Consider the following 57671-nt stretch of genomic DNA (forward strand, 5'->3'; position numbering starts at 1 on the left):
CCCCGGCGCCGGCCCCCACCCCCAACCGCGCGCCCCCCCCCCCCCCCCCCCCGGGGCCCCCCCCCCCCCCCCCCCCGGGGGGCCCCCCCCCCCCCCCGGGGGGCCCCCCCCCCCGGGGGAGGGCGCACCCGGCCTCATCGAGCGGATGGTCACCTCGAAACTGCGCGCCGCGCGCCCTTCTTTCCGCACCGCGCAGCCCAGCGCCACCTACCGGTTGCCGCTCAAAGCCGACGCGCGCACCGTCGGAGTGACCGCATATCAGGTCGGACTCACCGTCGACGGGCGCGAGATGCTCTCGGGGATCTCGTTCTCCGCCCGTCCGGGAGTCTTCACCGCAATCGCCGGGCCGTCGCCGGCCCGCAACTCCGCGCTGCTCGGGCTCCTCGCCGGCGCCAGGGGACTCAGCTCCGGGCGTGTCACCGTCGACGGCCACGACGTGCACGCCGAGCCGGACTCGATGCGGGCCCGTGTCGGCGCCGTGGCGCGCGACGACCGGTTGCACCGGCAGCTGACGGTCGGACAGGCTTTGGGGTACGCGGCCGAAATGCGCTTGCCGCAAGACATCTCGCCGGAGCAACGCGACCGCGTGGTGGGCCAGGTGCTCGAGGAGCTCGATCTGACCGAGCACCGGGGCACCCGGATCGGCAAGCTGGCGCCCGAGGTGCGGCGGTGCGCCGCTCTGGCGGTCGAACTCCTCACCCGGCCGACGCTGCTCGTCGTCGACGAGCCGACCGCCGGTCTGGACGGCGAGCAACAATGCCACGTGATGGCGATGCTGCGGCGCCAGGCCGACATCGGCTGCGCGGTCGTGGCGGCCGTGTCGTCGGAGGCGTCCTTGACCAACGTCAACCTGTGCGATCAGATCCTGGTCCTGACCTCGGCCGGTACGCCGGCCTTCCTGGGGCCACCCCTGCAGGTCGAGTCCGCGATGGGCACCGCGGACTGGTCGACGGTGCTCGCGCGGGTGAGCGCCGACCCCGACGGCGCGCACCGCGCATTCAGCGCCCGACAAGCAGCACCGGCGCCACCGGAGGTCGCCGCGCCGTCCCCGCCCGCCCCCGAAATCCCCAAGGCGCGGCAGCTCCGGCTGCTGGCCCGGCGCGACCTTCGGCTGATCCTCGCCGACCGGCTCTACTCCGCGTTCCTACTCGTCCTGCCGTTCGCGCTGGCCGGTCTGACCCTCCTGATCCCGGGGGATTCCGGATTCGGCCGGCCCGCCGCGGGCAGCGCCCACCCGCACGAAGCCATCGAGATCCTTGCCGCGCTCAACGTCGCCGCGGTCATCATCGGGACCGCCCTGACGATCCGCGCGGTGGTCCGCGAGCGTCGCATCTTCCGCCGGGAGCAGGCGCTGGGGCTTTCGACCGTGGCCTACCTGGCCGCCAAGATCCTGGTGTTCGGCCTGGCCGCGGCCATCTCGACGGCCATCGTGTTCGCCATCGTCGTCGCCGACAAGGGCGGACCCGTGCGTGACGCGGCCTTGCTGCACGACGCCACGGTGGAGCTCTACGTGAGCGTGGCCATGACGGCCGTCGTGTCCGCGGTGATCGGGCTCGCCTTGTCGACGCTGGGCTCGTCGCCGCGGGAAGTGCTGCCGCTGCCCGTGCCGGTGATCTTGGCGTCCGCGCTGTTCAACGGGAGCCTCGTTCAGCTGGTGAGCGAGTGGGGCTTCCAGCAGATCTCCTGGTTCGTCCCCGCCCAGTGGGGCTACGCGGCGTCGGCGTCCACGGTCAACCTGCGCAGGGTCGACGCGCTGGCCGCCGACTCCGAGGTGTGGACTCACTACAGCGGTTGGTGGGTGTTCGACATGACGATGCTGGTGCTCTTCGGGGTCGCGGCCGCCGGCTTCGCCCTCTACCGGCTGCGGCCCCGCCCCGCCGGGCGGTCACATCGCGAACAGTAGGAACTGGGTGACCTGGCTCGGTGAGAAGTTGTTGTCGCTGACCAGCACCACCGACTGGCGACCGTCGGGCAGTTTCGGTCCCAGCGTGATGCCCTCGACGTTGTCCAGCGGGGACAGGCCCGGCGTGGCGGACAGGTCGACCGCGAGGGTTTTGCTCATCGGGGTCACGGGCCCGTTCTGCAACCACGGGGAGGTCAAAACGTCGGTCGCCCCGCCGATCTCGGCGCGGTAGATCCGCACGGTCGGCTGCGGCGCCGAGGACCGTTCGATCACCAGAAACGTCGTGTCCGACAACGCGACCAGGTCCGAGACCCCGTTGACGTCGGCGGGTGGCGGGGGCGGCTCCATCGGGTAGGCGTACTGGGCGGTGGGCGCGCCCGAGGCGACGTCGAACTTCGTGATCCTGGTGAGGACGCGATGCCCGCCGTCGCGCAGCGGGCCGTCGTTGTAGCCGGGATCCTCCATTGCGGCGAAAAGGGATTGGCCGCCGGGTGTCAGCGTCAGCCCCTCCAGCGTCTTGTTCCGGCGGGGACCCGTGCGCTGCGCGGACATCGCCAGATTGGCCGGCAAGACGAACTGGCCGAGGTAGGCACCGTCGAGCGCGGCGGTCCGGACCCAGGGGTCGAGCAATACCGGGCCCGCGGTGCGCCGCTCGCCCTCGGACGACCAGTACAGCCGCTGCCGGCCCGGGTCGAACGCGATGCCCTCGGGGTCGGGCGGCACGACGGGCGGTGTGGCATCCACGCCGAGCGGGGGGAACGGCCGGCCGGACGGGTCCAGGAACGGGTGCGTAGCGGTGAACGCGACGTGGGTGATTCCCCTGTCCGAGAGGGCCAGCTGGACGGTGTAGAACCGGGCCGGGTTCTTCTCGGAGCGGTCGTCGCTGATGACGTAGTACAGCTGACGGCCCGCGTCGTAGCTCAGCGCCGACAACCCTCCGATGACGGTGCCGTCGAAGGTGGCGCCGTAGGGCACCTGCTGCTGGCCCAGATACGTCAGCATGGCGTGCGGTCCGGGCGGACGCCCGGACGCACACCCCGCCAAAGCCAGCACGACACACGCGCACGCCGCCGCCCACCGCCTCATAACCGAGAAGGTAGCGCCGAGCGCGCGCCCACCGCGAAAATCCGGCCTGAACTTCGCGTTGAACGCACGCTCGGAGAAAATCGCGTTGTTGTTTTACGCGGCGCGAACCGCAGGATACGGTCGGATTATGGCGCCAGACACCACCACCATTGCCGATCAGCTGCGCAACGCCCTCGACGGGCGGTGGCGCGACACCAGGAACCAGTTGCGGTCCACCATGAGCGAGGAGCTGTTCCGGCCGCACTACACGCCCAACACGGTGATCGCGCGCACCAAGGTGGCCGAACAGATGCGGATCATGGCCGCGTTCGGCGCCGCCGCCGACAACTTCCGCAAGGAACACGGTGGCACCGGCGACATCGGCGCGGCGATCACGATGATCGAGATGCTCGCGATGTCCGACCTGTCGCTGATGGTGAAGGCCGGCGTCCAGTGGGGGCTGTTCGGCGGCGCGGTGGAAAACCTGGGCACCGAACGCCACCACGAGGCGTACGTGAAGAAGATCATCAGCCTCGAGTTGCGGGGCTGCTTCGCCATGACCGAGACCGGACACGGCAGCGACGTCCAGTCGCTGGAGACCACCGCGACCTACGACCCCGAGACGGAGGAGTTCGTCATCGACTCCCCCACTCCGACGGCCCGCAAGGACTACATCGGCGGGGCGGCCGAAACCGCCACCATGGCAGCCGTATTCGCCCAGCTGATCACCACCGAGGACGGCAAGCCGGTCAACCACGGCGTGCACTGCCTGCTGGTGCCGATCCGCGACGCCGACGGCAACGACCTGCCCGGGGTGACGACCTCGGACTGCGAATACAAGGGCGGCCTGCCCGGGGTCGACAACGGCCGCATCGTGTTCGACCACGTCCGCGTCCCCCGGGTGAATCTGCTCAACAAGTACGGCGACGTGGCGCCCGACGGCACCTACACCTCGCCGATCGAGAACACCAACCGCCGGTTCTTCACCATGCTGGGCACCTTGGTTCGCGGGCGCATCACGGTGGGTGGCAGCGCGGGCGCCGCCGGCCGCGTCGCGCTGGACATCGCCACGCGATACGCGTTGCAGCGCAAGCAATTCAGCGCACCGGACGACGAATCCGAGGTGCTGATCATGGACTACCTGGTGCACCAGCGGCGGCTGTTCCCGTTGATCGCGAAGTCGTACGCCCTGCAGTTCGCCCAGAACGAGCTGGTCGGCAAGTGCCACGACATCCAGACCGCGGACGCGGTCGACGCCGACGAGCAACGCGAACTGGAGGCACGCGCGGCCGGGCTGAAGGCGGCCAACACCTGGCACGCGTCCCGGGCGATTCAGGAGGCGCGGGAGGCGTGCGGTGGCGCGGGCTACATGGCCGAGAACCGGTTGATCGCACTGCGCGGTGACACCGACGTGTTCACCACCTTCGAGGGTGACAACCACGTGCTGACGCAGCTGGTGGCCAAGGAGCTGCTGACCGCTTACGCCGACGACATCCGCAGCATGAGCCCCGTCGAATGGGTGCGTTTCGCCGCCAACACCGTCGGCGAACGCGTCGTGAAACGCACTGCGGCAGAGACGATCATCCAAACCATCGTCGACGCCCGGCAGGACAGCGAGGAAGAGGGCAGCCTGTTCAACCGCGGCACGCAGATCAAGATGTTCGAGGACCGGGAGGAATATCTGATCGCGTCCGTGGCCCGTCGATTGCAGGCCAAGTCGAAGGAGATGTCGGAGTTCGACGCGTTCAACGCCGTGCAGGACCACGTGCTGCACGCCGCGGGGGCGCACATCGACCGGGTGATACTCGAGGCGTTCGTCGCCGGCATCGACGCCTGCCCGCACGAGGAAACCCGCGAGCTGCTGGGCATTCTGTGCGACCTGTACGCGCTGTCGGTGATCGAGGACGACAAGGCGTGGTACATCGAGCACCGCTACCTGTCCACCGATCGGGCCAAGGCCGTCACCCGGGGTATCAACGACCGATGCCGCGCGCTGCGCCCGCACGCGGAAACCCTCGTCGACGGTTTCGGGATCCCCGAGCAGCTGCGCTACGCCGAGATGCTGCACCCGGAGAACCTGGCGGACGCGGTCACGAGCTGACGGGTTGCTCGGCGAGCATCTCCCACCGGCGCTGTGCCCTATCTTGCTGCGGTCGAACATATCTGGCCCAGGTCAGGATCGCGGCGCCGACATAACAGACCAAGAACACCGAGAACGCCGGCGTCTCGGTCCCGGCGCTGGCATAGGACTGCCGCAAGGCCAAGTTGATGATCACCCCGCCGAGCGCGCCGAACGAGCCGGCGAATCCGATCAGCGCTCCCGACCGAACCCGCTCCCAGCGCCGCCGTTCGGCCTCGCCGATACCCAGGGCGCGGCTCCGCTCAGCGACGACCGAGGGGATCAGCTTGAACACCGAGCCCTTGCCGAGGCCGCAAAAGACAAAGAGCGCAAGGAATCCGACGATGTAGCCGATCGTGGTGAACGATCCCACCGGATCGCCGGCACCGCGCGTGAGGTCGTCGTGTGTGCTGACGGCGACCAAGAAACCACCCGAGACGATCATGGCGACCAGGACGGTCAGGGTGACGCGGCCACCATCGAAACGGTCGCCCAACCTGCCGCCGACAACCCGCGCGAGGGATCCCAACAGCGGCCCGGCGAAGGCAATCTCGGCGGCGTGCAGCGCGGCTTGCCCGTGGCTTTGCCCGGCCGCCGCCAGGTTGTGCTGGAGCACTTGGCCGAAGGCAAACGCGAAACCGATGAACGAGCCCGAGGCGCACATATAGAGAAACGAGATCGCCCAGGTATCGGGGATCGAGAGAATGGACCGCACATGGGCAACCTCGATGTAGTGGTCGAGGTTGTCCATGAACAGCGCCGCCCCGACACCGACGACGGCCAGCAGCACCAAGTAGAAGGCGCACACCCAGTACGGTGCCGTGTGGCCGGCGGTGGCCAGCACCACCAGACCTACCGCCTGGATGGCCGCGGCGCCCAGGTTGCCGATCCCACCGGTGAGCCCCAGCGCCATGCCCTTGCGTCGCTGGGGGAAGAAGGATTCGACATTGGCCAGCGACGCCGCATAGTTGCCGCCGCCCAGCCCGGTCAGCGCCGCGCACACCAGATAGGGCCATAACGGCAGACCGGGGTGGGCCAGCAGCACGATGGCTCCCACGGTCGGAACAAGCAGCACCAACGACGACAACACCGCCCAGTTGCGCCCGCCGAACCGGGCGGTGGCCATCGTGTACGGGATGCGTACCAGCGCCCCGACGAGGGCCGCGGTGGCCCCCATCAACAGCTTGTCACCGGTGGAGAAACCGTAGACGGACTGCGGCATGAACAGCACCATCACCGACCAGAGGTACCAGATGGAGAACGCGACGTGCATGGTCGCGATCGACCAGATCAGGTTCCGACGGGCGATCACGTTGTTTCCGGCTTCCCACGCCACGAGATCTTCTGGGTCCCAGTGAAAGAGGCGTCGCGACCCTGCCATCAGACCTGCCTTCCGCGCTGATCCCGTTGCCAGGCGCTGGTTGTCAACAATGACAGGGCTTGCCTAATTATCGCGCAGTCCGGCGTAAGAGTCTGCTGAATAATGCCTGTGAAACGGGCCGCGCCGGCCGCAAGGCAGCGTCCGAGAACTGATATTTACAATCGGTACAGGATAATTAACACGCAGACCGCGCCGCGAAAGTCATCCCGCCGGGCGTGCCGATCCGGGCTGCGGTCCACACCCGGTTCGCGTTATCCGCCTGTTACACAAGGTCATTGATTCGGGATCTTGCCGAGCGCCTTCAGCTTGCCGTCCGAGCCGATCTCGAACTTCACCGTGCCGATGCCGGTGGGACAGCACGGTTGATCGCCGCCCTTCAACCACTGATACTGCACCGCAACGGCGTCGTCGGAGGGCGCGAGCACGGTGATGTACGGCTTCGGATTCGGGGTGGGTGTGCCCAGCGGTTGGTTGTGATCGAAGAACAACAGCTGCTGGCCGGTGGATTCGCTGGCGATGGTCGGGATGATCTGCACCCAGTACAACCGGCACTTCTTGGCATGTCCGCGAGCGATTTCCACCCACGTCGTGCCCGGGACCGTGATCGGAACCGACGCGATGGCCCGCTGCACCGTCTCGGGTGTCGGCCCGTCGGAATCCTTGCACTTGTCCGGTGCCGCCGTCGGCGCACCGGCGTGCTTCCCGCCGCAGCCGCAGACCAGCAGGATCAGCAAGATCACCATCAGCCGACGCACTCGGTGAGCTTAGCGAAGGCTGTGAATGTCCCGTTTATTTGGTTCCAGACCCCGTTCTGATAGGGAACCCGTCCGGCCGCACCGGTAGCCTTGAACGGAGTCGGCGGGTCGACGATGACCCATGCTGACCTGGGGGTTCGCGGCTTTTCCGAGACTTCACGGACGCTCTCTGGCCCGTGAGAGGAAGCCGTAAAACGGGAGAAACTCCCGATACCCGGTGCCGAAACATCCTCGTCGGACCATTCAACGTAAGCCCGTTGCGCTCGAAGGAGGAAGTGCGTGGCCAGGGAGTCCATGACGTCACTCAACGATGTCGTGAACACCGCGTGCGCATACTGCGGCGTCGGCTGCGGAATGGTGTTGCAGGTCACAACCGATTCCGAGAGCGGCCGGCGTCACATCGCGAAGTCTGTTGGCGACAAACAACATCCGGCCAACTTCGGCCGGTTGTGCACCAAGGGCGCCACCACGTCCGACCTGCTCACCGCCCCCGGCAGGATGGAATCCGCACAAATCCGCACCGATCGTGGCGAGCCCCCCGAGCCCGTCGACATCGATCGGGCGATCGCCCAGTGCGCGAACCGGTTACGGGCGATCGTCGATGCGCACGGCCCGGATTCGTTCGCCATGTATGTGTCGGGCCAGATGTCCATCGAGGCGCAGTACCTGGCGAACAAGCTGACCAAGGGCTTCATCGGGACCAACCAGATCGAGTCGAACTCGCGGCTGTGCATGGCCAGCGCCGGTTCCGGCTACAAGCTGTCCCTGGGCGCCGACGGGCCGCCCGGCTCATACCAGGACTTCGAACACGCCGACGTCTTCTTCGTCATCGGCGCCAACATGGCCGACTGCCACCCCATCCTGTTCCTGCGGATGATGGACCGCGTCAAGGCCGGGGCAAAACTGATCGTCGTCGATCCGCGCCGCACCGCGACCGCGGACAAGGCCGACCTGTTCCTCCAGATCGCCCCCGGTTCCGATCTCGCGCTGCTCAACGGGCTGCTGCACCTGATCGTCGAAAACGGGCACACCGACCCCGAATTCATTGCCGAGTTCACCCAGGGGTGGGAGGAGATGCCCGGCTTCCTGCGGCAGTACACCCCGGACGCCGTCAGCGACATCACCGGGATCCCCGAGGCGGACATCCGTGCGGCGGCCCGCATGATCGGCGAAGCCGACAACTTCATGAGCTGCTGGACCATGGGCCTCAACCAGAGCACGCACGGCACCTGGAACACCAACGCCATCTGCAATCTGCACCTGGCCACCGGCAAGATCTGCAAGCCGGGCAGCGGTCCCTTCTCCCTCACCGGTCAGCCCAACGCGATGGGCGGCCGCGAAATGGGCTACATGGGTCCGGGATTGCCGGGCCAGCGCTCGGTCGCCTCCGCGGACGACCGCGCCTTCACCGAAGAGCTTTGGGGCATTCCCCCGGGCACGCTGCGCACCGAGGTCGGCACCGGCACGATCGACATGTTCTCCCGGATGGCCGACGGCGACATCAAAGCCTGCTGGATCATCTGCACCAATCCCGTTGCATCCGTGGCCAATCGGAAGACGGTGCTCGCGGGCCTGGAACGCGCGGAATTGGTGATCACCCAGGACGCGTTCCTCGAGACGGAGACCAACGAGTACGCCGACGTGCTGCTGCCGGCGGCGCTGTGGTCGGAGGCCGAGGGCGTGATGGTCAATTCCGAGCGCAACATGACGCTGTTCCGGCCTGCGGTGACCCCGCCGGGCGACGCGATTCCAGACTGGCAGATCATCGCCAGGATCGCTTGCGCGATGGGCTTTTCCGACGCCTTCAGCTACGGCTCCGCCGAGGAAGTCTTCGAGGAGATCAAACGATTCTCGAACCCGAAGACCGGCTACGACCTTCGGGGCGTCAGCTACGAGCGGCTCCGCCGCGGACCGCTGCAGTGGCCGTGCGCGCCGGAGAACGAGGACCGTAATCCGGTCCGCTACCTCAACGACGGTGTCAGTCAGGACCGGCTGGTTCGCGACGACGGCAGCGCGCCGCGGTTGGCCTTCCCCACCGCGAACGGTCGCGCGGTGTTCTTCGCCCGCCCACACCTGCCGCCCGAGGAAATGCCGGACAACGACTACCCGTTCCTGTTGAATACCGGCCGCCTGCCCCACCAGTGGCACACGATGACCAAGACGGGCAAGGTCGCCAAGCTCAACAAGCTCAATCCCGGGCCGTTCGTCGAGATCCACCCCGACGACGCCGCGCGGCTGAGCGTCGCCGACGGTGATTCGGTCGAAATCGCCTCGCGCCGCGGTCGTGCCGTGCTGCCCGCCGCGATCAGCGATCGGGTGCGGCCGGGCAACTGCTTCGCCCCGTTCCACTGGAACGACGTTTTCGGCGAATACCTGGCGATCAACGCCGTCACCAACGATGCGGTGGATCCGATCTCCAGCCAACCGGAATTCAAGGCGTGCGCCGTCACGTTGGCGAAAGTCGCCGTCGCCGCGGCGAAGTCGGATACCGATCCCCGGTCGGCGGTGGACACCGAAGCAGAATCCGCACCCACGGAGGTACCGGAAATCAGCGCGTCACAGGTTGATGCCCTCGCCGATCTGCTCGGTGTGGCGACAAAGCCCGTGCCCGAATTCGACGAGCTCGGCCGCTCCTACCTTGCCGGGATGATGACGGCGTTGCGGTCCGAAGCCGGGCGACGGGTGGCAGGCGTGCCGACCCTGCCGCCAAGCGCGCCCTTCGACTCCGGCACGCGGCTGTGGGTCGACGGCCTCCTCGCGGGCGTGTTCTCGCGGCGGGACGGGTCCGCACCGACGCCGACGCCCGAGCCGGCGGCCAAGCGACCCACGATCGAGCCGCCGGTGGCCGGAACGGCCCGGCGAGCGCCCGTCGTGGTGTTGTGGGCGTCGCAAACCGGCAACGCCGAGGAGCTCGCCGCCGGCATCGCGACGCGACTGGGCGAGAAGGGGTTGCCCGTCACGTTGCACGCCATGGACGACTTCCCGGTGGCGGAGCTGGCGACGACGCGGGAACTGCTGCTGGTCACCAGCACCACGGGCGACGGCGAGCCGCCCGACAACGGCACCGGGCTGTGGCGGGCGTTGACTTCCGAGGGCGCATCGCGATTCACCGACACCCGCTTCGCCGTTCTGGCGTTGGGCGACTCGAACTACGACGACTTCTGCGGTCACGGACGCAAGCTCGACGAGCGTCTCGCTGAACTCGGCGCGACCCGCCTCGTCGACCGGGTCGACTGCGAACCCGACTATGAGGACGCCGCGGCCAGCTGGCTGAGCGACGTCCTGCAAGCCCTGTCCCGCACGCCCGCCCCGGTGGGGCGGGACGGAGGCGCGACCGCGGTGCCCACCTCCTCGGTGACCGCGTCGCCGCGGACGGCCTCCGCCCCCGCGGTGCCCGGCTACACCAAGAAGCGTCCGCTGATCACCGACATGGCCCAGAACATCAAGCTGGGCCGGCCGCAATCCACAAAGGACGTGCGGCAGTTGGTATTTAGTCTGCCGGAGGACACGATCAGCTACGAGGCCGGCGACGCGCTCGGGGTGTGGCCGCGCAACAGCGACCGGCTGGTCGACGAGTGGCTGTCGGTCACCGGTCTGGACGGGCAGACTCCCGTCGAGGTCGGCGAGCACGGTCTGATGTCGCTGCGCTCCGCGCTCACCGAACGGATCGAGATCGCGCACATCAGCCGCGACCTGGTGCGGTTCGTGCAGGAACGGACCGGCGACCCGGAACTGGCCGACCTGCTGAAGCCGGAGAACAAGGCCGCGCTGAGCAATTGGGCGTGGGGGCGCCAATCGATCGACCTGCTGGCGCAGCACCCGGTTTCCGCCTCGGCGCACGAGTGGCTCCGGGTCCTCAAGCGGCTTCAGCCGCGCCTGTACTCGATCTCGTCGAGCCCCAAGGAAAACCCCGCCGAGGTTCACCTGACGGTCTCGCCGGTGCGCTACAACTTTCAGGGCGTCCCACGCCACGGGGTGTGCTCGACCTACCTCGCCGACCGCTCCCCCGGCGACCGCGTGGCGATCTACCTGCAGCCGTCGAGCAACTTCCGGCCGCCCAGCGACCCGGACACGCCGATGATCATGATCGGTCCGGGCACCGGGATCGCACCCTTCCGCGGCTTCCTGCAAGAGCGTCGCGCGCTCGGCCACCGCGGCCCCAACTGGCTGTTCTTCGGCGAACAGCACGCCGAAACCGACTACTACTACCGTGACGAGATCGAGCAGATGCAGGCCGACGGGGTGCTCACCGAACTCGACCTGGCGTTCTCCAGGGACCAGCGCGAGAAGGTCTACGTGCAGCACCTGATGCGCAACCGCGGGGCCGAGCTGTGGCGCTGGCTGCAGGACGGCGCCCAACTGTACGTATGCGGCACCGCTGATCCGATGGCCAAGGACGTCGACCGCGCGCTCTGCGAGATCGCTGCCGAACACGGCAGCCTCGACGCCGACGGCGCGAAGGAGTACGTCCGCTCGCTGAGCGCCGACAAGCGCTATCACCGCGACGTCTACTAGGCCACCGGTCGCGTCCCGACTCGTAATACGACGGAAACGTCGCGCGACTGTCGCGGAAACAACCTCGCTGCACCATTCAGTCATTGGTTGCGTCGAGGAGGGACGTGGGCATGGCTCTGGATTTCGACGGGCCCCTCGAAGACACCGCCCGGGCCGTCTGCCCGTTGCAGTGCCGGCTGCGGCGCGGCGCCGCAGGCGACGACCAGTTCGAAGAGCGGGTCGACTGGGCCGGGTTGCCGATCAACTTGGACCTGGCGTTCTCGCCGCAGCAGCGTGACAAGGTCTACACGCAGCACCTGATGCGCAAGCGCGGCACGCAACTTCGGAGTTGGTTGCCCGCCGGCTCCCCGCGCTGCGTCTGCGAGCAATCCAACGACGACGGACGGCCCCAGCCGGACGGCCACTCGATCCCGCCTGAATCAGCGAAAGCCTAAAAGCATTACCTGCGAAAGCAATTGCGGCCCGATACGCTGGGTGTGTGGCTGATAACCCGTCGTCGTACCTGGTGCTGGCATCGCAACGCAGTGGCAGCACGCTGCTGGTCGAATCGTTACGCGCGACCGGCGTGGCCGGTGAACCGCAGGAGTTCTTCCAGTATCTGCCCGCCACCAGCCAGGCTCCGCAGCCCCGGGAGTGGTTCGCCGGCGTGGAGGACGAGTCCATCCTTCGCCTGCTCGACCCGCTGGACCCCGGGACGCCCGACCTCGCGCCGGCCGAGATCTGGCGCGACTACATCCGAACGGTCGGCCGGACACCGAACGGTGTGTGGGGCGGCAAGCTGATGTGGAACCAGGCGCCGCTCCTGCTCAAACGCGCGAAGAATCTGCCGAACCGAAGCGGCGACGGCCTGTTGGCGGCGATCCGCGACGTGGTGGGCGAGCAACCGCTGCTGATCTATGTCCACCGGCCCGATGTGGTGTCGCAGGCGGTGTCGTTCTGGCGGGCGGTGCAGACCCGGGTCTGGCGGGGCAGGCCCGATCCGCTCCGCGACGCGCGCGCCACCTATCACCCCGGCGCGATCGCCCACGTCGTCACCATGCTGCGTGAGCAGGACGAAGGCTGGCGGAACTGGTTCGCCGAAGAGAACGTCACCCCGATGGACATTCCCTATCCCGTGTTGTGGCGCAACCTGACTGAGGCGGTGGCCGGCATCCTCTCGGCGTTGGGGCTGGATCCCGGGTTGGCGCCCGACCCGGTGCTGGAACGGCAGGCCGACCAGCGCTCCGACGAGTGGGTGGACCGCTACCGGGCCGACGCCGAGAAGTACGGCCTGCCGACCTGACCGTGCCGCGCGGGGACGGCTTTCGCCGCGCGTGAGACAGCCGGTAAGAGCGGGCAAAAGACCAGCTCACCGGCGAAATTCGGGGATGTCCTATAGTGGGCCTTATGCAACAGGCCACACAGCCGTGCCGTGTCCTTACGTGCCGCCCCGCCGCGCACTGTTGTTGTCACTGTTGTTGATTTTCTGACGCCGCAGAAATCCTCGCGCTACCCGGTTTGCGGGCGCCAGCACAGGCAAAGTCCCGTGGCCGCGCACACGCGTCAGTCAATCCCCAGGAAGCCAATCCACCGATGACCACGTTGTCCATCCGCCGCCGCGCCGCCATTGAATTCGACACCACCCGGCGGGCCGACGAGGCTGATATTGACATCGCTGAGGAAGACAGATGACCATCGCAGAGAACGTCACGCAACTGATCGGGAACACGCCGCTGGTCCGGCTGAACCGGGTAACCGAAGGCGCGGCCGCCGACGTCGTAGCCAAGCTGGAATTCTTCAACCCGGCGAACAGTGTCAAGGACCGGATCGGGGTGGCGATGCTCGACGCCGCCGAGCAGGCAGGCCTGATCAAGCCCGACACCATCGTCCTGGAACCCACGAGCGGGAACACCGGCATCGCGCTGGCGATGGTCTGCGCGGCACGCGGCTACCGGTGCGTGCTGACCATGCCGGACACCATGAGCACCGAACGCCGAATGTTGTTGCGCGCCTTCGGGGCCCAAATCGTCCTGACACCGGGCGCTGACGGCATGGCGGGCGCGATCGCCAAAGCCGAGGAGTTGGCCAAGAACGACCAGCGGTATTTCATCCCCCAGCAGTTCGAAAACCCCGCCAATCCGGCGATCCACCGCAAGACGACCGGGGAGGAGGTGTGGCGAGACACCGACGGCAAGGTCGATTTCTTCGTCGCCGGGGTCGGCACCGGCGGCACGATAACCGGTGTGGCTCAGGTCATCAAGGAACGCAAGCCGTCGGTGCAGGTTGTGGCCGTCGAACCCGCCGCGTCCGCTGTTCTGTCCGGAGGCCAGAAGGGTCCACACCCCATCCAGGGGATCGGCGCCGGGTTCGTCCCGCCGGTGCTCGACATGGATCTGGTCGACGAAGTCGTCACGGTCGGCAACGAAGAGTCCCTGGAGATGGCCCGGCGACTGGCGCGGGAGGAAGGGCTGCTGGTGGGCATCTCCTCGGGCGCGGCCGTTGTCGCCGCGCTTCAGGTGGCCCGCCGCCCGGGGAACGCCGGCAAGCTCGTCGTGGTGGTGCTGCCCAGTTTCGGCGAGCGGTACCTGAGCACGCCGCTCTTTGCCGACCTGGCGGATTAGCCATGTTCACCACGATCCGCCGTGACATCCGGGCAGCCAGGGAGCGTGATCCCGCCGCCCCGACCACGCTGCAGGTGATCTTCGCCTACCCCGGCGTGCATGCCATCTGGGGCCACCGGATCAGCCACTGGTTGTGGAACCGCGGCGCCCGCCTGGCCGCGCGGATCCTCAACGAGGTCACCCGCATCCTGACCGGGGTCGACATCCACCCGGGTGCCGTGCTCGGCTCCGGGTTGTTCATCGACCACGCCACCGGGGTGGTGATCGGCGAGACCGCGGAGGTCGGCGAGGACGTGACGATCTACCACGGCGTCACCCTCGGGGGCAGCGGACGGGACACCGGCAAACGCCACCCGACCATCGGCGACCGGGTGACCATCGGCGCCGGCGCCAAGGTGCTCGGCGCGATCAAGATCGGCGACGACAGCCGGATCGGCGCCAACGCCGTCGTGGTCAAAGAGGTCCCGTCGAGCGCGGTGGTCATCGGGGTCCCCGGACAGGTCATCAGCCGCCACGGTCGCAACAGCCCGGACGACTCGATGATGCCCGACCTCGTCGGTGTCAGCCTCCAATCCCTGCTCACCCGGGTGGCCAAGCTGGAGGCCGCCAACGACGGGCAACAATCCGGTCGTGTCATCCGGCCGCCGGAAGCCGGGGTGTGGCACGGCGAAGACTTCTCCATCTGAGGCCCAGTTGAGCACTCTTGTCATCGCGGGGGCGGCCCTGATCACGGCGCTGGGCGCGGCCACCGCCGCGGGCGTGCTGGTCAATCGACGGTCCGGGGTGCTGCGCGAAACGGACGCCGGGGCGCAGCCAGACGCGGCGATCCTCGGTTTGCCCGAAAAGCGCCCGACCGTCGTCCATTTCACCGCTCAGTGGTGCGGCCCATGCGTGTCGGTGCGGCGCGTCGTCGAACAAGTGTGCAGCGCCCTGCCCGACGTGGCGCACCTCGAGATCGACATCGACGCCAATCCGGCGGCCGCCAAGCAGCTTTCGGTGTTGTCCCTGCCGACGACGTTCATCTTCGACGCCGACGGCCGGCAGCGCTACCGCACCGCGGGCGTCCCCAAAGCCGCTGACCTGCGGCAGGCGCTGCAACCCCTGTTGGCGTGAGCGCCCCGTTGGCGCTGCCAACGCTGTTCGAGATGCGGTCGCGGCGATCGACGCTACGGTTGGCGTGACGGGCCACGGACGGACGGAGTTTGCGATGGGCGACGCGCACGCGCCGCGGATACCGCCGGCACTGGCGGCGCCGAGCCTGAACCGGGGAGTCGGCTTCACCCACGAGCAGCGGCGCCGGCTGGGGTTGACCGGTCGGCTGCCGTCCGCGGTGCTCACCCTCGATGAACAGGCCGACCGGGTGTGGCATCAACTGCAAAGCCTGGCAACCGATCTGGGTCGTAATCTGCTGTTGGAGCAGCTGCATTACCGCCACGAACTGCTCTATTACAAGGTGCTGGAGGATCACCTGCCCGAACTGATGCCGGTGGTCTACACGCCCACCGTCGGCGAGGCCATTCAACGGTTCTCCGACGAATACCGCGGACAGCGTGGGCTTTTCCTGAGCATCGACGAACCCGACGAAATCGAGCCGGCGTTCGAAACTTTCGGGCTGGAGCCGGACGACGTCGACCTGATCGTGTGCACCGACGCCGAAGCCATCCTGGGCATCGGCGACTGGGGCGTGGGCGGCATCCAGATCGCGGTGGGCAAGTTGTCTCTCTACACCGCCGGCGCCGGCATCGACCCGCGCCGCTGCATCGCGGTCTCCCTCGACGTCGGCACCAACAACGAACAGCTGCTGCAGGACCCGTTCTACCTGGGCAACCGGCACGCGCGGCGCCGCGGCCAGGAATACGACGACTTCGTCAATCACTACGTCGAAACCGCCCACCGGCTGTTCCCCAAGGCGATCCTGCATTTCGAGGACTTCGGCCCCCTGAACGCGCGGCGGATCCTGCACGAGTACGGCCAGAAGTACTGCGTGTTCAACGACGACATCCAGGGCACCGGCGCCGTGGTCGTCGCCGCCGTGTACGGCGGCTGCCATGTCACCGGGGTGCCGATGCGCGACCAGCGGGTGGTCGTCTTCGGGGCCGGGACCGCCGGGATCGGGGTGGCCGACCAGATTCGCGACGCGATGGTGGCCGATGGCGCGACCCTCGAGCAGGCCACGGCGCAGATCTGGCCCATCGACAAGCAGGGCCTGCTGTTCGACGACATGGACGACCTGCGCGACTTCCAGATGCCCTACGCCAAAGACCGCGCCCGGCTGGGCGTGGGTCCCGCGGACCGGGTGGGGCTGGTGGACGCCATCAAGCTGGCCTCCCCGACGATCCTGCTGGGCTCCTCGGCCGTGTTCGGCGCCTTCACCGAGAAGGTGGTGCAGGCCATGACCGCGGCCTGCGAGCGCCCGATGATCTTCCCGCTGTCCAACCCGACGTCGCGGATGGAGGCCATGCCGGCCGACGTGCTGCAGTGGTCCGCCGGCAAAGCGCTGATCACCACCGGCACCCCCGTCGCCCCGATCGACTACGAGGGCACCACCCACACCATCGGCCAGGCCAACAACGTGCTGGTGTTTCCGGGAATCGGGCTGGGCATCATCGTCGCCGGGACCCGGCTGCTGACCAAGGGAATGCTGCAGGCGGCGGCGGAAGCCGTTGTGCACCAGGCGAGCCCGTCGGGCTTCGGGGATTCGCTGCTACCCGATGTCAAGGAGTTGCGCGTCATCTCGACGGCGGTCGCCGAGGCCGTGTATCGCGCCGCGGTCGCCGACGGGGTCGCCACCCGGACTCACGCCGACCCACACCGGGCCGTCCTCGGCACCATCTGGACACCGGCGTACGACTAGTGTCTGAACCTTGCTCCCCCGCCTGGACTCGAACCAGGAACCTATCGGTTAACAGCCGAACGCTCTGCCAATTGAGCTACAGGGGATCAACACGATCGCGGGACGACTCTAGCGTACTGGCATAACCGCACCCAACTGGACAGGACCGGCCCCGCACCGGATCGGGCGCGCACGCACCGGGCCGGGTGAGGCAGGATGGGATGGTCGATAGTCGGGAGGAACGCTTTGATCCGGTATGTCGTGGTGCTCGGACTGGGTTACGTGCTGGGCTCGAAGGCCGGCCGTCGCCGGTACGAGCAGATCGTCGGGACCTATCGCGCGCTGACCAGCAGTCCCGTCGCCAAGTCGATGATCGAAGGAGGGCGTCGCAAGGTCGCGAATCGGATCTCCCCCGACACCGGCTTCGTGACCGTCGCCGAGATCGACGACCAGACGGCGATCATGGAGCGCGACGCCGAGGAGGCCCTCACATCGTCAGATCGTCGCCGCTAGCCTGCTCCAGCAGGCTGCGCCGGTAGGCCTCCATCGCGACCAGGTCGCCGAACAGCGCGTGGTACTCGTCGCCCTGCTCGATCGGCGACATCCGCTGCAACTTGGACTTCACCTCGGCGATCTGCCGGCCCATCCAGACCTCCTGCAGCCGGGCCAGCACGCCGGCGATGTAGCGCGGCAGTTTCTCGTCGTCGACCTGGACGGCCTCCACGCCGAGCTCGCTGACCAGGCCCGCGGTCAGGTCCGAGCCGGCCCGCTGCCGCACGGCGTCGATCCACTGCCCACCGGTGACGCCGCTCGACGTGCCGCCGGCGGCCTCGATCGCCCCGCGGACGGCCGCGTAGCCGGGATGGGTGAAGCTCTCGACGGTCAGCGTGTCGAAGACCGGCCCGGCCAGCGCCGGGTACTGCAGGGCCGACTTGAGCGCCTCGCGCTGCGGCCACAACGTCGGGTCGCGCGGGTCCGGGCGGGTGGCGGCGGGCTGGGACCGGACCTTTTCGGTGCCCACCTGCCCGCGCCCACGGAGGTCGGCAGACACGCGCGGCTTCTTGGCCTCGTCACGCACCCGCCCAATGACCTGCGCCACGTCGTCCCAGCCGACCCAGCCGGCGAGCTGGCGGGCGTACTCGTCGCGCAGCGTGGGGTCCTTGATCTGGCCCACCATCGGCACGCAGCGGCGCAGCGCCGCGACCCTACCCTCGGCGCTGTCCAGGTCCATCTCGGCCAGCGCCGTGCGGATCGCGAACTCGAACAACGGCGTGCGCCGCGCCACCAGGTCGCGCAGGGCGCCGTCGCCGGACTTCAGGCGCAGGTCGCAGGGATCCATGCCGTCCGGGGCCACCGCGACGAAGGACTGCCCGGCCAGGTTCTGCTCGCCCCCGAAGGCCTTGAGCGCGGCCGCCCGGCCGGCCGCGTCGCCGTCGAACACGTAGATCAGCTCGCCGCGGAAGAAGCTGTCGTCCATCATCAGCCGGCGCAGCATCGCCAGGTGCTCGTCACCGAACGCGGTGCCGCACGACGCCACGGCGGTGGTGACCCCGGCCAGATGCATCGCCATCACGTCGGTGTAGCCCTCCACGACGACGGCCTGGTGCCCCTTGGCGATGTCACGCTTGGCCAAGTCGATGCCGAACATCACCGACGACTTCTTGTACAGCAGCGTCTCCGGGGTGTTGATGTACTTGGCTTCCATCGGGTCGTCGTCGAACAGCCGGCGGGCGCCGAACCCGATCACCTCGCCGGCCGCGGAGCGGATGGGCCACAACAGCCGCCGGTGGAAGCGGTCGATCGGGCCGCGGCGGCCCTGGCGCGACAGGCCGGCCGCTTCCAGCTCCTTGAACTCGAAACCCTTGCGCACCAAGTGCTTCGTCAGTGAGTCCCACCCCGACGGCGCGAACCCGCAGCCGAAGCGACGGGCGGACTCACCGTCGAAATTGCGTTCGGTCAGGTACTGGCGCGCCGGCGCGGCCTCGTCGGATTCCAGCGCGGCCGCGTAGAACTCCGCCGCGGCCGCGTTGGCCGCGACGAGCCGGCTGCGACTGCCGCGATCGCGCTGCACGCTGGTCGCCGGGCCGGTGTAGCTGATGGTGTGGCCGATCCGGTCGGCGAGCAGCTCGACGGCCTCGACGAAGGTGACGTGTTCGATCTTCTGGATGAACGCGTAGACGTCGCCGCCCTCCCCGCAGCCGAAGCAGTGGAAGTGGCCGTGGTTGGGCCGGACGTGGAACGACGGCGACTTCTCGTCGTGAAACGGGCACAGGCCCTTGAGGGAATCGGCTCCGGCGCGGCGCAATTGGACGTAATCGCCGACGACTTCGTCGATGCGGACCCGCTCGCGGATGGCGGCGATGTCGCGATCGGGGATCCGGCCCCGGCCCCGGGCCCGGGCGTCGCCGTCCGCGCGTGAACCTGCCGGGCTGGACATCGGCTCAGTCTAGAGGGCCGAGCCGGCCGGTTATCCGGTTCCGATGACGCCGCATGCCACCCGGTCCATCGCGTTGTCGCTGTATTGGGCGCCGTGCAGCATCAACGCTTTGCCCTCGCCGCCCACGAGCACGTCCCTGGTGAACGCATCGGTGGTGGTGACCAGGTAGGCCGAGCCGTCCGAACGCACCTCGAGCGACGTCAGGTCACCGCTTTCGGGTTTCCCGGTGTGGCCGGGCGCGTTGTAATGACCGCCGGCGGACAGGAAGTTTCCGGGCGGACCGCCGGTCGGGGCGACGGAATTGGGCTCGCACTTGCCGAACTCGTGGACGTGCATGCCGTGGAATCCGGGGGTCAGAATGCCGCCGGCCACCGTCTTGACGGTGACGGTCACATACCCGCCGGTGAAGTCGAACGTCGCCGTGGCGACGGATCGCCCGTCCGGCGTCTTCAGTTGCGCGCTCAGCGATTCGCCGCTGGGCGCGGGCGTCGTCGTCTCGCCCGACGACGCGGGTGGGGCGCTCTTCACCGGAGGGGTGGTGCCGGGCTGGCTGCTCGCATGCTGGGGTGAGCTGCAGGCGGTCATGGCGACGACGGGAAGCCCCACCGCGAGGGTGGCGATACCGCTGAATTTGGTCATGTCGGGCAGCCTAGCCCGCGACGGCGACGGCGCCCCCGAGGGATGACCCGCCGCTAACCGGCCGACTGGCGCGCGTCGACGCGCTCCAGCCGGCCCTCGGTGTACGAGGCGATCTGATCGAGGACGACGCGTAGCCGTGCACGGTCGTCGGCCGCGGCGCTGAACGCCGCGGCGAAGACCGGATCGAGCGTGTGCGGGGCCCCGGAATACAGCCACTGCGCCACCCGGTGGATCCGTTCGCGCTGCAGCGCCTGGGTGCCCAGATGTCGCGGGTCGGACATGATGAACTGCAGCGCCAGGATCTTGAGCAGGGAAACCTCGGCGCGCACCACGTCGGGGACCAGCAAGTCGGCCCGGTAGCGCACCAGCGGCCCGGGACCGGCCGCCGCGCGGGTGGTGGCGATCGCGGCCGACGCAAACCGGCCGACCAACTCGCTGGTCAGCCGCTTGAGCGCCACCGACGCCGCCAGGGTGGCGTCGTACTTGCCGACCGCGGCGACCACCGGCAACCCCGAGAGCCGCCCCGCGGCCGCCATGAAGTCGTCGGCGCTGACCCGGGAGAATTCGCTCTCCCCCAATTTGGCCAGGGCCGCCGCCTCGTCGCCGTCGGCGAGCACCCGCAGGTCGATGCGCTGGGAGACGACGCCGTCCTCGACGTCGTGCACCGAATAGGCGATGTCATCCGCCCAGTCCATCACCTGCGCCTCCAGGCACATCCGACCCTCCGGCGCGCGGGCGCGAACCCAGGCCGCCGGCTCGCGGTCCTCGTCGTAGAAGCCGAACTTGCGTCGACCTTCGCTGCGGAACCACGGGTATTTGGTGACCGCGTCCAGCGATGCGCGGGTGAGGTTGAGCCCCGCGCTATCGCCTTGCTCGTCAAGCACTTTGGGCTCAAGGCTGGTCAGGATGCGGAAGTTCTGCGCGTTCCCTTCGAAGCCGCCCGCGCCGGCGGCCACCTCGTCGAGGGCGCGCTCACCGTTGTGCCCGTAGGGCGGGTGGCCGATGTCGTGGGCCAGGCCCGCCAACTCGACCAGGTCGAGGTCGCAACCCAGGCCGACGGCCATCCCCCGCCCGATCTGGGCGACCTCCAGCGAGTGCGTCAGCCGGGTGCGCGGCGTGTCACCCTCGCGGGGCCCGACCACCTGGGTCTTGTCCGCCAGGCGGCGCAGCGCGGCGCTGTGCAAGACCCGCGCCCGGTCCCGGGCGAAATCGGTGCGGTGCTGACCTTCCGTACCCGGCAAACCCGCAGTCTTCGGCGCTTCGTGCACCCGCCGCTGACGGTCGAAGTCGTCGTAAGGGTCTTGCCGATTCGTGGTCACCGCAGCACAGTCTGCCAGGGAACTGCCGGCCACGGACCGCCCCGCCGCGCGGCCGCCGGCCCGCGCCGCCGCGGGGCTAAATTGGCGTAATGCGCATGCGCACTGCCCGCCTGCTCAGCGTGATCGGGGCGATCCTCACGATCGGTTTCGGCGGCGGCCTGCTCGTGGCGCCCGCGGCCGGCGCGCAGCCCCCGTTCCGGCTGGCGGGTTACGTCACCGACAACGCGGGTGTCCTGTCGGACTCCGGCCGCGCGACCGTCACGTCGGCGGTGGACAGGCTGTACACGGACCGCCACATCCGGCTGTGGGTGGTCTACGTCGACGACTTCTCCGGCCAGGGCGCGGTGAACTGGGCGGAGCGCACGGCGCGGGCCAGCGACCTGGGCGACTACGACGCGCTGCTGGCGGTCGCCACCGCCGGCCGTGCGTACGCCTTCCTGGTGCCGACCGCCGTCAAGAGCGTCACCGCACGCCAGGTCGATGACCTGCGGCACAACAAGATCGAGCCCGCGCTGCACAACGGCGACTGGAGCGGCGCCGCGGTCGCGGCGGCCAACGGGCTCAACACGTCGCCCGGTTCCTCGGGCCGCGTCGCCCTGTTGGCCACGCTCGCGATCATCCTCGCCGCGCTGGCGGTCCTGCTGCTGGTCATGCGCTACCGGCGCAGGCGCCGGCGCGCGGCCGACCTGGCCGCGGCGCGCCGGGTCGACCCCACCGACGCCAGCGCGCTGGCGGGGGTGCCGCTGCAGGCCCTCGACGACCTGTCTCGCGAGTTGGTGGTGGATGTCGACAACGCCGTGCGGACCAGCTCCAACGAGCTCGACCTGGCGATCGCCGAGTTCGGCGAAGAACGCACCCGGCCGTTCACCGAGGCCGTCGACACCGCCAAAGCCGCTCTCTCCCAATCATTTACGGTGCGGCAGCAACTCGACGACAACACGCCCGAGACGCCCGACCAGCGCCGTGAGCTGCTCACCCGGGTGGTCGTGTCGGCGGCGCGCGCCGACCGGGAACTGGAATCGCAGACCGAGGCGTTCGAAAACCTGCGCGATCTGGTGATCAACGCCCCGTCGCGGCTCGACGCGCTGACCCGGCAGTACGTCGAGCTCACCACCCGCATCGCCCCGTCGGAACGGCGGCTGGCGGAGCTGCACGGCCAATTCGACGCCGCCGCATTGAGTTCGGTGTCCGGCAACGTCGCGGCCGCCGAGGAGCGGCTGGCGTTCGCCGACCGCAACATCAGCACGGCCCGGGGTTTGGCCGGCGAAGCGGTCAGCGGCAGGCAGGCCGGTCTGGTGGATGCCGTCCGCGCCGCCGAGTCCGCGCTCGGGCAGGCCCGCGCGCTTCTCGACTCGGTGGACAACGCGGCCACCGACATTCAGCACGCCATCGACCGGCTGCCGGCGGCCGTGACCGACATCCAGGCGGACATCAAGCGCGCGGACGAGCTCCTGCAGAAAGCGCGGGCCACCAAATCCGCTCACACCGGCGACCTGGTCGCGGCGCGGGATGCGGCCGCCCGGGCCGTCGACGGCGCGCGCGCCGGGGCCGCCACCGACCCGTTGGGGGCGTTCGCCCAACTCGCCAAGGCGGATGCCGACCTCAACGGCCTCCTGGTCACCCTGGCCCGCGAGCAGGCCACCGCCGAACAGCTCAACCGGGCCTTCGAGCAGGCGGTGTTCACCGCCGAGTCCCGGGTGCGGGCGGTGTCCGACTACGTCGACACGCGCCGGGGCAGCGTCGGCCCGGAGGCTCGCACCCGGCTCGCCGAAGCCAAACGGCACCTGCAGGCCGCGCGGGACCAGCGGGCGGGGAACCCGGCCGAGGCGATTTCGCACGCGAACGCCGCGTCGACGCTGGCCGCCCAGGCGCAGTCGTTGGCCAACGCCGACGTGCAGTCGGCGCAGCGCGCCTACGCCCGCGGAGGCGGCGGCGACATGGGCGCGATGCTGGGCGGGATCATCATCGGCAACGTGCTCGGTGGGGGCATGCGGGGTGGGTTCGGCGGCTGGAGCCCGACGTCATTCGGCGGCTCTTCCGGCGGCGGCTTCATGGGGGGCGGCGGCCGGTTCTGAACGGCTCACCCTCGTCGTCCGGCGCTCAGCCGGCGGCCGGGGAATGCGGTATCACGCCTCCGCTGCGCGGCATTTCGAAGTGGGGTTCGGCTTCGCCTTCCCACCGTTTCCATTCGTTCCACTGGTTGGCGTCGGCAACCGCGGCGGGGGCCGGGGTGTCGGTCACCGGATCGGCGGCGTCGGCGCTCACTTCGGTCTTCGGGGCCCAGTGGTCGTAGTCATCGGGCGGCACGGCCACGCCCCACTTGAGCGGAACCGACAGGCCGCCGAGCATCCCCGACTCACCCCGAACCGCCGACACCGACTCATCTGGTAGCGGCGGACCAAGAGGCAAAAGCATGTTGCCCCCTTCCACAGCCGATTTTCGGACGCTGTGGCCGAACCAATAACACCAAGCAGCCACATCGTAAGCCAAACTACGGGGAAATACCCGAAAAACGTGGATTTGCTTCCACGCAGCGCACGCCCGGCCCAGCGTCACGAGGTGGGGTCGGCTCCCTACCCGCCTTTGGTTCGCGGCACCACCTTGGGCCGGGACTGCACCACGTGTGGGTTCTCCCCGCCGCGGCGGCCCCGCGCGTCCGTCTTGTCGTCGTCGGCGTTGCGGTTGTCCATCGCCATGGCCATGGCCGGCGTCGAACCGGCCGGTGCCGACGACGGGGAGGACGATCCCCCGGCCGCGATCGGCGTGGGGAGTTGGGTGCCCAACGCCGGCACCGCGAGGCTCGTCAGGACCGCGGGCACCGGCATCGAACCCTGCCAGGTCGGCGGCACGGTGATCGCCCCCACGAACCGCGCGGTGCCCAGCCCGGCCGTGGCGACGCCCAGCCCGCCGACCGACTGCAGCCCTTGGAGGCCGCTGCCGGCGGCTTGCGGGGCCTGCGCGGCCACGGTGGTGACACCGGTCATCGCGGGCGCCGCCGCCGGCCCCACGTTGTGGGCCAGCACCATCATCGGGGACATCAGCGCGCTGGCCGGATACATCCCCATCGGGGCCAGGGCGGTCATCGTGGTCACCGGCATCGACGACAGCAGCGACGTCACCGACGAGAGGCCGGGGAAGAACGCCCCCAGCACCGACTGGAGGTCCGAAACGAAGCCGGCCCCCAGCGACCCGAACGCCCCGAGAGCCTGGGAGGCGAAGTTCAGCGGCGCCGTGACGAGCCCCGACAGTCCAGCCAGGCCGACCGGCGGGGCGCTGAACGCCGGCAGCGTCGCCGCCACCGTCTGGGCCCCGACGTGGTAGCCGACCATCGCGGCCACGTCCTGGGCCCACATCTCCATGTACTCGATCTCGGTCATCGCGATCGCCGGCGTGTTCTGGCCGAAGAAGTTCGTCGCGATCAGGGCGAGCAACCGGATGCGGTTCGCGAGCACCGCCGGAGTGGGCACCGTCGCCATGAACGCCGCCTCGTACGCCGTCGCCGCGGCCGTCGCCTGGCCGGCCGCGATCTCGGCTTGTCCGGCGGCGGAGATCAACCACTGCAGGTAGGGGGTCGCCGCCGCCACCATCGCCGCCGACGACGGGCCCGTCCAGGGACCGGAGGCCACTCCCGTCACTACCGACTCGAACGATGCCGCCGCCTCCGCCAGATCCGCCGCGAGTGCCTGCCAGGCCGATGCCGCCGTCAACAGTGGGCCGGGGCCGGCGCCGCCATACATCAGCGCAGAGTTGATCTCGGGGGGGAAGAACATAAAAGCTGGAATCATCACATCCCCGACCCACCGACCGCGTCAACGGCACCTACATTCACACGAACCGACACCCACCCCCGGCCACTAGACACATGAGCAACATCCGTTTTAAGAGCCTAGGCCAAACGGTTACCCAACAGCGGTTTTTTACGAAACGTTTAAGTACGTGGCGGCGGGGTGTCCGCGCCGGTCAACCGGGCAGTCCGAAGGCCCCGCGGCGGGCTCGGCCGGCGCCGGTCAGCAGCCCTTGAGCCGCGCGGCCAGATAGTCGCCCACGGCGTTCATCGCGACCCGTTCCTGCGTCATGTCGTCGCGGCGGCGCACCGTGACGGCGTTGTCTTCGAGCGAATCGAAATCGACCGTCACGCAGAACGGAGTCCCCACCTCGTCCTGGCGCCGATAGCGGCGCCCGATCGCGCCGGCGTCGTCGAAATCGATGTTCCAGCAGGTGCGCAGCTCGGCCGCCAGGTCCCGGGCCTTGGGACTCAGGTCGGCGTGCCGGGACAGCGGCAGCACCGCGGCCTTGACCGGCGCCAACCGCGGGTCCAGCCGGAGCAGCGTGCGCTTCTCCATCACGCCCTTGGCGTTGGGGGCCTGGTCCTCGGTGTACGCGTCGATGAGGAACGCCATGAACGACCGCGTCAGCCCGGCGGCCGGTTCGATGACGTACGGGGTGTAGCGGGTGTCGGTGACCTGGTCGTAGTACGACAGGTCGGCACCGGAATGCTTTGCGTGCGTGGACAAGTCGAAATCGGTTCGGTTGGCGACGCCTTCCAGTTCACCCCAGGGGTTGCCCGCGAAGCCGAACTTGTACTCGATGTCGACGGTGCGGTCGGAGTAGTGCGAGAGCTTTTCGGCCGGGTGCTCGAACAACCGCAGATTCTCCGGATTGATACCCAGGTCGACATACCATTGGTGGCGGGTATCGATCCAATACTGGTGCCATTCCTTTGCGGTCGACGGCTCGACAAAGAACTCCATTTCCATTTGCTCGAACTCGCGGGTCCGGAAAATGAAGTTGCCCGGCGTGATTTCGTTGCGGAAACTCTTGCCGATCTGGCCGATACCGAACGGCGGCTTCTTGCGCGCGGTGGTCACGATGTTGGCGAAGTTGACGAAGATGCCCTGCGCGGTCTCCGGCCGCAGGTAGTGCAGGCCTTCCTCGGTCTCGATCGGCCCGAGGTAGGTCTTGAGCATCATGTTGAACTCGCGCGGTTCCGTCCACTGCCCCTTGGTGCCGCAGTCCGGGCAGACGATCTCGGTCATCGGCACGGAGTCGGGGTCGTCGATCCCCTTCTTGGCGGCGTACGCCTCCTGCATGTGGTCCTGCCGATGCCGGTGGTGGCAGTTCAGGCACTCGACGAGCGGGTCGTGGAAGACCTCGACGTGACCGGAGGCCACCCAGACCTGCCGCGGCAGGATGATCGACGAGTCGATGCCCACGACGTCGTCGCGGCCGGTGACGACCGAGCGCCACCACTGCCGTTTGATGTTCTCCTTGAGTTCCACCCCCAGCGGGCCGTAGTCCCACGCCGACCGGGTGCCGCCGTAGATCTCGCCCGAGGGAAAGACGAAGCCGCGCCGTTTGGCCAGGTTCACTACGGTGTCGATGACGGACGCCACGGCGTGGTGCACTCCCTTTCCGGGTTTGGACGGGCACGCGCGGGGGTCGACCGCGGTGCACAGAGCATTCGTCATGGTAGCGATCGGCGCCGCGGTCTTTGACATGCGTCATCATGCATGTGACAGTGGAAGTCGACCGCCTCACGGCGTGTCCTCCCCACTACCTGGCACTTCTCGAGGTGATGACTCTCTCCATGGCGATGTCCCCCTCCCCGGCTTCTTCGATGCCGCCCGCCGCCGGCGAGCTGGGCGTGGTGGCGCACGAGCACGAAGGAACCGGCTCCCGCGCCCTGGCCGATTACCCCGTGCCGCCGCCGCGGGAGATCCTCGACGCGGCCGGCGAGCTACTGCGCGCGCTGGCCGCGCCCGTGCGGATCGCCATCGTGCTGCAGCTGCGCGAGTCCCACCGCTGCGTGCACGAGCTGGTCGACGCGCTCGGCGTGCCACAGCCACTGGTCAGCCAGCACCTGAGGATTCTCAAGGCCGCCGGCGTCGTCGCCGGGGAGCGCTCGGGCCGCGAGGTACTGTACCGGCTTGCCGATCATCACCTGGCGCACATCGTGGTGGACGCCGTGGCCCACGCGAGCGAGGACACGCCTTGACGGGCGCCAGTGTGCGGTCGACCCGGCAGCGGGCGGCGATTTCGACGCTGATGGACACCCTCGACGACTTCCGCTCGGCGCAGGAGTTGCACGACGAGCTGCGCCGCCGCGGCGAGAACATCGGGTTGACCACCGTCTACCGGACGTTGCAGTCCATGGCAGCGGCGGGAATGGTCGATACGCTGCGGACCGACACCGGCGAGTCGGTCTACCGCCGGTGTTCCGAGCACCACCATCACCATCTGGTCTGTCGCAGCTGTGGTTCCACCATCGAGGTCGGCGACCACGAGGTGGAGGAGTGGGCGGCGCAAATCGCCGCCAAGCACGGCTATTCCGACGTCAGCCACACCATCGAGATCTTCGGCACCTGCAAGGACTGTCGCTAGCTCCCCGGACGTCGGACTGGCTTTCCGCTGGGCGGAAGCGTCACGACGTCAGCGAGCTCCGGATCCCGGCGCCGGTGTCGAGCACCAACAGGATCAGGGTGCGCAGGGCGTCGTCGGTCAGGCCCGCGCCGGGAAAGTTGTAGCGCAGCATCACGTCGCCGGTTTTGGCCGCGCCCTTGCCCGAGTTGCGTTGCGCGGCTTTCTGATCGACCTTCTCGGCGAGCGTGATGCTGCCGAAGTTGCAGTCGCGCGCCTGCTTGGCGACCTGATCGCTGACCTTCTTGGTCAGCGGCAGGTCCCATGCCACGACCTGGGTGAGCGACACGAGGTCGAGGTCGTCGGCGATGTTCACCACTCGCAAGGACGCGATGGTCCCGGCATGGCGCACCGTCAGCGCCCCGTCGGGCTCCTCCTCGACCGAGAGGACCTCGCCGAGCACCGAGGCCAGACGTTCCTGCAGTGGTGGCATCGGATCCTCTCCGTGAGGACCCGTTGCGCCCGGCTCCGCCGCGCTTCCGGTCCCCACTAAATCATCCTCGTGAGGACCCGTTGCGCCCGGCTCCGCCGCGCTTCCGGTCCCCACTAAATCATCCTCGTGAGGACCCGTTGCGCCCGGCTCCGCCGCGCTTCCGGTCCCCACTAGGCGCTCCCGAATCTTCTGTTCCGCGAAGCGTATTCCTCGCAGGCCGCCCACAAGTCGCGGCGGTCGTAGTCGGGCCACAGCTTGTCCTGAAAGATGTACTCGGCGTAAGCCGCCTGCCACAGCATGAAATTGCTGGATCGCTGCTCCCCCGACGTCCGCAGGAAGAGGTCCACGTCGGGGATGTCGGGCCGTTGCAGGTGATGGGCCACCGTCGATTCGGTGACGCGCTCCGGGTTCAGCCTGCCCGCAGCCGCCAGGCGTGCGATTTCCCTTGCGGCGTCGGCAATTTCGGCACGGCCACCGTAGTTCACGCAGTAGTTGACGGTGATGACGTCGTTGTCCTTCGTCATGTCCTCCGCGATCGCCAACTCGTTGATCACGCTGCGCCACAGCCGGGGCCGTGAACCCACCCACCGGATCTTGACCCCTATGGTCTTCAGGTTCACGCGGCGCATGCGGACCACGTCGCGGTTGAAGCCCATCAGGAAGCGGACCTCCTCGGGGGACCGCTTCCAGTTTTCGGTGGAGAACGCGTAGAGGCTGAGCCACTTGATGCCGATTTCGATCGCACCGCAGACGACGTCGATGACCACCGCCTCCCCCGCCCGGTGGCCGTCGGTTCGGGTCAGGCCCTGTTCGGTGGCCCAGCGGCCGTTGCCGTCCATCACGATGGCCACATGATTGGGCAGTCGATCCGCCGGAATGCGCGGCGCCGCGGCCTTCGAGATGTGTTGCGGCGGCCGGCAGGGGCCGCCGTCCACGGACGGCGGCAGTTCGGGAAAGACGACCGGCCAGGTCGACCGGTCGGGAAAGACCGGGTAGTCGTCGGGCGCGGGGGGCAGCTGGGGGAAATCGGTCGGCTTCGGGGGGCGCTCGGCCTTCCGGCCGGGGCCACCGGCGCGGACCCTAGCCACAGTCCAGGTCCCGCTCGACCAGCGCCGCGCGCCGCTGCGCGAGGGTGCGGTCGACGTGATACGTCCGTTCCACCAGCGGCAACGTTTTCAGCTGCCGTTCCAGATGCCATTGCAGGTGCGCGGCCACCAGGCCGCTGGCGTAGCTGCGGTGCGATTGCGGGGCCTGTTCGGCGAACTCCCACTCGCCGTCGTGCAGCGCGGACATCAGATCCAGCACGCCCGGCGGCGGTGTCGTCGAACCGGCCGGACGGCAGTGGGTGCAAACGCTGCCCCCGGCGCCGACGTGAAACGCCCGATGCGGCCCGGGGGTGGCGCACCGGGCGCACTCGGTCAGCGCCGGCGCCCACCCGGCGATGCCCATGGCGCGCAGCAGGTAGGCGTCCAGCAGCAGGTCCCGGGACCGGCGGCCGTCGGCCACCGCCCGCAGGGCGCTGACCGTGAGCCGGTGCAGGGCCGGGGCGGGGGCCCGCTCCTCACCGGCGAGGCGCTCGGCGGTTTCCAGCATCGCGCACCCGCAGGTGTAGCGGCCGTAGTCGCTCACGATGTCGGTGGCGAACGCGTCGATCGAGACGACCTGGGTGACGATGTCGAGATTGCGGCCGGGATGCAGTTGCGCGTCGATGTGCGCGAACGGCTCCAGCCGCGCGCCGAATTTGCTGCGGGTGCGGCGAACCCCCTTCGCCACCGCCCGAACCAACCCGTGATCGCGGGTTAGCAGGGTGACGATCCGGTCGGCCTCGCCGAGCTTGTGCTGACGCAACACCACCGCCCGGTCTCGATACAGCCGCATCACCATAGTTTTGCACCCCGCCGCGACAATGCTGGTATCCGCGCCGGTTAGTCTCGTACCCCGTGATTGGCGCTTCCAACTCAGGTCCTGGGTCCGTTTTCGGATCCGGTGGCCAGCGCCTGCCCACGCTGACTGACCTGCTGTATCAGCTGGCCAGCCGCTCCGTGACATCCGTCACACTGGTGCGCCGGTCCCTGCACGCCATCCATGCGAGCCAGCCGACGCTGAACGCCTTCCGCGTCGTGCTGACCGAGTCCGCGCTGGCCGACGCGGCCGCGGCCGATCGGCGGCGGGCGGCCGGAGACACGGCGCCGTTGCTGGGCATCCCGATCGCGGTCAAAGACGATGTCGACGTTGCTGGAGTGCCGACGGCCTACGGCACCGAGGGATACGTCCCGCCCGCAACCCACGACGCCGAGGTGGTTCGCCGCTTGAAGGCGGCGGGCGCGGTGATCGTCGGCAAGACCAACACCTGCGAGCTCGGCCAGTGGCCCTTCACCAGCGGGCCCGGCTTCGGGCACACCCGCAACCCCTGGTCGCGGCGGCACAGCCCGGGCGGCTCGTCCGGCGGCAGCGCGGCCGCGGTGGCCGCGGGGCTGGTCACCGCCGCGATCGGCTCCGACGGCGCCGGCAGCGTCCGCATCCCCGCCGCCTGGACGCACCTGGTCGGCATCAAGCCGCAGCGCGGCCGCATCTCCACCTGGCCGCTGCCCGAGGCGTTCAACGGAATCACGGTCAACGGCGTGCTGGCCCGCACGGTGGCCGACGCGGCGCTGGTGCTCGACGCGGCGTCGGGCAACGTCGAGGGCGACCGGCACAAGCCGCCCCCCATCACGGCGTCCGACTACGTCGGCATCGCGCCCGGTCCGCTGAACATCGCGCTGTCGACCCGGTTCCCCTACACCGGTTTTCGCCCCAAGCTGCATCCCGAGATCCTGGCTGCGACGCGCGCCGTGGCCGACCAGCTCGAGCTGCTCGGCCACACCGTGGTGCCCGGCAACCCGGACTACGGCCTGCGGCTGTCGTGGGATTTCCTCGCCCGGTCCACCGCCGGCCTGCGCGACTGGGAGGAGCGGCTGGGCGACGGCGTGATCCTCGACCCCCGCACGGTGTCCAACCTGCGCCTGGGTCACGTGTTGGGTCAGGCGATCCTGCGCACCGCGCGCCAACACGAAGCCGCGGCCCAGCGCCGGGTGGGCTCGGTCTTCGACATCGTCGATGTCGTGCTGGCCCCGACCACCGCCCAGCCGCCACCGCTGGCGCGCTCCTTCGACCGGTTGAGCGGCTTCGCCACCGACCGCGCGATGATCGCCGCCTGCCCGCTGACCTTCCCGTGGAACGTGTTGGGCTGGCCGTCGATCAACGTGCCGGCCGGGTTCACCTCCGACGGGCTGCCGATCGGCGTGCAGTTGATGGGGCCCGCCAACAGCGAGGGCATGCTGATCTCGCTGGCCGCCGAACTGGAGGCCGTGTGCGGGTGGTCGACCAGGCAACCGACGATGTGGTGGAACGCCGAGACGGGCACACCCCCGGTCGCGGGCGCCCCGCCGCCGCGAAGGTGAAACGTCAAGCGGCGCAGTGCCGGACGTGGACTTCGCTCGAGTTGGCGCCCACCCCTGAGCAGTGTCGACGACGGGCGGCGTCGCTATCTCGTCCTTTAGTCGCCGAGTATCGGTATCAGTGAGCGCCGGCCAAAAGTGGGCTCAGTAGGGCGTGGCGCCGCGCGCTGGTCTCGTTCATCCCGACCAGAGTGACGTTTTTCCCCTTGGACTGGTACTTGTTCGTGATCGCATCCAGCGTGGCAACGCTGGATGCATCCCAGATGTGCGCACCACTCATGTCGATGACGATGTTGGTGGGGTCGCTGGCGTAGTCGAACTGATAGATCAGGTCGTTACTGGAGGCGAAGAACAATTCGCCCTGGACCGCATACACCCGGGTGTCCTCGTCGGGATGATCGACGTCGATGACGTCGGTAACGTGCGCGACCCGATTCGCGAACAGCACCATCGCGGTCAGCGTCCCTGCCGCGACACCGAAAGCCAGGTTGTCGGTGGCCACGGTGCCGACCACCGTCGACAGCATCACCGCCGTCTCACTCTTCGGCATGCGGCGCAACGTCTTTGGGTTCACGCTGTGCCAATCCATGGTGGCCGCGGAAACCATAATCATGACCGCGACCAGAGCCGCCATCGGAATCTTGGCGACCAGATCACCCAGCCCCACAACCAGCGCGAGGAGAAACGAGCCCGCCAGAAAGGTGGAGATGCGGGTGCGCGCGCCGCTGATCTTGACGTTGATCATGGTCTGGCCGATCATCGCGCAGCCACCCATGCCGCCGAAGAAACCCGTCACGAAGTTGGCCACACCTTGGCCGATGGCCTCGCGGGACTTGTTGGAGTGGGTATCGGTGATGTCGTCGACCAGTTTGGCCGTCATCAGCGATTCCAGCAGCCCGACCAGCGCCATCGCCAGAGCGTAGGGGGCGATGACCCCCAGGGTGTGCCCCGTCATCGGCACGTCCGGGACCAACAGTCGCGGCAAGCTGGTCGGCAACTGTCCCTCGTCGCCGACGGTGGGCACCGACCACTTCAGCGCGACGGCCGCCGCGGTCAGGACCACGATCGCTACCAACGGCGCCGGGACGACGGTCGTGATTCTGGGCAGCAGCGCAATCATCGCCAAACCCGCAGCAACCATCGGATACACCAGCCACGGCACCCCACGCAGGTGCGGCATCTGTGACAGGAAGATCAAAATCGCCAACGCGTTGACGAAGCCCACCATCACGCTGCGCGGCACGAACCGCATCAACTTGGCCACCCCGAGACCGCCCAGGGCGAGCTGGAACACGCCGGCCAGGATGACCGCGGCGACCAAATAGTTCACCCCGTACTGCCGGGTCAGCGGAGCGACCACCAGGGCCACCGCACCGGTGGCGGCCGAGATCATCGCCGGCCGGCCCCCGACGATGGCGATCGTGACAGCCATCGTGAAGGCCGCGAACAACCCAACCCTGGGATCGACACCGGCGATGATGGAAAACGCGATCGCTTCCGGGATCAACGCCAACGCGACCACCAGACCCGCCAGCACTTCCCGGCGTAAGCGGCGTGGTGAGCGCAGCGCGGCCAGGACCGACTGTTCGTCGACGGGTGTGGCCGGTGTTGCCACGGTTGTCATCTGAAAGCTCCGTTTCGGACGGATGCGCCGCAGGGCGCAAGTTGGTTAAGTCAATTGCCAGCAGAATCGCTGCACTGCACGAGAAGCGTTGTCGCCGAACATCTTTGCATCACTGCGTCCACAACGCTCGCCCGGACCAACGGGGATCCAGGCGCGACTCGGCTACGCCGACTCTACCCACGCGCAAGGGTCGACCCGCAATCAAAACGCATCGTATGTGGGCAAGCACACATTCGGAACTCGGCTTCGGCGGTCGCGGCCAGCGTGGCGGCACAGCGCAGGGTCATCTCGGGGTTTTCATGCCCGAGGTAGCGCGTTGCACGGCGGGGATGGGCACGCCGTCGCTAAGCAGTCGATGGAGGGGGCGGTGAGTCCGGCTGAACCGCAACTGGTTTCCCGCGGCATCTGAGCCCGCGCAGGGCTTTTAATCTCGTCGGAGCTGCGTTGTAGGTGGCACACGGGCGTGGCCGGCGACCGGCCCGATCCTGCTTGCCTCCGACGATCAAGCGCTTCGGCGCCAGATCGGGGCAGGTGGCGCGTCAGAAGCCAAGCCGGCCAAGCTGTTTGGGATCGCTCTGCCAGTTCTTGGCGACCTTGACGCGCAGGTCCAGGTAGACCTTGGTGCCGAGCAGCTTTTCGATCTGGCCGCGCGCCGCCGTACCCACCTGCCTCAGCCGGGCGCCACCCTTGCCGATGATGATGCCCTTCTGGCTGTCGCGCTCGACGAACAGCAGCGCGTGCACGTCGATCAGGTCGTCGCGGTCCTCGCGGGGGTTGACCTCGTCGATCACCACCGCCAGCGAGTGCGGCAGCTCGTCGCGCACCCCCTCCAGCGCGGCCTCGCGGATCAACTCGGCCATCAGGACTTCCTCGGGCTCGTCGGTCAGCTCGCCGTCGGGGTAGTACGCCGGGCCGGCGGGCAGCGCCGCGGCCAGCACGTCGATCAGCACGTCCACCTGCTCCCCGGTGGCCGCGGAGACCGGGACGATCTCGGCCGAGTCGCCGACCAGCTCGCTCACCGCGACCAGCTGCGCGGCCACCCGATCTCTGGGCACCTTGTCGATCTTGGTGACGATGGCCACCAGCGTCGTCTTCGGTGCGGTGGAACGGATCTGGTCGACGATCCACCGGTCCCCGGGACCGATCGCCTCGTCGGCCGGGATGCACAACCCGATCACGTCGACTTCGCCGTAGGTGTCGCGCACCAAGTCGTTGAGCCGCTTGCCCAGCAGGGTGCGCGGCCGGTGCAGGCCGGGCGTGTCGACCAGGATGATCTGGAAGTTTTCCCGGTGCACGATGCCGCGAATGGTGTGCCGCGTGGTCTGCGGGCGCGTCGAGGTGATGGCCACCTTGGTGCCGACCAGCGCGTTGGTGAGCGTCGATTTGCCGGTGTTCGGCCGGCCGACCAAACACACGAACCCGGAACGGAATTCGCTCATATCGTCGAGCGTGCACTCGGTGTCACAGCGGGTTCCCCTCGTCGGAGCCGTTGGTCTCGGGCTGGGCCGGGCTCAGCAGGACGGTGCCGATCCGCACGCGCCCCCGGTGGTCGGTGCCCCCCTCGGCCTGCAGCCGCAGCCCGTGCGAGACCACCTCGGCCCCGGGCAGCGGAACCCGGCCCAGTTCCAGCGCAAGCAGGCCGCCGACGGTGTCGACGTCGAGGTCGTCGTCGAATTCGACGCCGTACAGTTCGCCGAGGTCTTCGATCGGCAACCGCGCCGAAACGCGGAAACGTTTGTCGCCCAGCTCTTCCACCGGCGCCGTCTCCGCCTGGTCGTACTCGTCGGCGATCTCGCCGACGATTTCCTCCAGCACGTCCTCGATGCTGACCAGCCCGGCTATCGCGCCGTACTCATCGACGAGCAACGCCATGTGGTTGCGGTCGCGCTGCATTTCGCGCAGCAGCGTGTCCAGCGGCTTGGAGTCCGGCACGAACACCGCCGGGCGCATCACCTGGGCCACGGTGATGCCCCGACCGCCGTCGCCCGACAGAAACGCCTGCTGCACAAGGTCTTTCAAATACACCACACCGACGATGTCGTCGACGTTCTCGCCGATCACCGGGATGCGGGAATGGCCGCTGCGCACCGCCAGGGTCAGCGCCTGGCTGGCAAGCTTGTCGCTTTCGATCCAGATCATCTCGGTGCGCGGCACCATCACCTCGCGCGCGGGGGTGTCACCGAGCTCGAACACGGACTCGATCATCCGGCGTTCGTCGGCGGCGACCACACCGCGCTGCTGGGCCAGGTCGACGACCTCGCGCAACTCGATCTCGGATGCGAACGGTCCGTTGCGCAAGCCACGCCCCGGCGTCAGCGCGTTACCCAGGACCACCAGCAACCGGCTCAGCGGCATCAACAACCACGAGATGATCCGCAGCGGAACGGCCATCGTCAACGAGATGGTGTAGGCGTGCTGCCGCCCGAGGGTGCGCGGACCGACCCCGATGACCACGAAACTCGTCACCACCATGGTGGCCGCGGCGCCGAACAATGCCCAGTTCAAACCCAGGTTGTCGTACAGGAACAGCACCAGCAGCACCGTCGCCGTGATCTCGCAGGTGATCCGCAGCAGCACGACGAGATTGATGTAGCGCGGCCGCTCGGCCATCACCTCGGCCAGTGACACGGCGCCGGGCCGCTCCTCGCGGACCAGTTCCTGGACCCGGGCCAGCGACACCGTACTGATGGCGGCGTCGGTCGCCGCGAACAGCCCGCCGATGGCGATCAGCGCCATCGCGCCGAGCAGCCAGGACAGGCCGGTCAATTGCCGGAAGACCTTGACGTGGTGACGGGCTCCCCTACGTCGTCGTCACTCCGTTTCCGATTCAGGGCCCACGCGGTCAGGCCCACGACCACGCCCAGGGCCCCGTAACCCAGCGCCGAGGGCCACCACGGCTGGGGTGGCTGGGCGGGCTCCTCGTGCGGGCGGACGGCCAGCACCACCAAGAAGTCGCCGTCGTCGGTCGGGCCCGCCGAAGGCAGCGACTGGGTCTTGGTCACCCTGATCTGCGCGTTGCTGCTGCTGGAGTCGTTGATCTCGCCCCAGGCCATCGTGGAGTCGTCGAGCAGGAACACGACCTGGCTGCCCCCCGGCTGGCTGTCGTCCCGGCGCACCACGGCGACCTGACCGACCTCCAGCGTCTGGTTGGCGGCCGGAACGGAGACGAGGACGGTCTGGTACACCTTCGAGGGCTGGGGCGGCTTGTAGTCCGGCGGCGGGGGGCCGTTGAAACCGTCCGGCGGTACCGAACCGCCGCCGTAGAAGCTGCCCGCCGCCACCCAGCCGTCACCGACCGCGGTGAAGGGGACGACGCCGACGGTCGCGGCGTCGAGCACCATTCGGGCACCGGCGGGCAGGTACGCCTCCCGATCGGCGCCGTTGTAGAAGTAGCGGAACGTCATCGCCTGGTTCAGCGGGTTGAACAGGGCCGGGCGGCGATACGCGTCGTCGTAGTCGACGTAGTCCCAGTGCCGGGGCCGGACCAACCGCTGATTGTCGACCTTCAGGACGTCGACGTTCTCCCGGTGGGTGCTGACCACGTTCTGCACCCGCTGGTCGAAGTCGATCTGCTTGGGCGGCTTGGGCGGGTCGGCGGGGTTGACCCGCGTCGCCGACGCGGACTTTGCCGCGGCCACCGCCTGGGGCGCGACGTCGAGCCCCCTCGGCGGTGCCACCACGGGAACGTTTCTCGGCGCATCGGGGCCCGCCGGGTTGATCGTCGGGGCCGTATTGGCGGGCGGCAGGTTTGACGGCTTGGCGGGTGTGGCCTGCACCGGCACGGGGTTCGGCGGTTCGTACGGCGGGAGCGCCGGAATCTGCACCTGGGTCGAAGGCGGCTGAGCGCGGCGAGGCGGCGCGTCCTGGGAGCACACGTTGGAGGTGTGATACTGCGCCACCAGGTACTGACACCACTGGCACCTGGTGGGGTTGGACCCCGCGCCGGCGCACGGGGCCGCCTCGGCCACCCCGATCGTGGTGGCGACCAACGAGACCGGCGCGAGGGCGAACGCGGCTGCGGCCGCGATCCCGAGAATTTTACGAAGGCTCAATTGTCGAAATACCTTGACTTGTCCAGCAATCGGCGGTCCCGCTCCTGCTGGCGGTCCTGGTGGTAGGCCTCGACCTGCTCGGCGACCCACTCTTCGAGCAGCCGGTCCTGAAGGGCGAACATCTCTTTTTCCTCGTCCGGTTCACCGTGGTCGTAGCCCAGCAGGTGGAGCACGCCGTGGATGGTCAACAGTGCCAACTCATGCCCCAGGCTGTGCCCGGCCGCGTCGGCCTGCCCGGCCGCGAACTCCGGGCACAGCACAATGTCGCCCAGCATCGACGGTCCCGGCTCCGGGGCGTCGGGCCGGCCGCCGGGCTCGAGCTCGTCCATCGGAAAGCTCATCACGTCCGTCGGCCCGGGCAGGTCCATCCAGCGCATGTGCAGGTCGGCCATCGCCGCGGTGTCCAGCAGGACCATCGATAGTTCGGCCGCCGGGTTGACGTCCATCTTGGCGATGACGAACCGGGCGACGCTGATCAGTTCGGTTTCCGAGACGTCAATGCCCGACTCGTTGGATACCTCGATGCTCATCGGATGCCCGTCACCGGCGTCCGCGGGAGCCCGACGCGCGCCGGGCCGCACGGTTCATGGTCAAGCCCGGCTCCTCGAACTTGGCGTAGGCGTCGACGATCTCGGAGACCAACCGGTGGCGCACCACGTCGACGCTGGTCAGCTCCGCGATATGGATGTCCTCGACGCTGTCCAGGATTTCGATCGCCGACCGCAGGCCCGACCTGGCACCACCGGGAAGGTCCACCTGGGTGATGTCGCCGGTGATGACCATCTTCGACCCGAAGCCGAGCCGGGTGAGGAACATCTTCATCTGTTCGGCCGTGGTGTTCTGCGCCTCGTCGAGGACGATGAAGGCCGAATTGAGGGTGCGGCCACGCATATACGCCAGCGGCGCCACCTCGATGACCCCGGCGGACATCAGCTTGGGGATCAGCTCCGGATCCATCATGTCGTAGAGCGCGTCATACAGCGGCCGGAGATAGGGGTCGATCTTCTCGCTCAGGGTGCCCGGCAAAAAACCAAGGCGCTCACCGGCTTCCACCGCCGGGCGGGTCAGGATGATGCGGTTCACCTGTTTGGTTTGCAGGGCGCTGACGGCCTTGGCCATCGCGAGATAGGTCTTCCCGGTGCCGGCCGGGCCCACCCCGAAAACGATGGTGTTGGCGTCGATCGCATCGACGTAGCGCTTCTGGTTGAGCGTCTTGGGCCGGATCGTCTTGCCGCGCCGCGACAGGATGTCCAGGGTGAGGACTTCCGCCGGCGACTCGTTGTCGGCGCCGGTCAGCATCGCGACGCTGTGGCGGACCACCTCCGGCGTCAACGGCTGACCGTTGCCCACGATTGCGACCAGCTCCGAGATCGCCCGCTCGGCGAGCGCGACCTCGGCCGGCTCACCGGAGACGGTCACGGCGTTGCCACGCACGTGCAGGTCGGCGCTGAGGCTGCGTTCCAACGCGCGGAGGTTTTCGTCTGCCGAGCCCAACAAGCCGACGACGACATCGGGCGGAACATCGATGCTGCTGCGTACTTGGGCGTTGGCCTGGAGGCCTCCGGCTGCGTCAACAGCGCTGGTCTCGCGGGGCGTCACGTGGCTCTCGATGCCTGCTTTCTCGGCTTGTCGGTGGTTTGCTCAGCTGCCCAAGTCTACGCCCGGGCCCCCGGATGGTCAGCCTTCCGCCGTGGATTGGCGGGAGCCCGATTCCTGCCGCACCCCGGGGGCTGCCGCATCAATGGGCCCAGGACCAGCGGCTACGCGGCCGGGCCGGTGGCGCGCTACAGCGTGGAGGCGTGGTCCCACCGCGCGGTGAGGACGCCGAGCGCCCCCAGCGCCACGGCCGCGGCGGTCGACGTGCGCAACACCTGGGGGCCCAGCCGCACCGGCTTCGCCCCCGCCTCGGTCAACGCGTCGATCTCCTCGGGCGCGATGCCGCCTTCGGGACCCACCACGAGCAGCACCGAACTCGCGCGGGCGACGTCGACGTCCGTCAGCGGGCCGGTGGCCGACTCGTGCAACGCCAGCGCCACCGCTCCCCCGGCCACCTCGTCGCGGATCCGCTCGGCCAGCCCCGCGGTCGACAGCACGCCGTCGACGGCCGGGATGTGCGCCCGGCGGGATTGCCGCGCCGCCGACCGGGCGACGGCCCGCCAGCGGCGCAGACCCTTGTCCACCCGGGCGCCCTGCCAGCTGGCCACGCACCGGGCCGACTGCCAGGCCACAAACGCGTCGGCGCCCGCTTCGGTGGCCAACTCGACGGCGAGCTCCGAACGCTCGGACTTGGGCAGCGCCTGCACCACCGTGACCGGCGGCCGCGCGGGCGCGACGTTCCAGCGCTCGAGCACCCGGGCCCGCAACCCGTCGCGGCCGGCGTGCTCGACCTCGCAGTGCGCGAGGCCGCCGGCGCCGTCGCCGAGGACCAGTTGCTCGCCGGGGCGGATCCGCCGCACGGTCGCGGCGTGAAACCCCTCGTCGCCCTCGACGGCGGCCAGCGCCCCGATGTCGGGCAGCGTGTCGACGTAGAAGAGGGTCGCGACCATGTGGTTTCCTACGCCGCCGACCGAGCAGGTCGCCGAGGGTGGGTGCCAGGTAGCAAATCTGGCCTCACATCGTCCATAGACCCCACGCTCGACGAGCCGAAGGCCGCGGACTAGCGGCCGGTGAAGGTTTCGCGCAGCCGGCTGAACAGCCCGCCGCCGGCGTGCGTCGAGCGGACCTCGGGCACGTCGCGGCTGCGCCGGTTCTTCAGCTCGCGCAGCAGTTCGGTGTCGTGGTGGTCCAGCCGGCTGGGCACCACCACCTCGACGTGGATGTGCAGGTCGCCCCGGGTACCCGACCGCAGGTGCGGCATCCCGTGGCCACGCAGCGTGATGACCGAATTCGGTTGGGTGCCAGGCGGAATGGTGACCTCGCTGATGCCGTCCAGGATGGCGTCGACGGTGACCGTGGCGCCCAGCGCCGCGTCGACCATCGGGACCGACACCGTGCAGTGCAGGTCGTCGCCCTCGCGCACGAAGACGTCGTGGGGTTGCTCGTGCACCTCGACGTACAGGTCGCCGGCCGGGCCTCCCCCCGGCCCGACCTCACCCTGGGCGGCGAGCCGCACCCGCATGCCGTCGCCGACACCGGCGGGGATCTTGACGCTGATCTCGCGGCGCGCCCGCACCCGGCCGTCGCCCATGCACTGGTGGCAGGGGTCGGGGATGACGGTCCCGACGCCGCGGCACGTGGGACACGGCCGCGACGTCATCACCTGACCCAGCAGCGACCGCTGCACCGTCTGCACCTCGCCGCGGCCGCCGCAGGTGTCGCACGGGACCGGCACGGAATCGCCGTTGGTGCCCTTGCCCTGGCAGCGGTCACAGAGCACCGCGGTGTCGACGGTCACCTGCTTGGTCACCCCGGTCGCGCACTCTTCGAGGTCGAGCCGCATCCGCAGCAGCGAGTCCGAGCCCGGCCGCACCCGCCCGACCGGACCGCGCGACGTCGCGCCGCCGCTGAAGCCGCCGCCGAAGAAGGCCTCGAACACGTCGCCCAGGCCGCCGAAGCCGCCGCCGAAACCGGCGCCCGCCGCGGCAGCGCTCTCCATCGGATCGCCCCCGAGGTCGACGATGCGTCGCTTCTCGGGGTCGCTCAGCACCTCGTAGGCGACGCTGATCTCCTTGAATTTCGCCTGCGCGCCCTCGTCCGGGTTGACGTCGGGATGCAGTTCGCGCGCCAACTTGCGGTACGCGCGCTTGATCTCCGCGTCGCTGGCGTTTCTGCTCACCCCGAGCAGCCCGTAATAGTCGCGTGCCACGCCTGACTCTCCTAAACCTGGTCCTTAACCCGCGCCTGCGCATCCTGCGGGTGCGCGCTCATCGAGCACCCAGAACTTCGCCGATATAAAGGGCAACCGCGGCGACGCTGGCGATAGTTCCCGGATAGTCCATCCGGGTGGGCCCCAGCACACCCATTCCGCCGAACACGGTGTCGGAGGTGCCGTAGGCGGTGGTCACCATCGAGGTGCCCGCCATTTGCTCGGCGGCCGTCTCATGGCCGATGCGCACCGTCACCTTACCGGCTTCCTGCTGGGCCGCCAGCAGCCGCAGCACCACCACCTGCTCCTCGAGCGCCTCCAGGATGGAGCGCAGCGAGCCGCCGAAGTCGGCGGCGTTGCGGGTCAGGTTCGCGGTGCCGCCCATCAGCAGGCGTTCCTCGGTGTGTTCCACCAGCGACTCCAGCAACACCGTCGCCGAGCGGCCGACGGCGTCGCCCAGGCCGTCCGGGGCGCGCAGCTGGCCGGCCAGGTCGGCCACCGCGATCGACGCCGCGGAGAGCTTCTTGCCGACCAGCGCCTGGCCCAGCAGCTCGCGCAGCTGGGACAGCTGATGGTCGTCGATGACGTCGCCGAGTTCGACGATGCGCTGGTCGACGCGGCCGGTGTCGGTGATGACGACCATCAGCAGCCGGGCGGGGGTCAGCGCGATCACCTCGAGGTGCCGCACGGTCGACGACGTCAGCGTCGGGTACTGCACGACGGCGACCTGCCGGGTCAGCTGGGCCAGCAGCCGCACCGCCCGGCGCAGCACGTCATCCAGGTCGACGCCGGACTCCAAAAAGCTCAGGATCGCGCTCCGCTCGGCGGACGACAGCGGCTTGACGTCGTGCAGCCGGTCGACGAACTCGCGGTAGCCCTTCTCCGTGGGCACCCGCCCCGAGCTGGTGTGCGGCTGGGTGATGTAGCCCTCGGCCTCCAGCACCGCCATGTCGTTGCGGACGGTCGCGGACGAGACCCCCAAGTTGTGCCGCTCCACCAAAGTCTTGGAACCGATGGGCTCCTTGGTGGCGACGAAATCGGCGACGATGGCGCGCAGCACCTCGAAGCGACGATCGTCGGCACTTCCCACTGCCTGTCACCTCCCTGTACCGCGCTGACCGGTTCATTTTACGGGTCTCGAGCCGTGCCAACCGTTCGCCGGGGCTGGCGGCGGCGGGCGTGGCGGCGGCCGTGGGGGATTGCGGCGGCTTCGGCCCTGGCGCCGCTTCTTCCGGCTAGCCTGTCCAGCATGAATCGGTCGGGTCATGGCAACGCGTCGGGGAAGATCGGGCGATGATCTTCAAGGGCGTGCGCGAAGGCAAGCCGTATCCCGAGCACGGGCTGTCCTACCGGGATTGGGCCCAGATCCCGCCGCAACAGATCCGGCTCGACGAATTGGTCACCACGACAACGGTCCTGGCGCTGGACCGCCTGCTCTCGGAGGACTCCACCTTCTACGGCGACCTCTTCCCGCACGCCGTGCGGTGGAAGGGCGTCGTCTACCTCGAAGACGGCCTGCACCGGGCGGTTCGTGCGGCACTGCGAAACCGCACCGTGCTGCACGCACGCGTGTTCGACATGGACATGGCGCCCGGCCGTCCGAGGTAGGCCGGTCACGTTCGCTGCGCGCCGGGTGTCGACGTGGTGAGGACGTTGGTTCACACCGCAACCCGCTAGGAGGATCGCCATGTCCCGGTTGCCAGGGGTCTCCGATCGCGACGCCGGCCTGAGCGCCAAGATCGCCTTCTTCTTCACCCGGCGCAAGCTGGCCCAAATGACCGGGCTGCGAACGGCCGGGATGCTGGAGCCGCTGCGGATGTACGCACACATCCCCCGCCTGCTCAACGCCTACGGCAGGCTCGAGCAGGCCGAGTCGAAGCTGGACATCCTGAGCCCGCGCCACCGCGCGCTCGCCGAGCTCAAGGCGGCGACGACGGTGCGCTGCGAGTACTGCATCGACCTCGGCTCGCAGATCGCCCGTCAGTGGGGCATCACCGACGAGGAACTGCTCGCCCTCGCCGCCTATCGCGACGCCGAGTGCTTCTCCGCCGTCGACAAGCTCGTCCTCGAGTACGCCACCGCGATCAGCCGCACCCCCGTCGAGGTCGGCGACGAGCTCTTCGAGGCGCTGCGCGCGCATTTCGACACCGCCCAGCTGGTCGGGCTCACCCACGTCATCACGCTGGGCAACCTGCGCGCCCGGTTCAACCTCGCGCTCGGGATCGGCTCGTCGGGCTTCTCGGGCGATCGGGTCTGCGCGCTGCCCGAGGCGCGCGGCGGCGCATGACCGCGGACGCGTCGGTGACGGCGCGGTTCGAGGCGGCGCGACCGCGGCTGTCGGCCGTCGCCTACCGGATGCTCGGCTCGATCGACGACGCCCAGGACGCCGTGCAGGAGGCGTGGCTGCGCCTGAGCCGCACCGACGGCGACGGCATCGCGAACCTGGACGCCTGGCTGACCACCGTGGTCGCGCGCATCTGTTTGAACATGCTGCGCGACCGCCACGGCAGGGGCCGGGAGGAGCCGGCCGTCGTCCTGCCGGATCCGATCGTGGAAGCCGACGGCGAATTCGACCCCGAACACCGCGCGATGCTGGCGGACGCGGTCGGGCTGGCCCTGTTCGTGGTGCTGGATACGCTGCCGCCGGAGCAGCGTCTGGCCTTCGTGCTGCACGACGCCTTCGCCGTGCCGTTCGACCAGATCGCGCCCCTCGTCGGCCGGACGCCGGAGGCCACCCGCAAGCTGGCCAGCCGGGCGCGGCGACGCCTCCGGGAGGCCGATCCGGTGCCCCACGGTGACATGCTCGCCCAACGGGCTGCCGTCGACGCCTTCTTCGCGGCGGGCCGCAGCGGCGACTTCGACGGCCTGGTGGCCGTGCTGCACCCCGAGGTGGTGTTGCGCGGCGACTTCGGCCGCGGCACCGCGGGTTTCCGCACGGAAGGCGCGTCCGCCGTGGCGAAGCTGGCCCGCGGCTATGCGGGTCCGGACCGCGAGGTGCGCGCCGCGACCGTCAATGGCGCCGCCGGCGCCGTCGTCTTCGCCGGCGGGCACGCGACGGCGATCATGGGTTTCGTGGTGCGCGACGGCCTGGTCGTCTCGATCGACGTGCTGGCCGACCCCGCCCGCGTGGCCAGATCGCGCGGTCCGCGCGGGTCTACTGACTGGCGGCCTGCAGCAACTGCATCGCCGACGCCCGCGACAGCACCCAGCCGCCCTGGTTGATGAACGTGACGTTCTCGGTGACCGGCGCGGCGAGCTTCGGGCCGGAGACCGCGACGTCGGCCGTGGCCGCACCCGGCGCGGCCGGCTGGATGTTCGTGACGTCGAACGACAGCGGCAGGTCGCCGTTCTTGGCGGCCTTCTGCAGCTTCTTGTCGGCGACGTGCGCCTCGATCCCGCTGATGCCGCCTTGCACCAGGTTGCTCTTGCTGGAGAAGGAGACACTCGGGTCAGCCAGGCTGTTGAGCACGCCGGTCAGCTGGTCGGCGGTCGGGACGTCGGCGGCCAGGGCCGGGTCCATCGGAAGCGGCGCGCCGACCGCGGCCAGCTGCACCTGGTCCACCGGCGCCGCGACGGAGGCCAGGCCCGCGGCCGCACCCCCGATGACGGCGAACGCTGCCACGCTGGTGGCGAGCAACTTGACGGTTTTCATGGTTCCCCCTTCGACGGGCACGATCTGGACGGATCCACACATCTGGCGTGGAGTCGGCGCGCCTGCTACTCCTGTTGTTTCGCGACTTGGCACGGCTACGTTACGACCACGCCATATGAAGACAACATGCACAACCTGTGCGCCGGCTGTGTGGCCGCCCAGAATTGTATCCGCCTAGTTGGTCGCCGTCGCCGCCTGGATCAACGCGATCGCGGCGTCGTGCTGCAGGATCCAGTTCCCGCCCTGGTTGACGAAAACCAGGTGCTTTTGCACCGGCCCGGCGAACTTCGGCCCCGAGATGGCGACGTCGGCCTGGGCCATGTTCGGGCCGGCCGGCGCGATGTTCGTCACGGCGAACGTCTCCGGGAAGTTGCCGTTGCGGTAGGCCTTTCGCAGCTCGTGGTCGGCCATATGCCCCTCGTCGGGGCTGATGCCGTTTTCCACCAGGTTGTTCTTGGTGGTGTACGAGACGCCCGGATTGGTGGCCTGGTCGCACAGGGTCGACAGCTGCTCCGCGGTCGGCAGGGTGCCCGGCGCCGGCGGCGGCGGTGGCGGGTCCTGCGGTAACGGCGCGCCGATCGCGGCCAGCTGCACCTGGTCCGTCGGTGTCGCGACGAAAGCGCCACCGGCGGCTCCCCCTACGACGGCGAACGCCGCCACGCCGGTGGCAAGAGTTTTCCTGGTCTTCACGGTTCCCCCTTCGATACGCGTGAACCGTGGCCGGATCGGTTCGATCCAGTACCCAACACGGTTACCCGTTCGGATGATGGCTGTAAGTGTGCCTGCTGGCGCGGGCGTTTGTGTCTCGGGCCGGTCACGTTACGGCGACGCTACGGCGGCGCGCACCGCCGCGGCGTCAGGTCAGCGTCGTTCGATCGATTCCTGCAGACTCTTGGGTCGGATGTCGGTCCAGTTCTTCTCGACATAGTCCAGGCACTCCGCGCGTGACGCTTCGCCGTACACGACGCGCCAGCCCGCCGGCTTGTCGGCGAAGCCGGGCCACAGGCTGTGCTGGTCCTCGTCGTTGACGAGCACGAAGAACGTGCCGTCGTCGTCATCGAAGGGGTTGATGCTCATCCCGTCTCCTTGTCGTGTGCGTGGGCGGGCTCACTAAGCCCCCCGTGGATCCCAACACCCGGTCAGACAACAATCCCAGGCAGCTGAGGTTCGGAAATCCGGGCCCCTGCGTCAGCCCGGACAGGTTGGGCAGGAACAACTTCGGGGTGACGTCGGCGACGGCGAGGTCGTGGCCGATCGCTTCCTGCAGGCGCTCGGCGGTCAGCGGCCCGCCCAGACCGAGCTCCAGCAGGTCCAGTACGTCCTGGCCGAACAACGACGTGAACCACAGCGCGTCGGCGCCGGAGCCGTCGATGACCAGGTCGAAACCGTGCACCGTCTCGAGGTTCTCGGCGCCGCGGTTGGTGGACAGCGTCAACCGGATCTGCCCGTCCCGGCCCACCGCGTGGGCCACCCGGCCGCGCAGGTGGCGGATGCGGTCGTCGGCCAGCAAGGCCTCCTGCACGTTCGCCGAGAACACCCCGCGGTCCGTGCGGGCCAGCGCGTCGCGGCGTTCGGCCAGCGTCAGGGCGGTCCAGTCGGTCGGGTCGGAGAACAACGAGTTCTCGAAGAAGCTCTCCCCCCGGGTGAACAGCGTCACCTGGGGCGAGATGACGGTGATGGTCGAAACCCGGTGCCGGAAAAGCTCGTTGAGCATCGACGCCGCGGTCTCGCCGCCGCCGATCACCGCCACGCGCTCGGCGCTGATCCGGTCGTGGCCCGCCGCGCGGTCCCAGAACTGGGCGATCGACAGCGTGCGCGGGTTGCCGGGCAGCAGCGACTTCTCGGCCTGGCCGGGGCCGGTGATCATCAGGGCGTCGGCGCGCACGGTGGTTTCGTGGGTGTGCAGCGCCCACTGGTCGCCGTCGACGGCCAGCCGTTCCACCTCGCCGTGCACCACCTCGAGGCCGACCTGCTCGGCGACCCAACCCAGGTACTGGCTCCATTTGCGGTGCGTCGGCGCCGGGCGGCCGCGGTCGATCCATTCGGCGAACGACGCCGTGGCGATCAGATAGGACTGCCAGCTGTAGCGGGTCATCCTCTCGTCGAGTTCGGCGTTGCGGCGCGGCACCAGCGCGGAGCGGTAGGGAAAGCCGACGTCCTTTTCCGGGCTGGTGCCCAGCCGCTGCGCGCCGTCGGTCCATCCGCCGCTGGCCTGCCAGTTGGCCGCTACGCCGATGCGTTCGACCGCGATCACCTCGGGGGCATCGACGCCCATGTCTCGCAGCACGGACGCCTTGGCCGCAACGGCGACCGCCTTGGCTCCCGCGCCCAGGATCGCAAGTGTGCTCATGTCACCATCTCCCGCAGCGATTCAACCCAAAGGTGTTGCAGCTCAGCGATATCGGCTTCGGCGAGGATGTCGGGCAGGGCGCGCCACTGCGCGGCCAGCACGCGCTGCCCGTCGAAGGCCAGCATCGCGGCCACGATCGTGAGTTCGTGGCGGACCGCCAGCTCCGGTTCCGGCTGCGGCGACACCCCGGCGAGGAGCTCGCGCTCCAGGGTCAGTCCGGTGCCGCCGCCGGAGTGGGCGGCACCGAGGTAGTTCAGCAGCAGTTGCGGTCCGGGCAACGGGGCGAGGCGTTCGGCGGTGTCGGCGCGCAGGTAACGCAGGAGCCCGTAGTCCAGCCCGTCGCCGGGGATGGCCGCCAGCTGCTCCCCCACGTCCCGCGGGTCGGTCGACTCCACCCGCAGCGGGTAGATGGAACTCAGCAGCCCTACGGTGTCGCCGGTGTCGACGGTGTGCGCGCCCGGCGCGTCGACGAGACCGTCGGCGCGACCGTGCGTTTCGAGCGCCAGCAGGGGCGGTGGGGTCGCCTGGTTGCGCGACCGCCGCCACCGCGTCACCGTCGCCGCGGTGGCGGCAACCAACAGACTCGGCAAGGGCAGGCCCGAATCCGTCAGCCGCCGCGTGGTTTCGGCATCGGTGGCGGTCAGGCGGACGATGAGATCGCCGGCGCGGTCGCGGCCCGGGTCGACCCGCCGGGTGCCGAGCTCCGGGTCGTCGCCGTCGAGCTGGGCGGCCCAGAATTGCACCGTGTCGAGCCGGCGTGCCCGCTCGACGAGCGCACCGGCCCAGCGCCGGTAGCTGGTGTGCTCGCGGATCGGTGCGGGTGCGTGGCCCGTACGCAAAGCCTTGAGGGCGGCGTGCAATTCGCCGAGAACCACGCGCCAGGACGCCGGGTCCATCGCCAGCACGTGAGCGGCGATCAGCAGGACACTTCGGCCGGCCGGGGGGCGAAGCCACACCGCGGCAACCAGCGCCCCCCGTTCCGGGTCGAGGCGGCCGACGGCCCGCGCGACGTGTTCGGGGACCGCGGTTCGCGGGTCGTCTTCCACCTCCGCTTCGAGGAGGTCGATGCCGGTGTTCTCCGACGGGATCAGCGTCATGGCGGCGCGGTCCAGGCGGGCGCGCAGCACCTCGTGTCCGGCCACGATGCCGGCCAGCGCGGCGCGTAATTGTTCGCCGGTGACGCCCTCGGGCAATCGGATGGCCTCGGTCTGCGCCAGCCGGCGCGGCTCGCCGTACTCGTAGAGCCAGCGGCCGTTGGGCAGCACCGGCATGGGCGCGGTGTCGCGCTCGACATCGGCTGCGGGCGGTGCGTTTTCCGCGTCGACGGCCGCCGCCAGCTCGCGGAGGTTGGCGCACTCCAGGATGAGCCTGGCGCGCAGCGCAATTCCCCGCTCGCGTGCCGCCTGGACCACCGAGAGGGCCGCGATGCTGTCCAGGCCCAGCTGCAGGAAGTCCGCGGCGACGTCGACCCGCGGCTGATGAAGCAGTTCCGCGAGCACCTCGGCCAGCGCGGCCTCGGTGGGCGTTTCGGGTTGCGATTCCGCCGCGGCCGCCTCGGGGGCGTCGAGGGCGCTCAGCGCGGCCTCGTCCAGCTTGCCGTTGACCGTCAGCGGGATGTCGTCCACCATGACGATGCGCTGCGGAATCATGTAGCGCGGCAACCGCGAGCCGAGCGCGCCGCGCAGCTCGGCCGCCGACGGTGGCCGCGGCGCCGCGGCGGAAACGACGACGTAGGCCGTCAGCCGGGCGACCCCGCCGTGCCGGCGCACCAGGACGCCCGCGTGCCTGACGGCGGGATGCGATTCGAGCGCGGCCGCGATCTCGCCGGGCTCGACGCGGTAGCCACGGATCTTCACCTGCGCGTCGGCGCGGCCCACGAACCGCAGCGAGCCGTCCGCGGCCCGGCGCACCAAATCGCCGGTGCGGTACATGCGTTCGCCGATCGCGAACGGATCGGCGACGAAGCGCCGGCCGGTCTCCGCCGCGCGGCCCAGGTACCCGCGGGCCAGCTGGCCGCCGCCCAGGTAGAGCTCGCCGGTGGCCCCGCACGGCACCGGGCGCAGCGCCGAGTCGAGCACGTAGCCGCGGGTGTGCAGGGTCGGTCGTCCGATCGACGGTTCGTCGTGCTCGGCGACGCCGGCCACCACGGCCTCGACGGTGGTCTCGGTGGGGCCGTAGCAGTTGTAGGCCCGCATCCCGGTGCGGGCGCACTCGGCGCGGATGACGTCCCAGGCGGGTTTGCCCAGCGCTTCCCCGCCCAGCGCCAGCACCGCCAACGGGACCGTGGCGAGCAAACCGCACGCGGCGAGTTGGGCAAACATCGACGGGGTGGTGTCGATCATGTCGATGCCGTGCTCGGCGATCGCGGCGACCAGCGCCTCGGCGTCGGCCTGCGTCTCTTCGTCCACGACGTGCACACCGTGGCCACCCAGCAGCGCGACCAACGGCTGCCAGGCGGCGTCGAACGCGAACGACCACGCGTGCGCGATGCGCAGCGGCCGGCCCAGATGGGCGGCAGCCGGCCGCAACACGTTCTCCAGGTGGTCATCGGCGTAGGTGGCCACCGCCGCGTGAGTTCCGATGACGCCCTTGGGTTCTCCCGTCGTGCCAGAGGTGAAGACGACGTACGCGGCCTGCCCGGGCAACACCTCGGCGCACCGGAAGTCGGTGCGGGGATCCGAGCCGGCCGCCGGCATCTCCTCATCGATCACGATCGAGGCGGCCGTTTGGCGCAGGATCGACTCCACCCGCTGCGGGGGCGTCCCCGGCTCCATCGGCACGCACATGCCGCCGGCCTTGAGCACCGCGAGCATCGCGACGATGTAGTGGGGTCCCCGGGGAAGTCGGATGGCTACCGGGGTTTCGGGCCCGACCCCGCGGTCGGCGAGCCGCGCGGCCAGGCCGTTGGCGAGAGCGTCCAGATCGCGGTAGCTCAGCGTGCCGCCCGCCCAGCTGACGGCGACGTTGTCCGGGGTGTCGCCGGCCACCTCGGCGAAGCGCGCATGGATGCCGACCGCCGCCGGGGTGGGCGCGTCCGCGGCGGGCGGCCGGACCGCCTCGTCGTCGAAGAGGACGCTGACCTCGCGCAGCGGGCGCTCCCAGTCCCGCAACAGCCGCTCGGCGGTGGTGAGCACCCGCCGGCCGAGGGCGTCGGCGCCGATGGCTCCCAGTGCGCCGTCGATCACCTCGACGAGCACCACCAATTCGCCGCCCGCCATGTGGGCCGCGATCGTGATCGGGAAATGGGACAGCGTTTGCAGGGCAGAGGGCCGGAATGTCGCACCGGCGGCGGTCAATTCGGTGCCGGCGGTCAGCCCGTCCAAGGGGAAGTTCTCGTAGACCAGCAGGGTGTCGAACATCTCCCCGACCCCGCCGAGCGCCCGCAGGTCGGCGTGCCCGAGGTAGCCGTGCTCGCGCAGCAGCGCGGCGTCGCGCTGCGCCGCGCGGCATTGCTCCCCGACGCTCGCCGCCGGGTCGAGCCGCACCCGCATGGGGACGGTGTTGATGAACAGACCGATCATGGTCTCCACGCCCGTGAGTTCGGGCGGCCTGCCGGAGACGGTGACGCCGAACGTGACGTCGTGGGTGTCGGTCAGCCGGGACAACACCAGCGCCCACGCCATTTGCATCAGCGTGTTGATGGTGATGCCGCGCGATCGCGCCTCGTCGACCATTCGTGCCGTCGCCCGGGCCGGCATGCGCATCTCGGTGGTGCGGGGCAGCCCGCCCGGCCGGCTTTCGGCCGACCCGAGTGCCGCCGCCAGGAGGGTGGGGCCCGGGAGGCCCTCGAGATGCCGGCGCCAGATCCGTCGCCCCGCTTCGAGGTCGCGACTCGCCAGCCAGCCGATGTAGTCGCGGTACGGCCGCGGGGTGACGGGCAGCGCCGACGGGTCGCCCCCGGCCCGGTACAGGACCATCATCTCGTTGACGAAGACCGGCAACGACCAGCCGTCGATGACGATGTGGTGGGCGGTGAGCACCAAACGCCATCGCTCCCCGGGCATTTCGATGAGCAGGAAGCGGATGGCGGGTCCGCGTTCCAGATCGAACGGGCGCCGGCGTTCGGTGACCTCCAGGGCAGGCACGCCCTCGGGCGCGGCGGTAGCGGTGCGCCAGGGCAATTCGACCCTGGACGGGACGATTTGCACCGGGCGGGCGATGCCGCGGCTGAAGAAGCTGGCCCGCAGGTTCGGGTGCCGCACCAACATCTTTGTCGCGCAATCACGCAACAGCGCGACGTCGAGCGCACCGGAGATGTCGGCGGCCATCCCGATCACGTAGGGGTCGTCGGCCTCGCCGTCGGCGAACTCGGCGAGCGTGGTCAGCGAGTACAGGCCCTCCTGCAGGGGGCTCAGCGCCATCACGTCCTCGACGTCGGGCGCGACCCCGGCCTCGGTGGCCGTCATGACGTCCCGTCGCGCGACGACGCCCAAAGCCGGGTCACCGCGGCCAGGTCGTCGGCCGACAGCCCGGAAGCGCTCATCGGCTCGAACCGGGCGTCGGTGGGCTCGTCGGACCGCTCGGTGTCGTTGTGCCCCAACGCGTCCAGAGCCGCCGCCAGCTGCTGCACCGTCGGGTTTTCGAAGATCATCCGCGGGCTGACGGCCAGGCCCGCGGCGCGCGCCCGCGAGGCCAGCTGCACCGACAGGATGCTGTCACCGCCCAGAGCGAAGAAATCGTCGAAGCGGCCGACCTCGGGCGTCGAGAGCAACTCGGCGAACACCCGGGCCAGCGCCCGTTCGGTGTCGGTGCGCGACGGCTCGACGTTGCCGCGGGTGCTGACCGCCGGCGGCGGCAGCCCGGGTCGGTTCAGCTTGCCCGACTCGGTCTTGGGCAGCGCGTCGAGCACGGTCAGCGACGAGGGCATCATGTAGGCGGGCAGCGTCGCCCCGATCGCGGCGCGCACCCGCGATGCGAACGCCGCCTTCTCGGTGTCCTCGGCGATCGGCCGGTATGGCACCACATAGCCGGCCAGCGAGGTGCCGCCGTGCACCTCCCAGGTGCGCGCCGCCGCGGCGGTGACCCCGTCGACCCCGGCCAGCGCGGCCTCGACCTCGGCCAGCTCGACTCGAAATCCACGCACCTGCACTTGATGGTCGGAACGCCCGACGAATTCCAGGCGGCCGTCCTCGGTCCAGCGGGCGAGGTCGCCACTGCGGTACAGGCGCGAACCGGGTTGCAGGGCATAGGGATTGGCTACGAACCGGGCGGCGGTCAGCGCGGGCCGCTTCCAGTAGCCACGCGCCAGCTGGTCGCCGGCGTAGTACAGCTCGCCCACCACGCCGACCGGGACCGGCCGCAGTCCGTCGTCGAGCAGGTAGGCGTCCGATCCCGGAACCGGCTTGCCCACCAGCGGATTCGGCGGCTCCAGCAGGCCGCGTGACACCGCACCCGATGTCTCGGTGGAACCGATGTTGTTCAACAGCTCGATGTCCGCGCCGGCGCACACCGACACCAGGCGCCGCAGCAGCGGGGCGCCCACCGGTTCTCCGCCGCAAACCAGCCGCGACAGCGCCCGCACCGCCTCGGGCCTGCTGTCGACCAAGGCGGAAACCAGGCTGGGAACCGCGGTCACCTGGGCCACCGCATGCCGGGTCATCAAGTCCCCGAGGGCTTCCGGGTCGCGGTGCTCGGCGTCGTCGGCGAGGATCATGGTGGCCCCCGCCGCGAGGCCGGCGAGCATCTCCATGCCGCCCTCCAGGAAGGTGATCGACGCCTGCGCCAGCCGAACGTCGTCCGCTCGCGGCGGGTAGTGCCGCAGCTGCCAGTCCAACCGGGCAGCCATGGATCGATGGGTGCCCAGCGCGCCCTTCGGCGTGCCCGTGGAGCCGGACGTGAAGACCAGATACATCGGGTCGTCGGGGTGCGGCGTGGGCGGTTCGGGCCGATCCCCGTCAAGGTTCTCGATCGCCGCTCGCACGTGCGGGTCGTCCAGCGAGATCACGGTCACACCGGGAACTTCGGGCATGGTGTCCGCCGCGTCGGCAGTGGCAAGCACGACGGGCGGTTGCACGTCGTCGAGCATGAACTGCTTGCGGGCCCGCGGGTAGCCCGGATCGATCGGGAAGTAGCCGCCGCCGGCCTTCATGATGGCCACCAGCGCCACCACCAGGTCGATGCTCCGCCGCGTCGACAGCCCCACCAACGACCCGGGGCCGACGCCCCGCGCGGCGATCAGAGTGGCCAGGTTGTCCGAACGGCGGTGCAGCGCAGGGTAATCGATCTGCTCGGCGCCGCAGCGCACCGCGATCCGGTCGGGTCCCCAGCTTCGGCTCGGCCGCAGCAATTCCGGAATGGTGCGCGGCCGGTCGCGCGGCGGCTGGGGGCCCCGGCTCCAGTGCTCCATGCGGCGCCGCTCCGCGGCGTCGGTCAGCTGCACATCCCGCAAAGTCTGGTCGACGTTGTCGGCAAACTCGGTGACCACCCGGATCAGCCAGCCGGCCAGCCGTTCGATCGTGGCCCTGGCGTACAGCTCGGTGCGGAAGATGAGGTTGCAGTCGTACCCGACGCCTGCCGAACCGTCGGTGCCGAAGAAGTTGACGCTGAGGTCGGCGTGCGCCATGTCGAAGACGGGGTCGAGCGCGGTGCATACCGTGTCCGCCCCGCCCGCGGGCGCCTGCTCGATCACCCGCGTGGCGGGCAGCTGGTCACGGACGTGCACGACGACCTGGAACAGCGGATTGCGGGACAGTGACCGCACCGGGCTGACGCTGTCGACGACGCGATCGAACGGCAGGTCCTGGTGGGCGTAGGCCGCCAGCGCCGTCTCCCGGGCGCGGGTCAGCAGCTCGCGCAGCGTCGGGTTGCCGGTCAGGTCGTTGCGCAGCACCAGGATGTTGACGAAAAAGCCGATCAGTTGGTCCAATTCGGCCTCGGTGCGCCCGGCCACCGGTGTGCCCAGCGGGATGTCCGCGCCGCCACCGGCCTTGTGCAGCACGACGGCGACGGCCGTCTGCAGCAGCATGAATTCGGTGATGCCCAGCTCGCGGGACAACTCGGCGAGCTTGGCCCGGGTCGCCGCGTCGATGCGGAAGTCGACCGATTCGCCCTCCCCGCTGGGCACCGGCTGGCGCGAGAAGTCGGGCCGCAGACCGGTGTCCTCCGGCAGCCCGGCCAGCTGCCGGTTCCAGTATTCGCGCTGCCCGGCGGCGACCGCGGACTCCTGCCCGGTCGCATCCCCCAGGAACGCGCCCTGCCACGCCGCGTAGTCGGCATACTGCACACGCAGCGGCGCCCAGGCGGGAGCCTCGCCGGCGCGCCGGGCGCGGTAGGCGGTCATCACGTCGGCGAACAGCACACCCGCCGACCAGTGGTCGGAGGCGATGTGGTGGACCACCAGCGACAGCACGTGCTCGGCGGGGTTGTCGGTGGTGTGCAACACCGCCACCCGAAGCGGGAGCTCGCGGTCCAGCTCGAAGCAGTGCCGGCGCTCGACGTCCAGCTCCCGCCGCAGCCAGGCTTCGTCCGGCCCGGTCGCGCGGCGCACGGCGACCTCTCCCGCCGGCCCGACCACCTGGTAGGGCACGCCGTCGAGCTCCACATAGGACGTGCGCAGGATCTCGTGGCGGCCGACGACGTCGCCGACGGCGGCGATCAGGGCGTCGACGTCCCAGGGCCCGCTCAGCTTCGCGGCGAACGGAATGTTGTTGACCCAGCTGGGCCCGTCGACGCGGTAGGCGAACCAACTGCGCAGCTGCGACGCCGACAACGGCATGGGCTCGTCGTGGGCGGTGGCGATCAGCTTGGGCCGCGCCCGGGTGGGCTCGCCGGAGCTGAGCTGGTCGACCCGCCCGGCCAGCAGGCCCACCGTCGCGAGCTCGAAGACATCGCGGATGCCGAGCTCCACCCCGCACTCGGAGCGGATGGCGGTGACCAGTTTGGTGGCCACCAGCGAGTGGCCGCCCAAGTCGAAGAACGAGTCGTCGACCCCCACCCGGTCGTGGCCGAGCAGGCTGGAAAACAGCGCGGCGACGCGGCGTTCGGTGGGGGTCGTCGGGTCGCGGTAGGCGGCGGCCGCGGCGATCTGCGGTTGGGGCAGCGCGGTGCGGTCGATCTTGCCGTGCGCCGTGATCGGGATTTCGTCCAGCGTCACATAGGCGGCGGGGGTCATGTAGTCCGGCAGCGCGGCGGCCACCCGGGCGCGGATGCGCTCGACCTCAACGGTTTCGGGGCCGCCTCCCTCGGCCGGTGTCACGTATCCCACCAGGCTCTTGCCCAGCCGGGGCAAATCCATGGCCAGCACGACCGCTTGCCCGACGCTGGGGTCGACCGAGATCGCGGCGGCGATCTCGCCCAGCTCGATGCGGAAGCCGCGGATCTTCACCTGCTCGTCGGCGCGGCCGACGAACTCGATGTCCCCGTCGGCGTTCCGGCGGGCCAGGTCTCCCGACCGGTACAACCGGCCACCCGGCGTGAACGGGTCCGCGACGAAACGCTCGGCCGTCAGCGCGGGCCTGCGGTGATAGCCGTGTGCGACATGGGTTCCGCCGATGTAGATTTCGCCGATCACGCCCACCGGGACCGGCCGCAGCGCGTTGTCGAGCAGGTGCACCTGGGTGTTGATCTTGGGCCGGCCGATGGGCACCACCCGGGTGCCCTGCGCCCCTTCCACCGGGTAGCTGGTGCAGTTGACCACGGTCTCGGTGGGTCCGTAGAAGTTGTAGAGCAGCGCATCGAAGGTGGCGTGGAACTTGTCGGCGATCTCGCCCGGCAGGGCCTCCCCGCCGATGGGCACGCGCCGCAGGGTGCGCCACTGGCCGACCCCGGGCAGCGACAGGAACAGGCCGAGCAGCGACGGCACGAAATGCATCGAGGTGATGCCTTCGCGGCTCAGCAGTTCGGTAAGGTAGCCGATGTCGCGCAGCCCGTCGGGGCGCGGAATCACCAGGCGGGCGCCCATGATCAGCGTGCCGAAGATCTCGCCCATGGACACGTCGAAGCTGGGCGACGCCACCTGCAAGAGCCGGTCGGTTTCGTCGACGTGGTACTCGTCGCCGAACCAGACGAAATACTCGGCGATCGGCGCGTGCGACACCGGGACGCCCTTGGGTAGCCCGGTGGAGCCCGAGGTGTAGATCAGGTAGGCGGTGTTGTGCGGGCTCAGCGGCCGGATCAATTCGGCGGGCTCGGTCGCCGGATACCGGTCAAGTCCCGTAACCGGCTCGCGCAGAACCAGTTTGGCGTCGGCATCGCCCAGAATGAAGGCCAGGCGGTCCGCGGGATAGGTGGGATCCACCGGCAGGTAGACCGCGCCCGCCTTCAACACGCCGAGCGCGGTGACGACCAGTTCGGGGGACTTGTCCAGCAACACCGCGACGCGGTCCTCGGTGCCGACGCCTTGTTCGATCAGCCAGTGTGCCAGGCGGTTCGACTCCTCGTCGATCTCGCGGTAGGTGTACTCGCGGCGCTCGTAGACGACGGCGACGGCGTCGGGCGACAGCGCCGCCCGCCGGGTGACCAGGGCGGGCAGGGTGGCGGCGGGGGTGTCGAACGGCGCGCCGGTCGAGGCCCGGCGCAACCATTCGGCGTCCTCGGTGTCCATCAGCGCGTACGCGGAAAGGGCCGCGTCGGGGTTGCTCAGCGCGTCGTCCAACATCACGGTGTAGTGCCGCAACAGCTGATCCACCAGCTGCTGATCCAGCACCTCGACCAGGTACTCGGCTTCCACCAGCCCACCGTTCGCGCGATCCAGCTCGATCATGAAACTCAGCGGCAGCTGGTTGAAATGGCCCCGCAAGTCCCCGCGCTCGCACCGCACCCCCGGCGGGCAGAAGCCGGCGCCGTCGGGCTCTCGCTGCCCGAAGCTCACCCGGGTCATCCGGTCGGCGCCGTGGCGGCGGTCGGGATTGGACTCGCGCACCAGCCAATCCAGGTCGGCCCGGGAATGGGCGAATGCGCCCACGGCGCTGTCCCTGGTCTGGGCCAGCAGCTCGCGGAACGTCTGGTGCGGCCCGGGACGCAGCCGGACGACCACGGTGTTGCCGTAGTAACCGATGGCCGATTCGGTGCCGGCGCCGCGGTTGAGCACCGGGGCGGCGATCAGGAAGTCCGTCGACTGCGTGTAGCGGTGCACCAGCGCGGCGAAGGCGGCCATCAGCACCATGTACGGGGTGGCGCCGGTCTCCCGCGCCAGCGCCGCCGCCCGGTCGACGGTGTCCGCGGACAACCGGCGGGTAGCGCGCTGCGCACGCCAGGTGCCCGGCACCACCGACCCGTGGGGGCCCGGAAGTTCAAGCGGCTCGGGAAGATTCGCCATCAGGGGCCGCCAGTAGTCGAAGTCGCCGGCGGGATCCGTGGCGTCGTCCGGCGCGGGCGCCGCGGCTGCCGGTTCGCCGC

44 protein-coding genes and 1 tRNA gene (1 of these 45 running past the window's edge) are annotated in these 57671 nt (G+C 69.5%); 17 read left to right on the forward strand and 28 right to left on the reverse strand.

Annotation, left to right across the window (positions count from 1 at the left end):
• Positions 1-1903, forward strand: a 1903-nt coding sequence (locus BST44_RS00005; RefSeq protein WP_244184691.1) for an ATP-binding cassette domain-containing protein, incomplete at its 5' end; no start/stop codon positions are given.
• Here the strand turns inward: BST44_RS00005 and BST44_RS00010 are convergent.
• The gene (locus BST44_RS00010; protein ID WP_083174189.1) at positions 1886-2989 is read right to left on the reverse strand and encodes an esterase-like activity of phytase family protein; all 1104 of its coding nucleotides are present in this window, start codon (positions 2987-2989) and stop codon (positions 1886-1888) included. The genes BST44_RS00005 and BST44_RS00010 overlap by 18 nt on opposite strands.
• 127 nt (positions 2990-3116) lie before the next feature.
• Between BST44_RS00010 and BST44_RS00015 the strand changes: the two genes are divergently transcribed.
• Positions 3117-5069, forward strand: a complete 1953-nt coding sequence (locus BST44_RS00015) for an acyl-CoA dehydrogenase family protein (RefSeq protein ID WP_083174190.1) — start codon at positions 3117-3119, stop codon at positions 5067-5069.
• Here the strand turns inward: BST44_RS00015 and BST44_RS00020 are convergent.
• Both BST44_RS00020 and BST44_RS00025 read right to left on the reverse strand, forming a co-directional pair.
• Positions 5059-6468, reverse strand: coding sequence for a nitrate/nitrite transporter (locus tag BST44_RS00020; RefSeq protein WP_083174192.1), 1410 nt, complete (start codon positions 6466-6468; stop codon positions 5059-5061). The two genes, BST44_RS00015 and BST44_RS00020, sit on opposite strands and share 11 nt — an antisense overlap.
• Positions 6469-6740: 272 nt before the next feature.
• Positions 6741-7208, reverse strand: coding sequence for an LppP/LprE family lipoprotein (locus BST44_RS00025; protein WP_083174708.1), 468 nt, complete (start codon positions 7206-7208; stop codon positions 6741-6743).
• Between the two features lie 309 nt (positions 7209-7517).
• Between BST44_RS00025 and BST44_RS00030 the strand changes: the two genes are divergently transcribed.
• From BST44_RS00030 to BST44_RS00060, 7 genes are all read left to right on the forward strand, one after another.
• Positions 7518-11738 carry a bifunctional nitrate reductase/sulfite reductase flavoprotein subunit alpha gene (locus BST44_RS00030; protein ID WP_083174193.1) on the forward strand — a complete coding sequence of 1407 codons (4221 nt, stop codon included), beginning with the start codon at positions 7518-7520 and terminating at the stop codon, positions 11736-11738.
• 110 nt (positions 11739-11848) lie between these two features.
• Positions 11849-12172: a hypothetical protein gene (locus BST44_RS00035; protein ID WP_083174195.1), complete on the forward strand. Its 324-nt coding sequence runs from the start codon at positions 11849-11851 to the stop codon at positions 12170-12172.
• Between the two features lie 44 nt (positions 12173-12216).
• Positions 12217-13020, forward strand: coding sequence for a trehalose 2-sulfotransferase (gene stf0 / locus BST44_RS00040; RefSeq protein ID WP_083174196.1), 804 nt, complete (start codon positions 12217-12219; stop codon positions 13018-13020).
• A gap of 385 nt (positions 13021-13405) precedes the next feature.
• Positions 13406-14338 (forward strand): cysteine synthase A, encoded by a 933-nt coding sequence (gene cysK / locus BST44_RS00045; RefSeq protein ID WP_083174198.1) that lies wholly within the window; start codon positions 13406-13408, stop codon positions 14336-14338.
• Between the two features lie 2 nt (positions 14339-14340).
• Positions 14341-15024, forward strand: coding sequence for a serine O-acetyltransferase (cysE, locus tag BST44_RS00050; RefSeq protein ID WP_083174199.1), 684 nt, complete (start codon positions 14341-14343; stop codon positions 15022-15024).
• Between the two features lie 7 nt (positions 15025-15031).
• Entirely contained in the window at positions 15032-15451 is a 420-nt protein-coding gene (locus BST44_RS00055) for a thioredoxin family protein (RefSeq protein ID WP_083174201.1), read from the forward strand.
• Between the two features lie 94 nt (positions 15452-15545).
• Positions 15546-17192, forward strand: coding sequence for an NAD-dependent malic enzyme (locus BST44_RS00060; protein ID WP_083174202.1), 1647 nt, complete (start codon positions 15546-15548; stop codon positions 17190-17192).
• Positions 17193-17205: 13 nt separating this feature from the next.
• Here BST44_RS00060 and BST44_RS00065 read toward each other — a convergent pair.
• Positions 17206-17278 (reverse strand) — tRNA-Asn (locus BST44_RS00065).
• A gap of 139 nt (positions 17279-17417) precedes the next feature.
• Between BST44_RS00065 and BST44_RS00070 the strand changes: the two genes are divergently transcribed.
• The gene (locus tag BST44_RS00070; protein ID WP_083174204.1) at positions 17418-17684 is read left to right on the forward strand and encodes a hypothetical protein; all 267 of its coding nucleotides are present in this window, start codon (positions 17418-17420) and stop codon (positions 17682-17684) included.
• Here the strand turns inward: BST44_RS00070 and dnaG are convergent.
• The 3 genes from dnaG to BST44_RS00085 are packed head-to-tail and all read right to left on the reverse strand — an operon-like array spanning position 17659 to position 21566.
• A complete protein-coding gene (gene dnaG / locus BST44_RS00075; protein ID WP_083174205.1) occupies positions 17659-19608 on the reverse strand; it encodes a DNA primase in 1950 nt (649 codons plus the stop codon). The two genes, BST44_RS00070 and dnaG, sit on opposite strands and share 26 nt — an antisense overlap.
• Positions 19609-19638: 30 nt before the next feature.
• Entirely contained in the window at positions 19639-20247 is a 609-nt protein-coding gene (gene sodC / locus BST44_RS00080) for a superoxide dismutase[Cu-Zn] (protein WP_083174207.1), read from the reverse strand.
• Between the two features lie 53 nt (positions 20248-20300).
• On the reverse strand, positions 20301-21566 hold the full coding sequence (locus BST44_RS00085) for a deoxyguanosinetriphosphate triphosphohydrolase (protein ID WP_083174208.1): 1266 nt from the start codon (positions 21564-21566) through the stop codon (positions 20301-20303).
• Between the two features lie 95 nt (positions 21567-21661).
• Between BST44_RS00085 and BST44_RS00090 the strand changes: the two genes are divergently transcribed.
• Positions 21662-23641, forward strand: coding sequence for a TPM domain-containing protein (locus BST44_RS00090; RefSeq protein ID WP_083174709.1), 1980 nt, complete (start codon positions 21662-21664; stop codon positions 23639-23641).
• Between the two features lie 25 nt (positions 23642-23666).
• Here the strand turns inward: BST44_RS00090 and BST44_RS00095 are convergent, their stop codons facing one another.
• The 3 genes from BST44_RS00095 to BST44_RS00105 all read right to left on the reverse strand — a co-directional run bounded on the left by BST44_RS00095 (position 23667) and on the right by BST44_RS00105 (position 26971).
• Entirely contained in the window at positions 23667-23915 is a 249-nt protein-coding gene (locus BST44_RS00095; protein WP_083174210.1) for a hypothetical protein, read from the reverse strand.
• A gap of 224 nt (positions 23916-24139) precedes the next feature.
• Entirely contained in the window at positions 24140-25351 is a 1212-nt protein-coding gene (locus BST44_RS00100) for a PPE family protein (RefSeq protein WP_083174211.1), read from the reverse strand.
• Between the two features lie 222 nt (positions 25352-25573).
• On the reverse strand, positions 25574-26971 hold the full coding sequence (locus BST44_RS00105) for a glycine--tRNA ligase (protein WP_167380146.1): 1398 nt from the start codon (positions 26969-26971) through the stop codon (positions 25574-25576).
• 182 nt (positions 26972-27153) lie between these two features.
• On the opposite strand from BST44_RS00105, the gene BST44_RS00110 reads away from it, so the two are divergent.
• Together BST44_RS00110 and BST44_RS00115 are read left to right on the forward strand one after the other, a co-directional pair.
• Entirely contained in the window at positions 27154-27561 is a 408-nt protein-coding gene (locus tag BST44_RS00110; RefSeq protein WP_142274322.1) for an ArsR/SmtB family transcription factor, read from the forward strand.
• The gene (locus tag BST44_RS00115) at positions 27558-27947 is read left to right on the forward strand and encodes a Fur family transcriptional regulator (RefSeq protein WP_083174215.1); all 390 of its coding nucleotides are present in this window, start codon (positions 27558-27560) and stop codon (positions 27945-27947) included. The genes BST44_RS00110 and BST44_RS00115 overlap by 4 nt, the downstream gene beginning before the upstream one ends.
• A 40-nt stretch (positions 27948-27987) precedes the next feature.
• Here the strand turns inward: BST44_RS00115 and BST44_RS00120 are convergent, their stop codons facing one another.
• From BST44_RS00120 to recO, 3 genes are all read right to left on the reverse strand, one after another.
• A complete protein-coding gene (locus tag BST44_RS00120; RefSeq protein WP_083174216.1) occupies positions 27988-28416 on the reverse strand; it encodes a hypothetical protein in 429 nt (142 codons plus the stop codon).
• Positions 28417-28586: 170 nt separating this feature from the next.
• Entirely contained in the window at positions 28587-29504 is a 918-nt protein-coding gene (locus BST44_RS00125) for a decaprenyl diphosphate synthase (RefSeq protein ID WP_083174218.1), read from the reverse strand.
• Complete coding sequence (recO, locus tag BST44_RS00130; RefSeq protein WP_083174711.1) at positions 29497-30294, reverse strand: DNA repair protein RecO; 798 nt, start codon at positions 30292-30294, stop codon at positions 29497-29499. Before recO ends, BST44_RS00125 begins: the two co-directional genes overlap by 8 nt.
• A 62-nt stretch (positions 30295-30356) precedes the next feature.
• On the opposite strand from recO, the gene BST44_RS00135 reads away from it, so the two are divergent.
• Entirely contained in the window at positions 30357-31856 is a 1500-nt protein-coding gene (locus BST44_RS00135) for an amidase (protein ID WP_083174219.1), read from the forward strand.
• A 115-nt stretch (positions 31857-31971) separates the two neighbouring features.
• On the opposite strand, the gene BST44_RS00140 is transcribed toward BST44_RS00135, so the two are convergent.
• The 9 genes from BST44_RS00140 to hrcA form a co-directional block, all read right to left on the reverse strand.
• The gene (locus BST44_RS00140; RefSeq protein ID WP_083174221.1) at positions 31972-33477 is read right to left on the reverse strand and encodes a SulP family inorganic anion transporter; all 1506 of its coding nucleotides are present in this window, start codon (positions 33475-33477) and stop codon (positions 31972-31974) included.
• A 539-nt stretch (positions 33478-34016) separates the two neighbouring features.
• The gene (gene era, locus BST44_RS00145; RefSeq protein ID WP_065443797.1) at positions 34017-34916 is read right to left on the reverse strand and encodes a GTPase Era; all 900 of its coding nucleotides are present in this window, start codon (positions 34914-34916) and stop codon (positions 34017-34019) included.
• A gap of 22 nt (positions 34917-34938) precedes the next feature.
• On the reverse strand, positions 34939-36243 hold the full coding sequence (locus BST44_RS00150; RefSeq protein WP_083174222.1) for a hemolysin family protein: 1305 nt from the start codon (positions 36241-36243) through the stop codon (positions 34939-34941).
• Positions 36240-37529 (reverse strand): hypothetical protein, encoded by a 1290-nt coding sequence (locus BST44_RS00155; RefSeq protein WP_083174224.1) that lies wholly within the window; start codon positions 37527-37529, stop codon positions 36240-36242. The genes BST44_RS00150 and BST44_RS00155 overlap by 4 nt, the downstream gene beginning before the upstream one ends.
• Positions 37526-38059 carry an rRNA maturation RNase YbeY gene (gene ybeY / locus BST44_RS00160; protein ID WP_083174712.1) on the reverse strand — a complete coding sequence of 178 codons (534 nt, stop codon included), beginning with the start codon at positions 38057-38059 and terminating at the stop codon, positions 37526-37528. The genes BST44_RS00155 and ybeY overlap by 4 nt, the downstream gene beginning before the upstream one ends.
• 10 nt (positions 38060-38069) lie before the next feature.
• Positions 38070-39128, reverse strand: a complete 1059-nt coding sequence (locus tag BST44_RS00165; RefSeq protein ID WP_083174225.1) for a PhoH family protein — start codon at positions 39126-39128, stop codon at positions 38070-38072.
• 185 nt (positions 39129-39313) lie between these two features.
• Entirely contained in the window at positions 39314-40075 is a 762-nt protein-coding gene (locus tag BST44_RS00170; protein WP_083174227.1) for a 16S rRNA (uracil(1498)-N(3))-methyltransferase, read from the reverse strand.
• A gap of 110 nt (positions 40076-40185) precedes the next feature.
• Positions 40186-41334, reverse strand: coding sequence for a molecular chaperone DnaJ (dnaJ, locus tag BST44_RS00175; protein ID WP_083174228.1), 1149 nt, complete (start codon positions 41332-41334; stop codon positions 40186-40188).
• 58 nt (positions 41335-41392) lie between these two features.
• Positions 41393-42424, reverse strand: a complete 1032-nt coding sequence (gene hrcA / locus BST44_RS00180) for a heat-inducible transcriptional repressor HrcA (protein ID WP_083174230.1) — start codon at positions 42422-42424, stop codon at positions 41393-41395.
• A 203-nt stretch (positions 42425-42627) separates the two neighbouring features.
• On the opposite strand from hrcA, the gene BST44_RS00185 reads away from it, so the two are divergent.
• The 3 genes from BST44_RS00185 to BST44_RS00195 all read left to right on the forward strand — a co-directional run bounded on the left by BST44_RS00185 (position 42628) and on the right by BST44_RS00195 (position 44556).
• Positions 42628-42942: a type II toxin-antitoxin system VapB family antitoxin gene (locus BST44_RS00185; RefSeq protein WP_065443782.1), complete on the forward strand. Its 315-nt coding sequence runs from the start codon at positions 42628-42630 to the stop codon at positions 42940-42942.
• Positions 42943-43021: 79 nt separating this feature from the next.
• On the forward strand, positions 43022-43621 hold the full coding sequence (locus tag BST44_RS00190; protein WP_083174231.1) for a carboxymuconolactone decarboxylase family protein: 600 nt from the start codon (positions 43022-43024) through the stop codon (positions 43619-43621).
• Complete coding sequence (locus tag BST44_RS00195) at positions 43618-44556, forward strand: sigma-70 family RNA polymerase sigma factor (protein WP_083174233.1); 939 nt, start codon at positions 43618-43620, stop codon at positions 44554-44556. The genes BST44_RS00190 and BST44_RS00195 overlap by 4 nt, the downstream gene beginning before the upstream one ends.
• Here BST44_RS00195 and BST44_RS00200 read toward each other — a convergent pair.
• From BST44_RS00200 to BST44_RS00225, 6 genes are all read right to left on the reverse strand, one after another.
• The gene (locus BST44_RS00200) at positions 44489-44986 is read right to left on the reverse strand and encodes an MTB12 family secreted protein (RefSeq protein WP_083174234.1); all 498 of its coding nucleotides are present in this window, start codon (positions 44984-44986) and stop codon (positions 44489-44491) included. The genes BST44_RS00195 and BST44_RS00200 overlap by 68 nt on opposite strands.
• Before the next feature lie 174 nt (positions 44987-45160).
• On the reverse strand, positions 45161-45676 hold the full coding sequence (locus BST44_RS00205) for an MTB12 family secreted protein (RefSeq protein WP_083174236.1): 516 nt from the start codon (positions 45674-45676) through the stop codon (positions 45161-45163).
• A gap of 171 nt (positions 45677-45847) precedes the next feature.
• Positions 45848-46063, reverse strand: a complete 216-nt coding sequence (locus BST44_RS00210; RefSeq protein ID WP_083174237.1) for an MbtH family protein — start codon at positions 46061-46063, stop codon at positions 45848-45850.
• Positions 46041-47336 (reverse strand): NADPH-dependent L-lysine N(6)-monooxygenase MbtG, encoded by a 1296-nt coding sequence (mbtG, locus tag BST44_RS00215; RefSeq protein WP_083174239.1) that lies wholly within the window; start codon positions 47334-47336, stop codon positions 46041-46043. The genes BST44_RS00210 and mbtG overlap by 23 nt, the downstream gene beginning before the upstream one ends.
• Positions 47333-51742, reverse strand: a complete 4410-nt coding sequence (locus tag BST44_RS00220; protein WP_083174713.1) for a non-ribosomal peptide synthetase — start codon at positions 51740-51742, stop codon at positions 47333-47335. The genes mbtG and BST44_RS00220 overlap by 4 nt, the downstream gene beginning before the upstream one ends.
• Positions 51739-57671: the 3' portion of a non-ribosomal peptide synthetase gene (locus tag BST44_RS00225; protein WP_083174240.1), read on the reverse strand. It continues 607 nt past the right edge of the window; the window shows 5933 of its 6540 coding nt (coding positions 608-6540); the start codon falls outside the window, past its right edge — the gene reads right to left on this strand; the stop codon is at positions 51739-51741. Before BST44_RS00225 ends, BST44_RS00220 begins: the two co-directional genes overlap by 4 nt.

The organism is Mycobacterium scrofulaceum, from assembly GCF_002086735.1.
In the GTDB taxonomy this organism is placed as follows: domain Bacteria; phylum Actinomycetota; class Actinomycetes; order Mycobacteriales; family Mycobacteriaceae; genus Mycobacterium; species Mycobacterium scrofulaceum.

What these genes read in the sequence shown, in the direction of transcription:
- BST44_RS00010 (WP_083174189.1), bottom strand. Translation starts at nt 2,989, where the DNA reads ATGAGGCGGTGGGCGGCGGCGTGCGCGTGTGTCGTGCTGGCTTTGGCG.
- BST44_RS00015 (WP_083174190.1), top strand. Translation starts at nt 3,117, where the DNA reads ATGGCGCCAGACACCACCACCATTGCCGATCAGCTGCGCAACGCCCTC.
- BST44_RS00020 (WP_083174192.1), bottom strand. Translation starts at nt 6,468, where the DNA reads ATGGCAGGGTCGCGACGCCTCTTTCACTGGGACCCAGAAGATCTCGTG.
- BST44_RS00030 (WP_083174193.1), top strand. Translation starts at nt 7,518, where the DNA reads ATGACGTCACTCAACGATGTCGTGAACACCGCGTGCGCATACTGCGGC.
- BST44_RS00035 (WP_083174195.1), top strand. Translation starts at nt 11,849, where the DNA reads ATGGCTCTGGATTTCGACGGGCCCCTCGAAGACACCGCCCGGGCCGTC.
- cysK (WP_083174198.1), top strand. Translation starts at nt 13,406, where the DNA reads ATGACCATCGCAGAGAACGTCACGCAACTGATCGGGAACACGCCGCTG.
- cysE (WP_083174199.1), top strand. Translation starts at nt 14,341, where the DNA reads ATGTTCACCACGATCCGCCGTGACATCCGGGCAGCCAGGGAGCGTGAT.
- BST44_RS00060 (WP_083174202.1), top strand. Translation starts at nt 15,546, where the DNA reads ATGGGCGACGCGCACGCGCCGCGGATACCGCCGGCACTGGCGGCGCCG.
- dnaG (WP_083174205.1), bottom strand. Translation starts at nt 19,608, where the DNA reads ATGTCCAGCCCGGCAGGTTCACGCGCGGACGGCGACGCCCGGGCCCGG.
- sodC (WP_083174207.1), bottom strand. Translation starts at nt 20,247, where the DNA reads ATGACCAAATTCAGCGGTATCGCCACCCTCGCGGTGGGGCTTCCCGTC.
- BST44_RS00090 (WP_083174709.1), top strand. Translation starts at nt 21,662, where the DNA reads ATGCGCACTGCCCGCCTGCTCAGCGTGATCGGGGCGATCCTCACGATC.
- BST44_RS00095 (WP_083174210.1), bottom strand. Translation starts at nt 23,915, where the DNA reads ATGCTCGGCGGCCTGTCGGTTCCGCTCAAGTGGGGCGTGGCCGTGCCG.
- BST44_RS00100 (WP_083174211.1), bottom strand. Translation starts at nt 25,351, where the DNA reads ATGATTCCAGCTTTTATGTTCTTCCCCCCCGAGATCAACTCTGCGCTG.
- BST44_RS00110 (WP_142274322.1), top strand. Translation starts at nt 27,154, where the DNA reads ATGGCGATGTCCCCCTCCCCGGCTTCTTCGATGCCGCCCGCCGCCGGC.
- BST44_RS00120 (WP_083174216.1), bottom strand. Translation starts at nt 28,416, where the DNA reads ATGCCACCACTGCAGGAACGTCTGGCCTCGGTGCTCGGCGAGGTCCTC.
- recO (WP_083174711.1), bottom strand. Translation starts at nt 30,294, where the DNA reads ATGCGGCTGTATCGAGACCGGGCGGTGGTGTTGCGTCAGCACAAGCTC.
- BST44_RS00140 (WP_083174221.1), bottom strand. Translation starts at nt 33,477, where the DNA reads ATGACAACCGTGGCAACACCGGCCACACCCGTCGACGAACAGTCGGTC.
- era (WP_065443797.1), bottom strand. Translation starts at nt 34,916, where the DNA reads ATGAGCGAATTCCGTTCCGGGTTCGTGTGTTTGGTCGGCCGGCCGAAC.
- ybeY (WP_083174712.1), bottom strand. Translation starts at nt 38,059, where the DNA reads ATGAGCATCGAGGTATCCAACGAGTCGGGCATTGACGTCTCGGAAACC.
- BST44_RS00170 (WP_083174227.1), bottom strand. Translation starts at nt 40,075, where the DNA reads ATGGTCGCGACCCTCTTCTACGTCGACACGCTGCCCGACATCGGGGCG.
- BST44_RS00185 (WP_065443782.1), top strand. Translation starts at nt 42,628, where the DNA reads ATGATCTTCAAGGGCGTGCGCGAAGGCAAGCCGTATCCCGAGCACGGG.
- BST44_RS00190 (WP_083174231.1), top strand. Translation starts at nt 43,022, where the DNA reads ATGTCCCGGTTGCCAGGGGTCTCCGATCGCGACGCCGGCCTGAGCGCC.
- BST44_RS00195 (WP_083174233.1), top strand. Translation starts at nt 43,618, where the DNA reads ATGACCGCGGACGCGTCGGTGACGGCGCGGTTCGAGGCGGCGCGACCG.
- BST44_RS00200 (WP_083174234.1), bottom strand. Translation starts at nt 44,986, where the DNA reads ATGAAAACCGTCAAGTTGCTCGCCACCAGCGTGGCAGCGTTCGCCGTC.
- BST44_RS00210 (WP_083174237.1), bottom strand. Translation starts at nt 46,063, where the DNA reads ATGAGCATCAACCCCTTCGATGACGACGACGGCACGTTCTTCGTGCTC.
- mbtG (WP_083174239.1), bottom strand. Translation starts at nt 47,336, where the DNA reads ATGAGCACACTTGCGATCCTGGGCGCGGGAGCCAAGGCGGTCGCCGTT.
- BST44_RS00220 (WP_083174713.1), bottom strand. Translation starts at nt 51,742, where the DNA reads ATGACGGCCACCGAGGCCGGGGTCGCGCCCGACGTCGAGGACGTGATG.